49 protein-coding genes and 1 pseudogene (1 of these 50 running past the window's edge) are annotated in these 55,979 nt (G+C 68.9%); 19 read left to right on the top strand and 31 right to left on the bottom strand.

Annotated elements, in window-relative coordinates:
- The 3 genes in view from eutB to E8A74_RS40030 are tightly spaced (at most 14 nt apart) and all read right to left on the bottom strand, a layout consistent with a single transcriptional unit that may run on beyond the window.
- A protein-coding gene (gene eutB / locus E8A74_RS40040) for an ethanolamine ammonia-lyase subunit EutB (RefSeq protein WP_136934385.1) crosses the window boundary here: on the bottom strand, positions 1-1,154 show its 5' portion. 1,045 nt of this gene lie to the left of the window's left edge; the window shows 1,154 of its 2,199 coding nt (coding positions 1-1,154); it begins with the start codon at positions 1,152-1,154; its stop codon lies beyond the left edge, outside the window.
- 14 nt (positions 1,155-1,168) lie between these two features.
- Positions 1,169-2,590 (bottom strand): ethanolamine ammonia-lyase reactivating factor EutA, encoded by a 1,422-nt coding sequence (locus E8A74_RS40035; RefSeq protein WP_136934384.1) that lies wholly within the window; start codon positions 2,588-2,590, stop codon positions 1,169-1,171.
- A gap of 13 nt (positions 2,591-2,603) precedes the next feature.
- Positions 2,604-3,830 carry a CehA/McbA family metallohydrolase domain-containing protein gene (locus E8A74_RS40030; protein ID WP_136934383.1) on the bottom strand — a complete coding sequence of 409 codons (1,227 nt, stop codon included), beginning with the start codon at positions 3,828-3,830 and terminating at the stop codon, positions 2,604-2,606.
- A 315-nt stretch (positions 3,831-4,145) separates the two neighbouring features.
- Here E8A74_RS40030 and E8A74_RS40025 point away from each other — a divergent pair, with 315 nt between their 5' ends.
- Positions 4,146-5,192 (top strand): hypothetical protein, encoded by a 1,047-nt coding sequence (locus tag E8A74_RS40025; RefSeq protein ID WP_136934382.1) that lies wholly within the window; start codon positions 4,146-4,148, stop codon positions 5,190-5,192.
- Between the two features lie 3 nt (positions 5,193-5,195).
- Here the strand turns inward: E8A74_RS40025 and E8A74_RS40020 are convergent, their stop codons facing one another.
- The 5 genes from E8A74_RS40020 to E8A74_RS40000 all read right to left on the bottom strand — a co-directional run bounded on the left by E8A74_RS40020 (position 5,196) and on the right by E8A74_RS40000 (position 11,048).
- The gene (locus E8A74_RS40020; RefSeq protein ID WP_136934381.1) at positions 5,196-6,734 is read right to left on the bottom strand and encodes a TolC family protein; all 1,539 of its coding nucleotides are present in this window, start codon (positions 6,732-6,734) and stop codon (positions 5,196-5,198) included.
- Positions 6,727-7,932, bottom strand: coding sequence for an ABC transporter permease (locus E8A74_RS40015; protein WP_136934380.1), 1,206 nt, complete (start codon positions 7,930-7,932; stop codon positions 6,727-6,729). Before E8A74_RS40015 ends, E8A74_RS40020 begins: the two co-directional genes overlap by 8 nt.
- A complete protein-coding gene (locus tag E8A74_RS40010) occupies positions 7,932-8,642 on the bottom strand; it encodes an ABC transporter ATP-binding protein (protein WP_232379958.1) in 711 nt (236 codons plus the stop codon). Before E8A74_RS40010 ends, E8A74_RS40015 begins: the two co-directional genes overlap by 1 nt.
- Positions 8,635-9,942: an efflux RND transporter periplasmic adaptor subunit gene (locus E8A74_RS40005; protein ID WP_136934379.1), complete on the bottom strand. Its 1,308-nt coding sequence runs from the start codon at positions 9,940-9,942 to the stop codon at positions 8,635-8,637. Before E8A74_RS40005 ends, E8A74_RS40010 begins: the two co-directional genes overlap by 8 nt.
- A 92-nt stretch (positions 9,943-10,034) precedes the next feature.
- Entirely contained in the window at positions 10,035-11,048 is a 1,014-nt protein-coding gene (locus tag E8A74_RS40000; protein WP_136934378.1) for an NADP-dependent oxidoreductase, read from the bottom strand.
- A 103-nt stretch (positions 11,049-11,151) separates the two neighbouring features.
- Between E8A74_RS40000 and E8A74_RS39995 the strand changes: the two genes are divergently transcribed.
- Positions 11,152-12,516: a cytochrome P450 gene (locus tag E8A74_RS39995; protein ID WP_170229727.1), complete on the top strand. Its 1,365-nt coding sequence runs from the start codon at positions 11,152-11,154 to the stop codon at positions 12,514-12,516.
- Here E8A74_RS39995 and E8A74_RS39990 read toward each other — a convergent pair.
- The 5 genes from E8A74_RS39990 to E8A74_RS39970 form a co-directional block, all read right to left on the bottom strand.
- Complete coding sequence (locus E8A74_RS39990) at positions 12,481-13,161, bottom strand: ABC transporter permease (protein ID WP_136934376.1); 681 nt, start codon at positions 13,159-13,161, stop codon at positions 12,481-12,483. The genes E8A74_RS39995 and E8A74_RS39990 overlap by 36 nt on opposite strands.
- A gap of 17 nt (positions 13,162-13,178) precedes the next feature.
- Positions 13,179-13,694, bottom strand: coding sequence for an SMI1/KNR4 family protein (locus tag E8A74_RS39985; RefSeq protein ID WP_170229726.1), 516 nt, complete (start codon positions 13,692-13,694; stop codon positions 13,179-13,181).
- A gap of 1 nt (position 13,695) precedes the next feature.
- Positions 13,696-15,273, bottom strand: a complete 1,578-nt coding sequence (locus tag E8A74_RS55165) for an HNH endonuclease (protein WP_232379957.1) — start codon at positions 15,271-15,273, stop codon at positions 13,696-13,698.
- Positions 15,274-15,848: 575 nt separating this feature from the next.
- The gene (locus E8A74_RS39975) at positions 15,849-16,634 is read right to left on the bottom strand and encodes a DUF4265 domain-containing protein (protein WP_136934374.1); all 786 of its coding nucleotides are present in this window, start codon (positions 16,632-16,634) and stop codon (positions 15,849-15,851) included.
- Entirely contained in the window at positions 16,631-18,175 is a 1,545-nt protein-coding gene (locus E8A74_RS39970; RefSeq protein WP_170229725.1) for an HNH endonuclease, read from the bottom strand. The genes E8A74_RS39975 and E8A74_RS39970 overlap by 4 nt, the downstream gene beginning before the upstream one ends.
- A 443-nt stretch (positions 18,176-18,618) precedes the next feature.
- Here E8A74_RS39970 and E8A74_RS39965 point away from each other — a divergent pair, with 443 nt between their 5' ends.
- A complete protein-coding gene (locus tag E8A74_RS39965; RefSeq protein ID WP_170229724.1) occupies positions 18,619-18,813 on the top strand; it encodes a hypothetical protein in 195 nt (64 codons plus the stop codon).
- 110 nt (positions 18,814-18,923) lie between these two features.
- Here the strand turns inward: E8A74_RS39965 and E8A74_RS39960 are convergent, their stop codons facing one another.
- Positions 18,924-19,424, bottom strand: coding sequence for an SMI1/KNR4 family protein (locus E8A74_RS39960; RefSeq protein WP_170229723.1), 501 nt, complete (start codon positions 19,422-19,424; stop codon positions 18,924-18,926).
- 1 nt (position 19,425) lies between these two features.
- Positions 19,426-20,988 carry an HNH endonuclease gene (locus E8A74_RS39955; RefSeq protein WP_136934370.1) on the bottom strand — a complete coding sequence of 521 codons (1,563 nt, stop codon included), beginning with the start codon at positions 20,986-20,988 and terminating at the stop codon, positions 19,426-19,428.
- A 311-nt stretch (positions 20,989-21,299) separates the two neighbouring features.
- On the opposite strand from E8A74_RS39955, the gene E8A74_RS39950 reads away from it, so the two are divergent.
- Positions 21,300-23,537: a DUF3160 domain-containing protein gene (locus E8A74_RS39950; protein ID WP_136934369.1), complete on the top strand. Its 2,238-nt coding sequence runs from the start codon at positions 21,300-21,302 to the stop codon at positions 23,535-23,537.
- An 87-nt stretch (positions 23,538-23,624) separates the two neighbouring features.
- Here the strand turns inward: E8A74_RS39950 and E8A74_RS39945 are convergent, their stop codons facing one another.
- On the bottom strand, positions 23,625-25,187 hold the full coding sequence (locus E8A74_RS39945) for a serine hydrolase (protein WP_136934368.1): 1,563 nt from the start codon (positions 25,185-25,187) through the stop codon (positions 23,625-23,627).
- Positions 25,188-25,415: 228 nt separating this feature from the next.
- On the opposite strand from E8A74_RS39945, the gene E8A74_RS39940 reads away from it, so the two are divergent.
- From E8A74_RS39940 to E8A74_RS39925, 4 genes are read left to right on the top strand one after another with little or no spacing between them, the layout of a single operon-like run.
- The gene (locus E8A74_RS39940) at positions 25,416-26,393 is read left to right on the top strand and encodes a fumarylacetoacetate hydrolase family protein (RefSeq protein WP_136934367.1); all 978 of its coding nucleotides are present in this window, start codon (positions 25,416-25,418) and stop codon (positions 26,391-26,393) included.
- A complete protein-coding gene (gene maiA, locus E8A74_RS39935; RefSeq protein WP_136934366.1) occupies positions 26,390-27,049 on the top strand; it encodes a maleylacetoacetate isomerase in 660 nt (219 codons plus the stop codon). Before E8A74_RS39940 ends, maiA begins: the two co-directional genes overlap by 4 nt.
- 58 nt (positions 27,050-27,107) lie before the next feature.
- Positions 27,108-28,262, top strand: coding sequence for a 4-hydroxyphenylpyruvate dioxygenase family protein (locus E8A74_RS39930; RefSeq protein ID WP_136934365.1), 1,155 nt, complete (start codon positions 27,108-27,110; stop codon positions 28,260-28,262).
- Positions 28,259-29,419 carry a homogentisate 1,2-dioxygenase gene (locus E8A74_RS39925; RefSeq protein ID WP_136934364.1) on the top strand — a complete coding sequence of 387 codons (1,161 nt, stop codon included), beginning with the start codon at positions 28,259-28,261 and terminating at the stop codon, positions 29,417-29,419. The genes E8A74_RS39930 and E8A74_RS39925 overlap by 4 nt, the downstream gene beginning before the upstream one ends.
- A 6-nt stretch (positions 29,420-29,425) precedes the next feature.
- Here the strand turns inward: E8A74_RS39925 and E8A74_RS39920 are convergent, their stop codons facing one another.
- On the bottom strand, positions 29,426-30,037 hold the full coding sequence (locus E8A74_RS39920; RefSeq protein ID WP_211365563.1) for a Uma2 family endonuclease: 612 nt from the start codon (positions 30,035-30,037) through the stop codon (positions 29,426-29,428).
- A 143-nt stretch (positions 30,038-30,180) separates the two neighbouring features.
- Here E8A74_RS39920 and msrB point away from each other — a divergent pair, with 143 nt between their 5' ends.
- The 3 genes from msrB (at position 30,181) to E8A74_RS39905 (ending at position 32,126) form a co-directional block, all read left to right on the top strand.
- Positions 30,181-30,573: a peptide-methionine (R)-S-oxide reductase MsrB gene (gene msrB, locus E8A74_RS39915; RefSeq protein ID WP_136934363.1), complete on the top strand. Its 393-nt coding sequence runs from the start codon at positions 30,181-30,183 to the stop codon at positions 30,571-30,573.
- A gap of 141 nt (positions 30,574-30,714) precedes the next feature.
- The gene (locus tag E8A74_RS39910; RefSeq protein ID WP_136934362.1) at positions 30,715-31,383 is read left to right on the top strand and encodes a hypothetical protein; all 669 of its coding nucleotides are present in this window, start codon (positions 30,715-30,717) and stop codon (positions 31,381-31,383) included.
- Positions 31,384-31,430: 47 nt separating this feature from the next.
- Positions 31,431-32,126 (top strand): DNA-binding protein, encoded by a 696-nt coding sequence (locus E8A74_RS39905; protein ID WP_232379956.1) that lies wholly within the window; start codon positions 31,431-31,433, stop codon positions 32,124-32,126.
- A gap of 3 nt (positions 32,127-32,129) precedes the next feature.
- Here E8A74_RS39905 and E8A74_RS39900 read toward each other — a convergent pair whose 3' ends face one another.
- Positions 32,130-32,492 carry a cupin domain-containing protein gene (locus E8A74_RS39900; protein WP_136934361.1) on the bottom strand — a complete coding sequence of 121 codons (363 nt, stop codon included), beginning with the start codon at positions 32,490-32,492 and terminating at the stop codon, positions 32,130-32,132.
- Between the two features lie 239 nt (positions 32,493-32,731).
- Here E8A74_RS39900 and E8A74_RS39895 point away from each other — a divergent pair, with 239 nt between their 5' ends.
- Positions 32,732-34,204, top strand: coding sequence for a flavin monoamine oxidase family protein (locus tag E8A74_RS39895; protein ID WP_136934360.1), 1,473 nt, complete (start codon positions 32,732-32,734; stop codon positions 34,202-34,204).
- Positions 34,205-34,390: 186 nt separating this feature from the next.
- On the opposite strand, the gene E8A74_RS39890 is transcribed toward E8A74_RS39895, so the two are convergent.
- A complete protein-coding gene (locus E8A74_RS39890) occupies positions 34,391-34,735 on the bottom strand; it encodes a BPSL0067 family protein (RefSeq protein ID WP_136934359.1) in 345 nt (114 codons plus the stop codon).
- Positions 34,736-34,952: 217 nt separating this feature from the next.
- Between E8A74_RS39890 and E8A74_RS39885 the strand changes: the two genes are divergently transcribed.
- Complete coding sequence (locus E8A74_RS39885; RefSeq protein WP_136934358.1) at positions 34,953-35,924, top strand: hypothetical protein; 972 nt, start codon at positions 34,953-34,955, stop codon at positions 35,922-35,924.
- A complete protein-coding gene (locus tag E8A74_RS39880) occupies positions 35,924-37,024 on the top strand; it encodes an acyltransferase family protein (RefSeq protein ID WP_136934357.1) in 1,101 nt (366 codons plus the stop codon). The genes E8A74_RS39885 and E8A74_RS39880 overlap by 1 nt, the downstream gene beginning before the upstream one ends.
- Here the strand turns inward: E8A74_RS39880 and E8A74_RS39875 are convergent.
- From E8A74_RS39875 to E8A74_RS39855, 5 genes are all read right to left on the bottom strand, one after another.
- Entirely contained in the window at positions 36,957-37,610 is a 654-nt protein-coding gene (locus E8A74_RS39875) for an ABC transporter ATP-binding protein (RefSeq protein ID WP_136934356.1), read from the bottom strand. The genes E8A74_RS39880 and E8A74_RS39875 overlap by 68 nt on opposite strands.
- Positions 37,610-38,863, bottom strand: coding sequence for an ABC transporter permease (locus E8A74_RS39870; protein WP_136934355.1), 1,254 nt, complete (start codon positions 38,861-38,863; stop codon positions 37,610-37,612). Before E8A74_RS39870 ends, E8A74_RS39875 begins: the two co-directional genes overlap by 1 nt.
- A 45-nt stretch (positions 38,864-38,908) precedes the next feature.
- A complete protein-coding gene (locus E8A74_RS39865) occupies positions 38,909-40,597 on the bottom strand; it encodes an amidase (protein ID WP_136934354.1) in 1,689 nt (562 codons plus the stop codon).
- A gap of 75 nt (positions 40,598-40,672) precedes the next feature.
- Positions 40,673-41,851, bottom strand: a complete 1,179-nt coding sequence (locus tag E8A74_RS39860; protein ID WP_136934353.1) for a hypothetical protein — start codon at positions 41,849-41,851, stop codon at positions 40,673-40,675.
- Between the two features lie 273 nt (positions 41,852-42,124).
- Positions 42,125-42,715 carry a GDSL-type esterase/lipase family protein gene (locus E8A74_RS39855; protein WP_170229722.1) on the bottom strand — a complete coding sequence of 197 codons (591 nt, stop codon included), beginning with the start codon at positions 42,713-42,715 and terminating at the stop codon, positions 42,125-42,127.
- 404 nt (positions 42,716-43,119) lie between these two features.
- Between E8A74_RS39855 and E8A74_RS54310 the strand changes: the two genes are divergently transcribed.
- From E8A74_RS54310 to E8A74_RS39840, 3 genes are all read left to right on the top strand, one after another.
- Positions 43,120-43,632, top strand: coding sequence for a hypothetical protein (locus E8A74_RS54310; RefSeq protein WP_136934351.1), 513 nt, complete (start codon positions 43,120-43,122; stop codon positions 43,630-43,632).
- A gap of 154 nt (positions 43,633-43,786) precedes the next feature.
- Positions 43,787-44,953 (top strand): acyl-CoA dehydrogenase, encoded by a 1,167-nt coding sequence (locus tag E8A74_RS39845; RefSeq protein WP_136934350.1) that lies wholly within the window; start codon positions 43,787-43,789, stop codon positions 44,951-44,953.
- Positions 44,950-45,168, top strand: a complete 219-nt coding sequence (locus E8A74_RS39840; RefSeq protein ID WP_136934349.1) for a hypothetical protein — start codon at positions 44,950-44,952, stop codon at positions 45,166-45,168. Before E8A74_RS39845 ends, E8A74_RS39840 begins: the two co-directional genes overlap by 4 nt.
- A 360-nt stretch (positions 45,169-45,528) precedes the next feature.
- On the opposite strand, the gene E8A74_RS39835 is transcribed toward E8A74_RS39840, so the two are convergent.
- Genes E8A74_RS39835 through E8A74_RS39820 form a run of 4 tightly spaced genes read right to left on the bottom strand, consistent with a single transcriptional unit; the run spans position 45,529 to position 52,212 of the window.
- Entirely contained in the window at positions 45,529-46,296 is a 768-nt protein-coding gene (locus E8A74_RS39835) for an SDR family NAD(P)-dependent oxidoreductase (protein ID WP_136934348.1), read from the bottom strand.
- A 37-nt stretch (positions 46,297-46,333) separates the two neighbouring features.
- Positions 46,334-47,167 (bottom strand): maleylpyruvate isomerase N-terminal domain-containing protein, encoded by an 834-nt coding sequence (locus E8A74_RS39830; RefSeq protein WP_136934347.1) that lies wholly within the window; start codon positions 47,165-47,167, stop codon positions 46,334-46,336.
- A 33-nt stretch (positions 47,168-47,200) separates the two neighbouring features.
- Positions 47,201-48,646 (bottom strand): MopE-related protein, encoded by a 1,446-nt coding sequence (locus E8A74_RS39825; RefSeq protein ID WP_136934346.1) that lies wholly within the window; start codon positions 48,644-48,646, stop codon positions 47,201-47,203.
- Positions 48,643-52,212, bottom strand: coding sequence for a MopE-related protein (locus tag E8A74_RS39820; protein ID WP_136934345.1), 3,570 nt, complete (start codon positions 52,210-52,212; stop codon positions 48,643-48,645). Before E8A74_RS39820 ends, E8A74_RS39825 begins: the two co-directional genes overlap by 4 nt.
- Positions 52,213-52,340: 128 nt before the next feature.
- Between E8A74_RS39820 and E8A74_RS54305 the strand changes: the two genes are divergently transcribed.
- Both E8A74_RS54305 and E8A74_RS39810 read left to right on the top strand, forming a co-directional pair.
- The gene (locus E8A74_RS54305; protein WP_211365562.1) at positions 52,341-52,964 is read left to right on the top strand and encodes a hypothetical protein; all 624 of its coding nucleotides are present in this window, start codon (positions 52,341-52,343) and stop codon (positions 52,962-52,964) included.
- A gap of 307 nt (positions 52,965-53,271) precedes the next feature.
- Positions 53,272-53,667 (top strand): hypothetical protein, encoded by a 396-nt coding sequence (locus E8A74_RS39810; RefSeq protein ID WP_136934344.1) that lies wholly within the window; start codon positions 53,272-53,274, stop codon positions 53,665-53,667.
- Between the two features lies 1 nt (position 53,668).
- Here the strand turns inward: E8A74_RS39810 and E8A74_RS39805 are convergent, their stop codons facing one another.
- From E8A74_RS39805 to E8A74_RS39795, 3 genes and pseudogenes are all read right to left on the bottom strand, one after another.
- Entirely contained in the window at positions 53,669-54,364 is a 696-nt protein-coding gene (locus E8A74_RS39805) for a sodium/glutamate symporter family protein (protein WP_136934343.1), read from the bottom strand.
- A gap of 69 nt (positions 54,365-54,433) precedes the next feature.
- A complete protein-coding gene (locus E8A74_RS39800; RefSeq protein WP_136934342.1) occupies positions 54,434-55,555 on the bottom strand; it encodes an arginase family protein in 1,122 nt (373 codons plus the stop codon).
- A 130-nt stretch (positions 55,556-55,685) separates the two neighbouring features.
- Positions 55,686-55,979: pseudogene (locus E8A74_RS39795) on the bottom strand (hypothetical protein); the annotation flags it as partial.

The raw sequence follows: 55,979 nt of genomic DNA, 5'->3' as shown, positions 1-55,979 counted from the left end.
ATGCCCATGGGCAAACCGAGGAGCTTGCCCATGAAATGGTCCTGGAGGTTCGACACGATCATCTCGAAATTGTCGAGGTGCGTCTCCGGCCCGATGAAGCCGGTGACGTTGTTCACCATGAAAGGATCGTACCGGCGCGCGAGGCCATAACAGAGGGCCTCCGTCGTCGTCATGTCGATGCCATGGTGCTTGCCGTAGGTGAACTCGCTCCCCTGGCCGGTCTCGAAATACATGAACTGCCGCGCGTCCGGTCCGAGAGGCCCCTTTTCGCGCATGGTGCGATAGCCGTGATCGAGCAGCTCCACGGTCACGTCGAACTCGGACGTGAGCGTCTTCTCCGTGCCGGCCAAGCTCTGAAAGAGGATTTCGACGGGCGCGCCTCGTTCGAGGCAAGCGAGCTGGGTTTTGATATGGCTGAGGACGCAGATCTGCGTGGGGACGCCGGTCTTCTGGCGAAGTTTGTCGAGGTGGCGCAGGAGCCCGGACACGTTCTCGACGGTGTCGATGGCGGGGTTGATGCCGAGCAGCGCGTCCCCTGCGCCGACCGAGAGTCCCCAATACAAAAGCAGCGAGATCCCGCGCAGGTCGTCCGTCGGATGGTTGGGCTGCAAGCGCGAGGACAAGGTCCCGGGCAACCCCAGGTTCGTCCGCGCCTTCGTGGGCCGCGAGATGCGCCTGGCCAGGAAGATGAGCTCGTGCACGTCGCATATCTTCGCCAGCGCGGCCGCCATCACGCCCGTCAACGCCTTGCCCACGCGCGCGCTCTCCACGCCCGGCGAGCGGAGGAGATGGTTCTTCAGCCCGCCCACGGTCATCGATTCGATCTCGGCGAAGACGGCGTGATCGATCGCGTAATTGACCCGCATGACGGAATCGACGTTCCCGTCGTCGTCGGTGAGCGGGTGGTCATACAGGTGCCGCAGCGTCAACGAAGACAGGATCGTCCGGGCGGCCTCGCGGTGCCGGGCGCTCTTCGCCGCGAGCCCCGCATTGCGGTCGCCCGCCTTGGTCTCGTCGGCAGCGCCGAGGAGGGCTTTCAGGCCGAGGAACGAAATCTCTTCGTCGAGGACGGTCGCCCGATACCGCTCCGGCGGCCCGGGCGGGGGAACGACGATGTCCGACCCTGGCACGAGCGCCTGCGTAACCTTCTCCATCGCTTCCTCGCTTCTCAATCTTGCCCGTAATACCACACAGGAACGACGTGGTCCTTCATGCGCCCGATCTGCGCGAAGCGGGCGTCCTTGACGGCGACCTCGTCGATGACGACGAGCTTGACGGGGCTCTTGCCCCAATCGCTGACATAGTGGCCGACGGTCTTGCCCACGTTTTCGGCCACGAACAGAACCAAGGTCTGTTCGGGCCGCAGCGGATGCGCCCTCAATACGTCGCCGAGCAAGGCGCCGAGCCGGCGAAGGGCAGCGAGCGAGGGCCCAGCCCCTTCGATCCGCAAGCATCCGCCGGCCTGGCTCTCGCGCACGAGACGAAGGAGCGTCTCCACGCGGCCGGCATCGGCGTCGCTTCCCAGGCGGCCGAGAATGGGCAGATCACGCAGGGGCAGGACGTCCGGCGACGAGAGGAAGACGGTCGCGCCGGAGATGTCCATGCTGTGCCGCATCATTCCGAAGACCGTCGCGCGGCCGAAATGGTCGGGGACCCACGCCGAAAGGTCACGCGCGAGGACGTCGGACGAGAGGATTCGCTGGGCAAGGTCAATGCCGAGATCCCCGAACAACGTGGTCGAGGGCCACGGCGCGCCTCGAAGTTTGTCGTACACGAGCGCGCCCACGCCGCCGGAGAGCGTGACGATGCGGGGGACGTGCGGCGCGGGGGGTTCGAGCGCGATGTCCGTGTGCAGATGCAGGCGCGCGGCGTCCGTCGTGAACGCCTCGGCGTGCCCGGTGACCGCGGCTTCGAGAAGCTCGACGTAAAACGAGAGCACCACGTCGACGTCGCCCGGGGAGAGCTCGTCCCCGGGCCCCCGGGCCATGCCCAGGTGATCGAGGAGCGCCCGGGCATACCTTGATACGGAGGTGATGCGATAGGTCCCGGGCTCGACCTGCACATGCCTCGCCCCCACGAACAAACACCCCGTGCGGCGGACATCGCCATCGATCCCGAGCGCGAGGTTCGTCGTCCCGCCGCCCATGTCGAGGTTGAGGATTTCGACCTCCGGATGGCGTCGCGAGAGCCTCGCCGCGCTCCCGAGGAACGCCATCCACGATTCGAGGTTCGCGTCGCCCGTCGCCACGAGAATGGCATCGCCGAGACGCGTCCGCAGGAGCGACGCGAGCGCCGCCGCGTTCTCCCGCTGGGCCGCGAGCCCCGTGATGAGCGCGCCGCCGCCGAAGATCGCCTTCCCTTCGAGCCCCCCGCCTGCGAGCCACCCGTCGAGCAGCGCCGCGACCGCGGCCTCGTCGATACGTCCCTCGCGGAGGGGCGTGAAGACCGGGACGGAGCGAACGTCCTCGGTGAGCCGGCTCAGCTCCATGCGGCCGGTGACGCAATTGCGGACCATCGTGGCGGACGCGACCATCGCGCTGCAGGTCGTACTGCCGAAATCGAGACCGAGCAGGCTGACGGTACCGCTCACCCGGGCAAATACATCACGGCGAAAGGCCCGCGCCCAGCGAAAACGGGCAATTCACGTAGACGGGCCCCGAATACCCCGCGTCGACCCGCGCCCGGAGGACGCTGCATTGGCCCGGCGTGACCGGGACGAACACGGTATGCCCCGGCGCCTCCCGCGTGAGGACGGCGCCGTTCGCGTAAAAGCGGATCTCCTCGCCCTGGGCGCGCACCTCGACCATCGTCGCGTCGCGGATCACGCTCCCGGGCGGCAGCCACGCGCCGCCCGCGGCGCGCACCTCGAACGAGCACGCCGCCGGATCCCGCACGCAGACGCGCCCCGCGACGATGCCCTCGCGCACGCCCTTCGCCGAGCGCTCCTCCGCGAGCACGAACGTCGCCGCCCGCAAATGGCCGCTATGGCTGTCCGAGCCCCCGACCGGCACGAGGGGCCGCGCGCGCAGCGGGACCTCCTGATCGAGCCGCGCGAGCGTCGCCTCCAGCGTGCTCATGGAGTCCCCGAGCAGGAAGCGATCCCGGAGCTCCGTCACCGCGAGGTTGTACACCTCGAACGCCTGCGCGGTCCGGTCGAGATCGACGATCTCGGCCGGATACGGCCCCGGCGCGGTGAACGGGCGCCACGAGAGGTTCGCCCGCGCCATTCGAATGATCGAGTCGACCGGCGTGAGCAGCGGGTGGTTGACGACGAGCAAGCCGCCGCGCCGCAGATACGCCTGGAAAAACCGCGCCGGCTCCTCGACGGCGGCGGGCGCGGAGACCTCCGCGAGCACCACGCCGAGGTCCGCGAACGAGGCGCCGATGTGGCCATACCGATGATCGGTGTACTCGAAGCCCACGATGAAGATCGGCTCCCCCTCCCCGCGCGGCACGGCGCGTTCGAGCGCCGCGAGCTCTTCGCGCACCTCCTCGCGCAGCCGATCGTTCTGGAAGAACCGCGCCGGCACGTGGGGCGTGAGCACCACGAAATCGAGCCCCTCGGCGCGGGCGAGCTCCACCGTCTCCTCCATGCCGCGGCTCACGTGCCGGGGCGAATCGGGAGGACTCACGTGGCAATGCATGTCCCCGCCGAGGATCCGATAAGGGCTCTTCGCCGCGGGGAGGACCGCCGCGGCGACATCGGGCCGGGCCGGCCGGTGGGCGCTCGACATGCCGGCGTCGAGCAGGTGATGCGAGATCGAACGGCCGCAGCCGGCGAGGAGCGTCAGGGCGAGGAAGAGGGCCGTCGTCTCGGGCGCGCGTGTCACGGGGTTCTCCTTGTCATGGCCGGGCTTGGACGGCGCGGCAAGCGCGGAGCTTGGGCGCCGGATCGGCAAACGAGGACCCTGGAGCCTGGGCAAACCTCGGAGAGACGGAAAGAGGCGCGAAAGGGAGCTTTCTCGTCGAATCACGGCCCTTCGACGAAGTCCTGCCTGCGCACCGGACCCCGCAACGCTGCAGGCTCGGGCCTGCACCCGAGCACATTTTCTACGCCGAAAACCGCGGCGTCGGGCCCATTCGCGAAAAAACCGCGGGCCGGCGGGCCGAGCTGGGCTGGCCCGGGGCGTGCTTGAAGAAACGGCATGATCGCGCTCCTCCTCAGCTTTGCATGGGACGTCCTCCCCCGTCGGCCCGCTCTCCAGGAATCCCCGCGCCTCGCCGAGGCGGGCGAGCGCGTCGAGCGCGTCGTGACGGAGGCGTACATCACGCAGGTCGTGGCGATGCAGGACGCCGCCGCGCGCAACCTGCTCATCACCCAGGCCTACGGCGATCTCTCGCTCGAAATCGCGGACCTCCTCGGCAGCGGCGCGGGGATCAACTGGTGCACGATGGCCGCCTGGGCCTCGCGCCGCGCCGGACAGTCCATTCGCGGCGAGGATCTCCCGGGACAACACTACGTCGCCCGCGCCGCGGCGCGTGTCCCGGGCGCGCGGTTCCTCGTCGATACCATGCGCGACGTCTCGCGGGAGGTCGGCGAGGGCAACCGCGAGGTGTTCCTGGAAGTCGCGCCGGCCTTCGCTGGCTTCGCGCGCGCCTTCCGCGAAGGAGACGAGGCCCTCGCCGCTTTTTTCGCCTCGTTCACGAAAGGCCCGCCGGATCGAGGTGGACAGGACATCCTGCGCCGCGCCTTCGAATGTTACCTCGAAGCCGCCCGCGCGCCCGCGGGCAAACGCAAAGCCGAGCTGCTCTACGCGGCGAACCTGTACGTCGCGCTGCAGGAGCAGACGCGCCTGCAAGGCCGGATCGCGGCGGCGATGCCCGGCGGCCCGACCACACGCGCGCTCGTCACGAAGGCGATGCTGGAGCTCGAGCTCGGCGGCGGCACGGCGATCCATCGGCTCGGCGCGGATCTGCCGGATGGGCCTTTTGGCGAGCACCTCGAAGCGCTCGAAGACCCGGAGCTCGTCACGTTCGTCCTGCGCTTCGACGCCGACATCGCGTCGACGTGCGGCAGCCGCGCCGAGCGCTGGGACGCGCTCGCCGATCGCATGCGCTTCATCGTGGAGCTGTTTCGATTGCACGGGAGCGACGCGTCGCTCTTCGAAGAACCCCTCAGCGCCGCGGAGTGGCTCGCGCTCACCGGCCGCGTGCGGCCGCGGCGCCCGTTTTCGTCCCGGCCCCCCCGCTGACGTTCATTTCGACGGCGTAGAACCGTCGCCGATCCGCGCCGCGATGCGCCCCATCGCGTGCTCCAGCGCGAGCAAGGCCTGGGTGCGATCGACCGTCGCCCGCGTGACGCGCAGGCGCGAGGTGCGAAGCGAGTCTTCGGCTTGTTGCACCTGGAGCGGCGTCGACGCGCCGAGCGCGAAGCGCGCGCGCTCGGCTTCGAGTTGCCGCTCGGCGATGGCCACCGTCTGCGCCGCCGCCGCGCGCCGGGCCTCCGCGGATTCGAGCTGCGCGACGAGGCGGAGCGCGAGGATGCGGATCCGGCTGCGCGCCGATTCGAGCTGGTTCTTCGAGATCTGCGCGTTGATGCGCGCATTCTCGACCTCCGCCGATTCCCGCGCGGTCGTGAGCGGCGCCTCGAAGACGAACCCTACATACCCGCCGACGGCGCCGAACGTCCCGATCTGCGCGAACGCCGGCGCGATGCTGCCATTGCCGAGGCCACGGAGCTCCACGTAGCCCTCCACGTCGAGCCGCGGTCGATACGCGTCGCCCGCCACCTGCGCGCGCGACTCGGCCGAGGCGACGCGCGCCTCGAGCTCCTTGAGCTCCGGCGAGAGCGAGGTGAGCGCCTTCTCCACCTCCGCCACGGTCGGCACCGGCGGGCTGTCGGGGCTGCCGGCCGCGCGCAGGCGCACGTTCGGATCGATGACGGCGAGGATCTGCGCGAGCTCGAGCCCCCGCTGAAGCTCGGACAGCTCCGCCGACGTGACCGACTCGCCGAGCGTCGCGATGCGCGTCTCGTACGAGAGGACGTCGACGGCCGCGAGCGCGCCCCTCTCGCGCCGCTGATCGGCCGCGTCCCGCTCGACCTTCGCGAAGTCTCGCGCGGCCTGCTCGATGCCGAGCGAGCGCGACGCATACCAGAGCTCCCAGTACGCGGTCAGCGCGTCACGCACAACCTCGCTCGCCACACGCTCGCGCCCCTCGTGCGCCGCAGCGCGATCGAGCTCCGCGGCCCGGAGCCCGGCCTCGCCCATCCGCGTCCCCGCGCCGCGGAGGATGGGCTGCGTGAGCGAGAGCCGCGTCGACATCGAATACCCCACGCCCGCCGCGCCCGCCGTGACGAGCTCACCGACGGGGTTCGACGTCGAGCTGCGGCTGCTCTGGACCGAGAGCGACATCACCGTGCCGGTCGCGAAATCCTTCCGCAGCGCCGCGTTCAGCGAGAAGACGTCACGCTCGCCGACCGAGACCTGGCCATCCCGCCCGAGCGCGGGCGACGCGCTGTGCGTGTATCCCCCGTTCGCCGTGAGCACGAACGGATACCGCACCTCCTGCGCCCGCACCAAGATCGCCGCTTGTTTCTCCGAGAGAATGGCCGAAGCGACGTCGGGGTTGTGCCGGAGCACGAGCAGGATGACGTCGTTCTCCGTGATCTCGTGGACCACGGGCGAGCCCGGCCGGCTCGACGCGCTCGGCGTCTGCTGGGCGAACGCGTCCGCGGAGGAGAGGGCGAGCGCGAGCGAACACACGGCGACGCACCATTTCGACGTTCTATTCATGACGCAATGCCTCGATGGGGTTGAGGCGCGCCGCCTTGCGCGCCGGCAGATAGCCGAAGATGACGCCGACGGCCGCGGAGAACGCGAAGGCCCCGGCCACCGTGCCCGGCGAGATGACGAAGGGGAGCGAGAGGCTCTGCGTCGCCGCGTACGAGAGCGAGAGCCCGAAGAGGATCCCGAGGATCCCGCCGAGGAGCGCGAGCACCACCGCCTCCACGAGGAACTGCAGGAGCACCTCGCTCGCGAGCGCCCCGATCGCGAGCCGCGTCCCCACCTCGCGCGTCCGCTCGGTGACGCTCACCAGCATGATGTTCATGATGCCGATGCCGCCGACGAGCAGGCTCACGGCCGCGATGCCGCCGAGCAGGCCCGTCATCGACGCCGTGACGCTGCTCATCGTATCGGCGATCTCCTGCATGTTGCGCACGTTGAAATCGTCGACGCCGCCGGGCTGGATGCGCCGCCGCTCGCGCAGGAGGTCCTCGACCTGCGCCTGCACCGAGCTCGTCATCTGCGCGTTCTCCACCTGCAGATACACCGAGCTGATGTTGTTGTTGCCCGCGATGCGCCGCTGGAACGCGCGGAGCGGCATGAGCACGACGTCGTCCTGATCGCCGCCCATCGCCGCCTGCCCCTTCGACGCGAGCACGCCCACGACGAGGCAGGACACCTGCTTCACGCGGATGCGCTGGCCCATGGGCATCGCCCCGGCAAACAGGTTGTCCCGGACCGTCTTTCCGATGATGCACACCGGGGTGCCCGAGGCGGCCTCGACCTCGGAGAAACTCCGCCCGAGCTCGACCTTGTAGCCGCGGACCTCGAAATACCCATCGTCGACGCCGATCACGCTCGTCGGCCAGTTCTGGTTGCCGACGACCACCGTCGTGCTCGATTGCGCCGTCGGGGACAGGGCCTTGATCCCGGTCACCTCGCGCTCGATCGCCTCGACGTCTTCCTTTTGGAAAGGATTGCCCGCCGTGCGCTCCGGCCCGCGCCGCGCCGCGCCGGGCGAGACGACGAGCATGTTCTCGCCGAGCGCGCCGACGTCGCTGCGCACCTTTTGCGTCGCGCCCTCGCCGATCGTCACCATGGCGATGACCGCGCCGACGCCGATCATGATGCCCAGCATCGTCAAGAACGAACGAAGCGCGTTTTTCCGCACCTCGCGCACCGACATGACCAAGGTCGCCCAGAGCATCAGCCATTCCCCGAGATGATTTTGCCGTCACGAAACACGATGGTCCGCGTCCCGTATTCGGCCATGTCCGGCTCGTGCGTCACCATGACCACGGTGATGCCGTGCTCGCGGTTCAACTGGACCATGAGCTCCATGATCTCGGCCTTGCGCGCGGTATCGAGGTTGCCGGTCGGCTCGTCCGCGAGGAGCAAGGACGGCTCGGTCACGAGCGCCCGCGCAATGGCGACGCGCTGCTGCTGACCGCCCGAGAGCTTCGCGCTCGTATGCCCCGCGCGCGACGAGAGGCCCACGAGATCGAGCGCCCGGAGCGCCCTCTTCTTCCGCTCCTCCGCCGGCACGCGCCGGTAGACGAGCGGCAATTCCACGTTCTCGAGCGCCGTCGTCCGCGCGAGCAGGTTGAACCCCTGGAAGACGAACCCGATGAAATGGCGCCGGAGCAGCGCGCGCTGGTCCTGATCGAGGTCGCAGACGTTGACGCCGCGGAAGAGGTACGCGCCGGACGTGGGGACGTCGAGACAACCGATCATGTTCATGGCGGTCGATTTGCCCGAGCCGGAGGACCCCATGATGCTCACGAACTCCCCGCGCTCGATGCGCATGTCGACGCCGTCGAGCGCGCGCACCTCGGACTCGCCCTCGCCGTAGATCTTCTCGACGCGCCGGAACTCGACGATCGGAGAGGGCGCGTCCGCGCGAGGCGGCTCAGCCACGCGGCGCCTCGGTCATGCTCACCACGATGTCGGTCCCCTCGGAGATCTCCTCCGAGCGGACCTCCGTGCGAATGCCGTCCGTCGCGCCGACCTCCACTTTCACCCGGCGAGGCTCACCGCCCGTCGGCAGCCAGAGCGCCGGCTCACGTGGCGCGCCCGTGCCCGTGCCCGTCGGGCGCTTTTGCTGCCCCATCCCCGGCCGGCCCCCCGTCGGCAAGAACTGGTTCACCGAGATGCCCTGCTGCTGCGTGCTCGTCGTCTTCCGGTTCGGGTTGAACCGCAAGGCCGCATTCGCGACGAGCAGCACGTTCTTGCGCTCGTCGACCACGACCGTCGCCGTCGCCGTCATCCCGGGCCGGAGCAATCCTTTCGTGTTGTCGACCGAGAGCCACGCCTCGTACGTGACCACGGTCGTCCCCGTCGTTGGCATGTTCTTCACGGCGAGCACCTTCGACACGAACGATTGCTGCGCGTACGCGTCGACCGTGAAGCTCGCCTCCTGCCCCTCTTTCACCGAGCCCACGTCGGCCTCGTCGACCTGCACGTTGAGCTGGAGCTGACCGAGGTCCGCCGCGAGCACGAAGAGCACCGGCGTCTGCATGCCCGAGGTCACGGTCTGGCCCGGCTCGACCGCGCGGTTCAGCACGACCCCGTCGATCGGCGAGCGAATGACCGCCTTCGAAAGGTTCGTCTTCGCGACCTTGAGCGACGCCTGTGCGAGCGTCACCTGCGAGGACGACGACGCCACCTGCGCCTCGGCGCGCTTGTAGTTCGCCTGCGCGGTCTCGACGTCCTGCGCCGGCGCGAGCCCCTGCGCCAGCATCCCCTCGGCCCGCGTGAGCTTCAGCTTGTTCTCGCTCGCCGTGGTGCGCGCGTTCATGAGCGAGGCGTTCGCCGAGGCGAGCTGCGCCGTCGCCTCCTCGATCCGGGCCGTGTATTGCTCGGTGTCGATCTCCGCGAGGATCTGGCCCTTCGTCACCTTGTCGTTGAAATTGACGTGGACTTCGAGGACGCGGCCCGTGATCTCCGCGCCGACCTCCACGGTGTTCCGCGCCTTCAGCGTGCCGGTGGCGGTGACGGTCACCCGGAGGTCGCCGCGCTCGACCTTCTGCGACTGGTACTTCGTGCCTTCCGCGGCGGCGGCGGTCTTCTTCTTCCACATGTAGAAGCCGCCCCCGCCGCCGGCGACGAGGACGGCGGCGAGCAGCACCCACGGCAGCCGCCGCCGTTTGCCCCGCGCGACGACCTGGAGGACCTCGGGATCCCCGCCGGTCGGCTCGTTGGTTCGAGGAGATGTCATGATCGTTCCCCTTGGACGGTGCCCGAGGCGGGCTCCCTACGCGGGGACGTGGCGATCGCCGGAGGGCGAGGCGCCCCCCCCGTGGAAAGGCGTCAGCCTGCCGCCACCTTGATGAGCTGTTTGCCGGTGTTCGCCCCGGTGAAGAGGCGCCGGAGCGCGGCCGGCGCGTTCTCGAGGCCCTCCACGACGTCGACGCGATCCTTGATGCGCCCTTCGGCTGCCCACCGCGCGAGGTCGCCGATGGCTTCGCCGAACCGCGCGGCGTAGTCGCTCACGAGGAAGCCCTCCATGCGGCCGCGCTTCATGACGAGGTTCATGAGGTTCCTCGGCCCGGTCGAGCCCGTCGCATTGTTGTAGTCGCCGATCGAGCCGCAGAGCACGACCCGCCCGCGCATGGCGAGGTGCGAGAGCGCGGCCTCCAGGATGGACCCGCCGACGTTGTCGAAATACACGTCGATGCCGTTCGGGCAGAGCTCGCCCAGCCGCTTGGCGACGTCCTCGGACTTGTAATCGATCACCGCGTCGAACCCGAGATCGTCCTTGAGCCACGCGCACTTCTGCGGGCCGCCCGCGATGCCCACGACCCGGCACCCCTTGATCTTCGCGATCTGCCCCACTGCATTGCCCGTCGCGCCCGCCGCGCCCGAGACGACGACGGTCTCCCCTTCCTTCGGTTGCCCCACGTCGAGCAGCCCGAAATATGCGGTGAGCCCCGTCAGCCCGAAGAGCGAGACCGCCATCGTCGGCGACACGCCCTCCGGCAGCTTCCGCGGGCCGCGGATCGAGGGCTCGATCACGGCGTGGGTTTGCCACCCCGTCATCCCGAACACGAGATCCCCCGGCGAGAAGCCGGGCAGGCTCGAACGGAGCACACGCGCGACGCCGCCCGCGCGCACCACCTCGCCGATCGCCACGGCCGGCAGGTACGAGTCACGCTCGATCCAGATCCGCTGCGTCGGATCCACCGAGAGATACAACGTCTCGACGAGGATCTGCCCCGGCCCGAGCTCGGCCGGCAAAGGCTCCTCGTGCCAGGTGAAATCGCTGTCTTTGATCATCCCCTCGGGGCGCGCGGCGAGCCGCCAGGAACGGTTCACTTCAGTCATCGTCAACTCCTCTCGCGGCGCACCCTATCCGGCCGGGGCGCCCCGAGCAACCGTCCGCGCGCCGCCCCTTCCCTCTTTCGGAATCCCCCCTATGCTGCGCCCCATGCGGCCCCTGCCCGGACTCCCCCTGCCCTCGGCCTTCACCCTCGTGCCGTATCTCTACCGCCCGTTCCCCTTCCTCGAGGCCATGGCCAAGCGGTACCCGGACGTCTTCACGATGCGCTTTCCGGCCAATCCCAAGCCCGCCGTGGTCTTCCACCACCCCGACGCCGCGAAGGAGATTTTTGCCCTTGGCCCGGACGACGCGCATGCGGGGCAGGTCAACGCGGTGCTCGGGCCGATCCTCGGAAAAGCCTCGCTCCTCCTGCTCGACGGCAAAGAGCACCTGCGCCAGCGAAAGCTGCTCATGCCGCCCTTGCACGGCGAGCGCATGTCGTCCTATGGCGCGCGCATGATCGCCCTCACCGAGGCCTCGATCGCCGGCTGGCCCGCGCGCGAGCGTTTCCCGGTGCACGAGCGCCTGCAGGCGATCACGCTCGACGTCATCTTGCGCGTCGTCTTCGGCATCGGCGAGGGCGAGCTTTTCCACCGATTGCGCGAGCGGCTCGTGGAGATCCTCGAGCTCGCGACGAACCCGATCTTCCTCGTGCCCCTGTTCCAGCGGGACCTCGGCCCCCTCACGCGCTGGAACAGCCTGGTCCGGGCCCTCCACGAGGCCGACGAAATGCTCTACGCGGAGATCCGACGCCGCCGGACCTCGGGCGAGCGCGGGGACGACATCCTCTCACTCCTGCTCGACGCGCGCGACGAGGCGGGCGAGCCCATGAGCGACGGCGAGCTGCGCGACGAGCTCATGACGCTGCTCGTCGCCGGCCACGAGACCACGGCCACCGCGCTCTCCTGGGGGCTGCGGTGGATCCTCGCCTCGAAGAGCCTGGTCGCGCGCCTCGTGCGCGAGCTCGAAACGGAGGGCGCGCTGCCGGATCTCGCGCCCGAGCGGATTGCCCGCTGCGCGCTGCTCGACGCGACGGCGCGGGAGACGTTGCGCTTGCAGCCTGTGGTGCCGATGGTCGGCCGCCTCCTCCAGCGGCCCATGCGCATCGGCGGGCATGATCTCGAAGCCGGCACGCCCGCGCTCGTCTCGATTTACCTCATTCACCGAAGGCCCGACCTCTACCCGGATCCGACGCGCTTCGATCCCGACCGCTTTTTGCGCCAGCGATTCGCGCCCCACGAGTGGCTCCCCTTCGGCGGCGGCATTCGCCGCTGCATTGGGATGGCCTTCGCGCTTTATGAGATGAAGATGATCCTCGCCACGATCCTCGCGCGCGCGGAGCTGCGTTTGCCGCTCTTCGGCAAGGTGCACGAGGTCCGTCGCGGGGTGACGATCGCGCCTTCTCGTGGAATGCCGCTCGTCATGGAGCGGCGCGGCTCAAGCCGGGTCCACGAGCAAGAAGATCGCTCGTAGCAAAGCATTGGGGATGGCGAGCGAGAGATACGCGACGAAGAGCTTCAGGGCGAGGCCGTGTTTCTTCGTGGTGAGCCACTTTGCCCCGATGCGGAGCAGGCACGTGAGAAACCCCCCGCTGCCTGCGGCCACGACCAGGCCGAATGCGGGATCCGGCCATCTCATGAAATCGGACAGGGATGCCAGATACTCGCTCGGCGTCCCCGCGGGTTCTGCCAGCCACAGCAGCACGGAGGCGAGGATGCAGAACAGCGTCGTGACGACGCTGAGGAGGGGGAACGTCGCCAGGACGAGGAGCACGCGCGCGTGATCGACCTCGAGGGGTCCGCTCGCCCTGCGCCCCGCGCGATGGAGGAGGACGGCCGCCGTGAGGGATACGGCAAGCACGGCGCTTGCGGGGCCGATCCCGCGAAGCACGGCGACGCATACGATTCCCGGGGCGTTTCTCTGCGCATTGAAGACGCTCAGCGCGTTGGCGGACTGGAGATACACCACGCTGCCCATGACCAGCCCGACCACGGCGCCGACCGGGAAAGAGAACCTCACGATCCTATCGTAGGGCGAGATCACGTCGGGGAGGGGCGCGACGGGCGGCGACGCGACAGGCGGCGCGTACGCTTGGCCGAGGTCGAGTTGGTCGTCCATGTCTCTCGCCGCGCACCCTACGCGACAGGTTTGTCGGGGTCAAGCTCCACGGCGTTCGCCGCCGCGTTCTCCGCAGCGAGTTTTTTGATCTCGGCGAGCTCCTCGGGCGTCCACGCTCGCAGTTTCTGGAGGAACGCGTCGAAGTCGCTGGCGACGAAGTAGGCTTCCCAGCTCGCGTAGTAGTCGAGAAAGTACACGTGGCCTCGATCCTCCCCCTTGGTGACGATGCAGTAGATGTCTCCGCTCGAATCGTCGGCGATGGGGAGCCAATCCTCGGCGAAGGCACCGTCGAGCGTCTCCTTGTTCCACAAGAGATCGCCGCACTTGCGCTCCGTTCCCACGCCGAAGATCTCCCTGACGCTCGCGCCCCCGAAGGGAGCACCGGCGATGTCGAGGATGTCCGGCTCTGGCCGGCCTCCATTGTATTCCTGCAAGAACCGGCGATAGGGCTCGGGCAGGCGCGCGCCGAGCTTCTCCTCCAGCTCCTGGAGGGACTGCTCGCTCAGGGGTTCTCCGCGGTCGTGGATCTGCATGTCATGGTCTCCTTTGATTTGCGACCCCGCCGGTATGGCCCGTGGCCTTGTGGATATCTGTGGGCACGAGCTGCATCGTCTTCCCATCCTGATGATGATGCCACGTATGGTCTTTCGGCGTCACGTCGATTCCCGCTGCGTCGTTTGCCAGCTTTTCGTCCTTAGGCCGTTTCCCCGTCTGGGCGATCTTTACCTCCTTTTTTACGACCCCGGCAGCCTTGAAATCGGGATACCCCTCGGCATCGAAGGGCACGCCGGTCTCGGGGTGTTTCTTGCCCGCGAGGTGACCGTTCCGGATCGTCGCCGTCCTCGCCTGCCCCGCCGCGCCGTTCGGCCCCGTGACCGGCTTCGTCGTCGTCGTGACCGTCGTCCCGCTGGGCGGCGCCGCTGCCTTCGGCGGGATCGCGGCCGGCGGACCCGGCAGCTTCGGCCGCCGCAAGAACCCGCCCGGTCCGCCCGCAGCGCTCGGCAGGAACACCGGCATGCTCCGGAGCCTCTGCTGGGCGACCCGCAGCACCCTCGCCCCCGCGGTCTCCAGGGCCGCCGCTCCCCCGGAGGCGACCATCAACAAGGTGTCCGCCAGGGCGTTCACGATCGCGAATTTCAGCTCGGCGTCCGCCCAGCCTCGCCCATACCCCTTGAGGAAGCCCTCCCAGGCGATCGTGGCGAGCCGCTCGTCGTCGTATGTCGGCAGGTCGGGGATTGCATCGAGTTGTTTGGCGAGACTGGTCCGGATGTCTTCGAAGACTTGGGCATCAGGTTTGTCCCGAATGTCATAATCGAAGTTTCCTAAATACGTGACGTCGATGGAGTCCTTCACTCCAGCCGCCTTGCCGAGCGTCGCCCCCCACGCGCGCCCGATCCGCTCCCCCGTGCGCCTCGCCTCCTCCTCGGCGTCCCTCCGCGCCAGGTTGACTTTCTGTTCCTCGTATGTACTCCCGGGCGGAGGCGGCGGACACGGCGCGCTCATCCCCGGCGCGGGCGCAGGCGTGGGCGCCGTTTGCCCGAGGTAACGCTGATCCGGAGGCCTATTGCGAGGCCTCTCGCAGGGCCGTATCGCCGACGTCCGCGTCTCGATTCGGACCGTCGTACGCTTGGCCGGCGTGGCTTCCGGCTCTTTCGCCGCAATCTTCTCCGGAGGCGGCGGTGGCGGCGGCGGCTTGTCGCAGGGCAGATCCTGGTACGCGAGCCCGAGGAGCCTCCGGCTCTCCGGCGGCGCGTGGGGATCATGGATAAAGACGGCCTTGACCGAAGGGTTTTCCAGGAGCTTTTCGAGCGGCTCGAATGCCGGTCGATGCACCCCGTCCCCGATCTCGTACCAGGCGCGCGCATGCGGGCCGACGCGGGGATGACGCCGGCAGACGCGAAACACGCTCTTTCCGTGTAGCTCCTGCGCCCAAGCCTCCGTCGGCACGCGCGCCGCGCCGCACCCGAGGAGCCCTACCGAAACGCCAAAAGCGACGAGCCCCAGCAGCCCGCACCGAAAGAACCGCAGAGCGGCGCCCACGAGCATCCGCGCGGCACCAGTGATCCACGGGCGAGGGTTCCACGAGGGTGCGAGCACACGACGCGACGTCATGCCCATGCCCACCAGGACAGGTCACGGCGGCCCCCCCTGTCAACGGCGGGCCCTCCGCACCCGACCGAACCCAACCGCGCCCACCCCGGGGAAGCCTCCCCACGAACATGTCCGCGCCGCGCTCCTCCCCGGAGACCCCTCCTCCCCGCGCGGCTCCGCGCGAAGACGCGCTCCTCCCCGAAGCCTCCCGCCCCCGTTCTGCTCCTGACACCTGTCCCCTTCACACCTTCCCCGCATGCCTTGTACGGTCGCACCCCACGATCGGAACCGCACCATGGCCATCGACGAGCCCCTCGACGACATCGACGAGGAGCTTCGCCCTACCGAGATGACCTTGAGATGGGATCGACCTGAACGAAGCGGGGCGCGAAGGTGACGCCCGGGGGGCCGGCGGCGGCGACGCGACGGGCGGCGCGTACGCCGGACCGAGGTCGAGCGGGCCGGCCATGTCTCTCGCCGCGCACCCTACGCGACGGGTTTGTCGGGGTCAACGGCCGCCGTGTTCGCCGCCGCGAGCTTCTCGATCTCGGCCAGCTCTTCGGGCCTAACGAGTCGAAGTCACGGCTCGTCCGCACTCAGTCGCCGAATGTCCCCCATCCATTGGAGTCCCCCCCCACCTCGGCTCCCAGTTCATCGAGCTCCTGCTGCGCGGCAACGACCGCTTCGTAGGTGGGAACCATCCGTTTGGTGCAATAGCAGGTCCATTCCTCTGCCTCTTCGTCGAACTCGATCGACGGAGTATAGCCACGCTTCGTCACCAACCGCGCCAATTCCTCGCCCGCAGCTTGATCCGGAACAGATACGACGAAGTCGATATTCATCGGCTCCGACATGTCGCATCGGTCCGCCAGGCGACGCAGGGCAGCGCCATCGGCATCGTTGGGATAACCCATCATTTCTCCTGTCACAGCGTTTGCCGCCGCTTCCCCCAGGCAACCCTCCTCGTACTCGAGAACCCCGGCAGCTTCCTGTTCCTCCAAGAACTTGCGCACGGCATTGTAAGGAACCGTCGGCGGAATATCAACGGCAACGAGTCGAGCCAGGTCCAACTCGGACGCGCACCCCATTTGTCGAAAGTGCTCTCGCACAGCAGGAACATTCGCTTCGTCTTCGAACAACAAGCGGACAGTGCTGTGACCAGACGCCGTCACCAACCCGGAAGAACGCAACATGCCACCTTCATCGGGAGTGGCCGCCACGATGTCGTTGCATGCCACGCCTCGGGCGTAGAACGGGATATTGTCTATCCTGTACCCATTTGATACGGGAATGGCCCACAGGCTCTCGATGTCGACAGTCCCGTCCTCGTTTTCGACATCGAATAGAATTTTAACATGCTCAGGCCGACGTTCATGGCTCATAACGTATCGCGTTTCTCCAGATTGCAGTCGCGGCACAGGATCTGACCATTGGACGGATCACCGTCGCCGCCTTTGCTTCGAGGAATCTTGTGGTCGCGATGTCGCTCGTTTCCTGGCGGGCGGACACCGCGTTGTGACTTCTGAGCGGGTACGGCTGGGGAACCGCAGGTCTCGCACACGTTCACGCCTCCATGTCGCGCGGCGTTGGCCGCGTCGAGCTCCGCCTTCCCCTTTGCTGTGAATGGCTTACCAGCTCTCGGCCCGCCAGCACTCCCCGCCGCGCCGTTCGGCCCCGTGACCGGCTTCGTCGTCGTCGTGACCGTCGTCCCGCTGGGCGGCGCCGCTGCCTTCGGCGGGATCGCGGCCGGCGGACCCGGCAGCCTCGGCCTTCGCAGAAACCCGCCCGGTCCGCCCGCAGCGCTCGGCAGGAACACCGGCATGCTCCGGAGCCTCTGCTGAGCCGCCCGCAGCGCCCGCACCCCTGCGGTCTCCAGGGCCCCTGCTCCCGCCGTGGCAAGCGTCAAAAGGGTATCCGCCAGGGCGTTCACGATGGCGTACTTGGCCTCGGCATCCGCCCAGCCTTTTCCATACCCCTTGAGGAAGCCCTCCCAGGCGATCTTGGCGAGCTGCTCGTCGTCATACGTCGGCAGATCCGGGATTGCATTCAGTTGTCTGGCCACATCGGCCCGCATCTTGTCGGCGCCTGCAGGGTTGTTCCAAAGCGCTACGTCGAAGGGGCGCCCCCCGCCTGGACTGCGGTTGAGCGAGCTCGCTGCTTCCGCCGCCCCGCCAAGCGTCGCCCCCCACGCACGCCCGATCCGCTCCCCCGTGCGCCTCGCCTCCTCCTCGGCGTCCCTCCGCGCCAGGTTGACTCTCTGTTCCTCGTATGTATTCCCGGGCGGAGGCGGCGGACACGGCGCGCTCATCCCCGGCGCGGGCGCAGGCGTGGGCGCCGTTTGCCCGAGGTAACGCTGATCCGGAGGCCTATTGCGAGGCCTCTCGCAGGGCCTTATCGCCGACGTCCGCGTCTCGATTCGGACGGTCGTACGCCTGGCCGGCGCGGCATCCGGCTCTTTCGCCGCAATCTTCTCCGGAGGCGGCGGTGGCGGTGGTGGCGGCGGCTTATCGCAGGGCAGATCCTGGTACGCGAGCCCGAGGAGCCTCCGGCTCTCGGGCGACGCGTGGGGGTCATGGATGAAGACGGCCTTGACCGAAGGGTTTTCCAGGAGCTTTTCGAGCGGCTCGAATGCCGGTCGATGCACCCCGTCCCCGATCTCGTACCAGGTGCGCGCATGCGCGCCGACGCGGGGATGACGCCGGCAGACGCGAAACACGCTCTTGCCGTGTCGCTCCTGCGCCCAAGCCTCCGTCGGCACGCGCGCCGCGCCGCACCCGAGGAGCCCTACCGAAACACCAAAAGCGACGAGCCCCAGCAGCCCGCGCCGAAAGAACCGCAGAGCGGCGCCCACGAGCATCCGCGCGGCACCGGTGATCCACGGGCGAGGGTTCCACGAGGGTGCGAGCCCGCGACGCGACGTCATGCCCATGCCCACCAGGACAGGTCACGGCGGCCCCCCCTGTCAACGGCGGGCCCTCCGCAGCCGACCGAACCCAACCGCGCCCACCCCGGGGAAGCCTCCCCACGAACATGTCCGCGCCGCGCTCCTCCCCGGAGACCCCTCCCCCGCCGAGGATCCGCGCTGCACTTCTTCGCGGGGACCCCTCCGCCGCCCGCCCCTCGCCGACAAAATCCCGCGGGGAGCCCCTCTCCCCCTGACCTCCCCGCCGGGAAATTCCCGCGGGGACCCCTCCCCGCGCGGCGCGCCTCGCCCGAAACCTCGCGTCGACGCCTCCCCGCGCGGCTCCACGCGAAGACGCGCTCCTCCCCGAAGCCTCCCGCCCCCGTTCTGCTCCTGACCCCTGTCCCCTTCACACCTTCCCCGCATGCCTTGTACGGTCGCACCCCATGATCGGACCACGCACCATGGCCATCGACGAGCCCTTCGCGGCCCTGCGCGCCGAGCTCCGCAAGCACAAGGTCGAGGAAGACGCCCTCCTCGACGGGATCGCCTTCGCCAAGGCGCTCATGGTGGCCGCCGACGATGTCCTCGATCTCCTCGTCGACGAGACGAAGAAGGCCGTGCTCGCGCGGATCAAGGCGGAGATGGGATCGACCTGAACGAAGCGGGGCGCGAAGGTGACGCCCGGGGGGCCGGCGGCGGCGACACGACGGGCGGCGCGTACGCCGGACCGAGGTCGAGCGGGCCTGCCATGTCTCTGCCGCGAATCCTACTCGACAGGTTTGTCGAGGTCAACGACCACCGCGGTCGCCGCTCCCGCCTCGATGAGGGCGAGCTCCTCGGGCGTCAGCGGGCGCAACTTCTGGAGGAAGGCGTCGAAGTCGCTGGCGACGAAATAGGGCTCCCAGCTCGCATAGTAGTCGAAAAAGTACACGCGTCCTCGCTGCTCCCCCTTGGTGACGATGCCGTAGAGATCTCCGCTCGAATCACACGCGATTGCGAGAACATCATCGCCCAAGCTGGCCCTCCGCTCCTCCAAGAGCCAGAGAAGCTCGTATGTTTCGTAGTCTTTTCCCACGCCGAAGAACTCCCTGACGCCTACGGTCCCGAAGGGGGCTCCGGCGATGTCGAGTACGTCCGGCTCTGGCCTGCCGCCATTGTACTCTTGCAGGAAGCGGCGATAGGGCGCGGGCAGGCGCACGCCGAGTTTCTCCTCCAGCTCCTGGAGGGACTGCTCACTCAGAGGTTCTCCGCGGTCGTGGATCTGCATGTCATCGTCTCCTTTGATTTGCGACTCCCCCGGTGTGTCCCGTTTTCCCGTGAATATCGCTGGGCACGAGCTGCATCGTCGTCCCGTCCTGATGATGGTGCCACGTATGGTCTTTCGTCGTCGTCGCATCGATTCCCGCTGCCTTGTTTGCCAGCCGGTCATCCACCTCCCTGTTCCCCGTCTGGTTGATCTTCACCTCCTTTTTCACGACGCCCGCTGCCTTGAAATCAGGATACCCCTCGGCATCAAAGGGCACGCCGGTCTTGGGGTGCTTCTTGCCCGCGAGGTGCATGTTCCGGATCTTTGGCGTCCTCGCCTGCCCTGCGGCCACGCCGTTTGGGCTCGACACGGGCTTCGTCGTCGTCGTGACCGTCGTCCCACTTGGCGGCGCCGTTGCCTTCGACGGGCTCGCGGCCGGCGGGCTCGGCAGCTTCGGCCGTCGCAGAAACCCGCCCGGTCCGCCCGCCGCGCTCGGCAGGAACACCGGCATGCTCCGGAGCCTCTGCTGAGCCGCCCGCAGCGCCCTCGTCCCCGCGGTCTCCAGGCTCGCCGTTCCCATCGTGGCGATCGTCAATGCCGTATCCGCCAGGGCGTTCAGGATCGCGAACTTCAGCTCGGCATCCGCCCAGCCTCTGCCATACCCCTTGAGGAATGCCTCCCACGCGATCGTGGCGAGCCCCTCGTCGTCGTACGTCGGCAGGTCCGGGATTGCATTCAACTGTTTGGCAAGTTTGACCTGGATCTCCTCCAGGAATGCGGGGTTGCTTCTAGCCAAATAGTCGAAGTGTGGCGCCCCGCCGAGACTGAAGCCGTCGAAGGTGGCCTTCGTTCCATCCGCCCCGCCAAGCGTCGCCCCCCATTCGCGCCCAATCCGCTCCCCCGTGCGCCTCGCCTCCTCCTCGGCGTCCCTCCGCGCCAGGTTGACTTTCTGTTCCTCGTATGTATTCCCGGGCGGAGGCGGCGGACACGGCGCGCTCATCCCCGGCGCGGGCGCAGGCGTGGGCGCCGTTTGCCCGAGGAGACGCGGATCGGGTGGCCTATTGCGCGGCCTCTCGCAGGGCCGTATCGCCGACGTCCGCGTCTCGATTCGGACGGTCGTACGCCTGGCCGGCGCGGCATCCGGCTCTTTCGCCGCAATCTTCTCCGGAGGCGCCGGAGGCGGCGGCGGCTTGTCGCAGGGCAGATCCTGGTACGCGAGCCCCAAAAGCCGCCGGCTCTCCGGCGGCGCGTGGGGGTCATGGAGGAAGACCGCCTTGACCGAAGGGTTTTCCAGGAGCTTTTCGAGCGGCTCGAATGCCGGTCGATGCACCCCGTCCCCGATCTCGTACCAGGCGCGCGCATGCGGGCCGACGCGGGGATGACGCCGGCAGACGCGAAACACGCTCTTTCCGTGCAGCTCCTGCGCCCAAGCCTCGGTATGCATGCGCGCCGCGCCGCACCCGAGGAGCCCTACCGAAACACCAAAAGCGACGAGCCCCAGCAGCCCGCGCCAAAAGAACCGCAGAGCCCCGAGCATCCACAGACGCAGATGCAACGACGAAACGAACACGCGGCGCGAAGTCATGGCGACGCCACGCTAGAAGATAGAGTGCAAGCCCACAAGGCTGCCGGCGTACGCTCCACGATCGACGACCCCGTCGACGTCCCCTCCCCGTGAAAACGGCGCTCGGCGCGCTCCGAAAGGTGTCTGCAACGCGTGCAAACGGCACGACCTACGTCGGAGACCCGTCTGCAACGCGTGCACGCGGGGTCCGGTGCGCTGCCAGGCGGAGATCGGTTCAAGCGGAACATACCAGGCGAGCGCGCGGGGCACGCGCCTTGCTAGGCCCACGGCGCGCGCGGCGATTCGAGCCGCCGCGAAAGGGGAAATCCAACATGCGCACGCCGCTGCTTCGCTTGTGCTCCGTCCCGCTCCTCGCGGTCCTCGCCACCGCCTGCTTCACGACATTCGAGGATCAACCCAGGAAGCCCGACGGAACGGCCATCCCGCCCACGCCGATGGCGCCGGATCAACAAGCCGAGCTCGACGCGCTCCTCGCCGAGGCGCAAAAATCGGCGAACATGACCGCCGCCGATTTCACGAACCAATACGCGGTCTCCTTCACGAATGGCCTCTCCTACGATCCCGCGCAGGCCGACGGCCTCCCGCTGATCCAGGCCTCCTCGCTCGGCCTCGACGCAGACGAGATGCAGAAGCTCCAGAAGAATGGCTTCGTCATCTCGGAGAAGAAAAAATTCCCCACGTTCGTGTACGGCTACGAGAGCATTTATGCGCTCGATTTGCCGCTCTACGTGTCGGCGGACTCGGTCCTCTACGCCGTCCACCGCTCCTACGACGCGATCCTGAAGGCCGTCGAGCTCGCGTCCCTCGCGCCCGAGCTGAAGACGCTGCTCGAATCGATGCGCGCCGAGCTCGCGGCCGGCGGCGGCTCCGCGCTCGGCGCCGAGGCGCGCGCGGACGCGGACCTCTTCACGGCCGTGGCGCTCTCGCTCCTCACCGACCAGGCGGTCCCGCCCGTCGCGGGCGCGAACGAGTCGAACATCGTCGCGCTCGTGGACGGCGCGAAGGCCCACCAGGGAATGGGCGAGACGCGCCTCTTCGGCAGCAATCGACTCGTGGACTACTCGCAGTTCGAGCCCCGCGGCCACTACACGGACGCGCCCGAGCTCGAGCGGTACTTCCGCGCGATGATGTGGCTCGGCCGCATCGATTTCCGCATCGTCGAGACACAAAGCGACGGCTCGCAGATCTTCCAGCGCAGGCAACTCGAAGGCGCCTACGTCCTCCACGCCCTCGCGCAAGGCGAGCAGCAGAAGCGCCACAGCCGCATCGACAACGCGATCCGCTCCTTCGTGGGCGAAAGCGATTACATGACCTTGCCCCAGCTCGACAAGCTGCTCGTGGATCTCGGCGTGGCCGACGCCGCGGGGCTCGCCGGGCTCGACGACGCGAAGATCGCCCAGACCGTGCTGCAAAAAGGCTACGGCACGCAGCGGATCTCGAGCCACATCATGATCAACGGCCTCGGGCAAGGCACGCTGCCGCTCTCGTCGAGCTTCGCGCTCTTCGGCCAGCGGTACGTGGTCGACTCGCACGTCTTCTCGAACGTGGTCTACGACCGCGTGCAGAAGGGCGCCGTCAAGCGGATGATGCCGAACCCGCTCGATGTCGGCTTCGCCGCGCTCGGCAACGATCAGGCCGGGCAACTCCTGCTCCCCGAGCTCGAACAGTTCAAGTACGCGCCGGACCTCCACATGATGCGGGTCCTCGTCGACGCGCACCCCGAATCGTTCTGGAACGACAACCTCTACAACCGCTGGCTCGTCTCGCTGCGCGAGCTCTCGCCGAACAAGACGCTCGGGGGCGACACGGCGGGCCTGCCCGGGGTCGCGAAGACGGAGGCCTGGGGCCGCAGGCTCATGAACACGCAGTTCGCGTCCTGGGCCGAGCTCCGGCACGACACGTTGCTCTACGCGAAGCAATCGTACACGGGCGGCGCCTCGTGCCAGTTCCCGGACGCGTTCGTGGACCCGTACCCGGGCTTCTATGCGCGCATCGCCGAGCTCGCCGAGCACGGCTCCGCCATGGTCGGGACCCTCGATCTCTCGGGCAGCGCCTACCTCGCCCAGCGGCTGCCGGAGTACTTCGCCACGCTGCGCGACGTCGCGCAGAAGCTCGGCGAGATGGCGAAGAACGAGCGCGAGGGCATCCCGCTCACGCAGGAGCACCTCGATTTCATCAACCAGGCCGTGAAGGTGCAGATGGGCTGCGGTGATCCGGAAGGCGCGACGGGCTGGTACGCGAACCTGTTCTTCGACAACTTCCAGAGCGTCCAGGAAGATCCGACGATCGCCGACGTGCACACGCAGCCGACCGACGAGGTCGGGAGCCCCGTCGGCCGCGTCCTGCACGTGGGGACGGGCCTGCCGCGCCTCATGGTCGTGACGGCGGACCCGTGCGGCACGCCGCGGGCCTTCGTGGGCCTGGCCTCGTCCTATTTCGAGAAGATCACGTCGAACTTCGAGCGAATGACCGACGAAGAATGGGCGCAGGGCCTCCAGGGCGCGACGCCCGCCGACGTGCCGTGGATGACGGACCTCGTCTCCCGCTGAAAAGCACAAAGCGCATGCCCTGACGTGGCCGCCCGGATTCGACGCCGGGCGGCACACGGCGGCACAGCCGGCGCGGACGACACCCGCTCACCGCGTGACGCGCGTGAACGCCCCGTGATCCTCCAGCGAAAAGCTCGTCACCACGCCACGCGCATCCACCGTGAACGTCACGAGCGACGTCCCGAGGTCCGCGTCCTCGAAGCGGGCGAGGAGCGCCCCGGGCCGAAAGGGCTCGAGCGTCGCGCGCGCCGCCTTCGCGAAGCGCAAGCCGAGCCCCCCGTCCCGAGGCTCGATCACGGCGTCGCCGAACCTCGGGGAGGCGTACACCCCTCCGAACTTCTCCATGGGCACGGGGAACGACGTCGTCTCGCGTTTGCTCTCGCGCTCCTTGCGCGCCGCTGCGCCCCGCGCCCGGCTCGCGAGCGACAAGGCGAGGCGTTTCCCGCTCCAGTCCTTCGGCGGCGCGCCGAGGTGCGCGTCGACGAGCCGGAACACCATTCCCTCGGGCAACCCCGTGAACGGGACATTCGTGAGGACCACGATGCCGAGCTTCTCCTCGGGGAGGAGCGCCATCGAGCACGAATACCCGTCGATCCCGCCCGTCCCCCAGGCGACGAGCCGGCCGCGGTAATCCTGGAGCATGAAGCCCATCCCCTGCGCGAGGAAATGGCTCTCCGGGTAGAGCTCCTTTTGCCAGGGCCGGAGGCCGACCATCGTCGTCGGCGTGAACAGCGCATCGACGACCTCCGGGGCGAGGACACGTTTGCCCTCGATCGTGCCGCGTCCGAGCAAAAGCAAGAGCCAGCGCGCGAGGTCATGTGCGCTCGTCACGAGCCCTGCCGCGGGCCCGATGTTGGTGACGTCGCGCGGCGCGATCCGCGCGAGGACGCCGTCCCGCTCGGCGTGCGGGCTCGCCCTGTTCTCGCCGCCCGGCGCGGGCGCGCCGAAGCCGCTCTCGCGCATCCCGGCTGGATCGAGCAGGCGGGAGGTCACGAGCTCTTCCCAGGTCTGCCCCGACGCGCGCGCCGCAAGCTCGCCGGCCACGGTATAAAGCACGTTGCTGTAGCTGAACTTCGCGCGGAGCGGCGCCTCCTGGCCCACTTCGCAGAGGCGCCGGATCACCTCGCCGCGGTCGAACCCGGTGCCGAGCCACAAGAGATCCGCGGACTCTTCGAGCCCGCTCCGGTGCGCGAGCGCGTCCCGGATCGAGAGCGTGGCCCCGACGTGCGGGTCCTTCACGCAAAAGCCGGGGAAATGGCGCTTGATCGGGTCGTCCCAGCCGAGCTTGCCGTCCTCCACGAGCTTGCCCACGGCCGCGGCCGTGAAGGTCTTCGTGAGCGACGCGACGGGGAAACGCGTGTGCGCGTCGACCGGCGCCGTACCGCCGAGCTCGCGTGTCCCATAGCCGCGGGCGAGCACGACGTGGCCCCCCGCCTCGTCGCCGCGCACGACGGCGATCGCCATGCCCGGCGCCTTCCAAGCTGCGAGCGTCTCCGCCGCATCCACGTCGAGGCCGGCGAGCGGGTCCACGCGCGCGGGCGAGGCCTCGACGGGCGGCGGCGGCGCGGGTTTGTCAGGCGGGAGGGGCGGCGCGGACGCGCAGGCCGACGCCAGGAGGGCGGAGACGAGGATCGCGGAGCGGCGCAACACGCCCCCGACCCTAAACCCGCCGTGGGCATGGCGATAGCCCCTTCGGCGGCTCGAACCTCACGCGATGAACTTGCCGTGGGTCGGGCCCGCCAGACGCTTGCGAGGGTCCTGGAGGGGCTCGCAGCATCCCCGCCCCACGCTCGCAAGGGCCCTCGCCTCCGGGGTTGAACCTCCCTCCCCCTTCGTGCTACCCGACCCACGCCAAGCACGGCGGAGAGAACGGAACGCATGAAGCTCGCGAGCCTACGAGGACCGGGAAGGGACGGCACGCTCATCGTCGTCCGAGGCGACGGCGCAGTCTTCACCCCAGCGCCGGCTGACATCCCCACGATGCAGGCCGCGCTCGATCGCTGGGACGAGAGCGAGGGGCGCCTGCGGGACCTCGCCGCCCGCCTCGACCGGGGCGAGATCCCCGGCGAGCCCCTCGACCTCACGAAGCTCGTATCGCCCCTGCCGCGCGCCTCCGAGTGGGTCGACGGCTCCGCGTACATCAACCACATCGTCCTCGTCCGCAAAGCCCGCGGCGCCGAGCCGCCGGAGACGCTCCGCACCGATCCGCTCGTCTACCAGGGCGGCTCCTCCGTGCTCCTCGGCCCGCGCGAGGACATCGTCCTCCACGACGCGCGCTGGGGGCTCGATTTCGAGGCCGAGGTCTGCGTGATCCTCGGCGACGTCCCGCTCGGCACCAAAAAGGAAGACGCCGGGCGCTTCGTGCGCCTGCTCTGCCTCGCGAACGACATCACCTTGCGAAACCTCGTCCCTGCCGAGCTCGCCAAGGGATTCGGCTTTTTTCAATCGAAGCCCGCCACGGCGTTCTCGCCCTTCGCGGTCACGCCCGACGAGCTCGGCGGCGCGTTTCGCGACGGCCGCGTCCATCTCCGGCTCTGCTCGACCTACAACGGCGCGCTCATCGGTGATCCCGAGGCCGGGCCCGAGATGCACTTCTCGTTCTTCGAGCTCATCGAGCACATCACGAAGACCCGCGCCTTCGGCGCCGGGACGATCCTCGGCAGCGGCACCGTCTCCAACGTCGATCGCGCGCGCGGCGTGAGTTGCCTCGCCGAGCGGCGCATGATCGAGACCATTGACGAGGGCGCGCCGAAGACCCCGTTCATGAAGCCCGGTGACACCATCGCCATCGAGATGCGGGGCGAAGACGGGCGCGACATCTTTGGCCGCATCGAGCAGAAGGTGGTCTCTCCATGAAGCTCTACGGATACTGGCGTAGCTCCTGCAGCTATCGCGCGCGGATCGCGCTTCACCTCAAAGGCGTCCCCTTCGAGTATATCCCCGTCCACCTCGTCAAGGACGGCGGCGAGCAGTTCCGGGACGACTACCGCGCGAAAAACCCGATGGCCCAGGTGCCGACGCTCGTGGTCGAGGAGGGCGGCGTCACGCATGAGCTCGGGCAATCGCTCGCGATCATCGAATGGCTGGAGGAGCGTTATCCCGAGCCGCGGCTCTTGCCGGCCGATTCGTTCCTCCGCGCGCGGACGCGGCAGCTCGCCGAGACCATCAACGCCGGCATCCAGCCCTTCCAGAACCTCTCGGTGCTCAAGCTCGTGAAGACCGAGCTCGGCGGCGACGAGCAGGCGTTCGCGCGCCGCTTCATCGAGAAGGGCCTCGCCGCATTCCAGGCGCTCGCCGAGCCCGTCCAGGGTCGATTCTCCGTGGGCGACACGCCCACGGTGGCGGACGCGTGCCTCGTGCCCCAACTTTTCGCAGCGCGGCGCTTCGGCGTGGATGTCACCACGTTCCCCTCGCTCGTGCGCATCGAGGAGCAATGCGCGTCGTTACCGGCCTTCCAGGCCGCTCATCCGGACAAGCAGATTGATGCCGTCGTCGGGGGGTCGGGGGCGTAGCTCGGCTCGTCCGAGCGTAGCCCCCGAACGTTGCATGGCTGAAGGAGACATCGAAACCATGTCGAAGGTGGAATCCATCGGGATCAAGCGCCTCGAGGCGCTTCATTATTACGTCCGCGACCTCGAGCGGAGCCGCAAGTTCTACACGGAGAAGCTCGATTTCGAGGAGATCGCCCATTCGAGCCCCGAGCTCGAGGAGGCGGCCAAGCAGCGCTCGGTCGTCTTCCGCGCGGGCGACTGCATCGTCATGTGCTCGCAGCCGCTCGGCGAGGGCGGGCGGGCGTGGCGGTACCTGCGCAAGCACCCGGACGGCGTCGGCACGCTCATCTTCGAGGTCGAGGACATCGAGCGCGCGTTCCGCCTGCTCGACGGGCGCGGCGGCACGCCGATCGACGAGATCACGCGCGTGAAGGAGGACGGCGGCGAGTTCGCCTCGTTCTCGATCACGTCGCCCTTCGGCGACACGACGTTCCGCTTCGTCGAGCGCAAGGGGTATCGCAAGCTCTTCCCGGGCGCCGTGCATTACGACACGCCGCGCGGGGGCAAGAACTCGCTCGGCTTCACGCATTTCGATCACATCACGACGAACTTCCAGACGATGGCGCCCGCGCTGCTCTGGATGGAGCACGTGCTCGGGTTCGAGCGGTTCTGGGAGATCCAGTTCCACACCGAGGACGTCAAGAAGGGCGGCGATCACGGCTCCGGCCTGCGCTCGGCCGTCATGTGGGATCCGGCCTCGGGCGTGAAGTTCGCGAACAACGAGCCGTATCGGCCGTACTTCAAGAGCTCGCAGATCAACATCTTCAACGAGGAGCACCGCGGCGACGGCGTCCAGCACGCGGCGATCGCGGTGAAGGACATCCTCACCAGCGTGAAGCACATGCGCGAGCTCGGCATCCAGTTCATGCCGACGCCGGGCTCGTATTACGACGTGCTGCCTGCGCGCCTGAAGTCGCTCGGCGTCCAGCAGATCGACGAGGACGTGAACGTGCTGCGCGACCTCGAAGTCCTCGTCGACGGCGAGGCCGAGGGCAAATACCTGCTGCAAATCTTCCTCAAGGAGTCCTCCGGGACACACGGGGATCCGCACGCCGGGCCGTTCTTCTACGAGATCATCCAGCGCAAGGGCGATCGCGGGTTTGGCGGCGGCAATTTCCGCGCGCTCTTCGAGAGCATCGAGCGGCAGCAAAAGACGGAAGGCAAGGTCGCGTGATCGAGCGCCTCGCCTTCGGGGAGCTGCCGCCGAAGCACCACACGGTGCTCCGCGACGCGAAAGGCGCGCTCCGCTGGGAGGAGTGCCTGACGCGTCGCGGGTTCGACGGGCCCTACACCATTGCGTATCACGAGCGGCGCCCGCACGAGCACCGCGTCGCGCCCGCCGAACACGGGTTCGCGCTCCCGACGCCGGCCCCGCAGCGCCCCCTGGCGAAGCGCCATTATCGTTCGACCTCGGTCCCGACGCCGAGCGGCCCGCAGATCGACGGGCGCGTCCCTCTGCTCTACAACGGCGACGTCGTCCTCGGCATCGCCCGCCCGGACGCGCCCGATCCCGTCTATTTTTCGAACGCCGACGCCGACGAGCTCTTTTACGTCTTCGAGGGCAGCGGCCTCTTGCGGACGATGCTCGGCGACCTTCGGTACGAGAAGGACGATTACATCTACGTCCCGCGGGGCCTCTTTTATCGCTTCATCCCCGACGCGGGCCTGCAATCGTGGCTTTGCATCGAGGCGATCGGCGGAATCCACATCCCCTCGAAATGGCGCAACGACGTCGGGCAGCTCCGCATGGACGCGCCGTACTGCCACCGCGACTTCAAGAAGCCGAGCTTCGTCGGACCCATGGACGAGGGGATCCGCAAGCTCGTGGTCAAGCGCGACGGCGGCTTCCATGGCTTCTCGATGGCGCATTCGCCGCTCGACGTCGTCGGCTGGGACGGCACGGTCTATCCGTTCGTCTTCCCGATCCTGAACTTCCAGCCGCGGGCGGGCCTCGTGCACCTGCCGCCCGACTGGCACGGGACCTTCGCCGCGCGCGGCGCGCTCATTTGCAGCTTCGTCCCGCGCGTCGTCGATTTCCACCCGCAGGCGATCCCCTGCCCGTACCCGCATTCGTCGTACGACTGCGACGAGTTCCTCTTTTATTGCCGCGGCAACTTCACGTCCCGCCGCGGCGTCGGACCGGGCAGCATCTCCCACCACCCGGCGGGCATCCCGCACGGCCCGCACCCGGGCTCCTACGAGGCCAGCATCGGCACGAAGGAGACGAGCGAGCTCGCGGTCATGATCGATACGTTTGATCCGCTCCTCCCGACCGAGGCCGCGCTCGGGGCGGAGGATCCGGGGTATCAGGACAGCTTCGTCGAGGGGTGAGCCCGCTCAGGGCTCGTTCCCCTCGTTTCCCTGGCGTTCTGCCTCCGGCGCGAACCGGTCGACCCCTGCATACACGTCGGTGAGCTGGATCGTACATCCGAGCGCGGGCAGCTCCACGCTCGCCTCCTCGCCCGTGCACTCCGTGAGCAACCATTGCCCCGTGGGAAGCTTCCGGTAGTGCTCGATCCGTCGTTCGTCCTGATACACGAGCACGTACTCGACGAGCGAGGGGAGCATCCGATAATGGGAGAACTTGGACGTCTGGTCGTGCCGCGCCGTCGTGGGCGAGAGGACCTCCACGAGGACCCGGGGGTTCAAGAGGTTCTCGCGGTACTTCGCGTGAAACTGCGGCGCGCCGCAGACGACCACGACGTCGGGGTAGGTGAAGAGCCCCGTCGCCTCGACGTGGACGCGTTGATCACTCGTCAGGACGGCGCACGGGCCTCCACGAAGGGCGCCGAAGAGGAGCCCGATCATGTTCGCGCAGAGCGCGTTGTGCCGCGCCGAGGCGCCGGCCATCGCCGTGATCACACCACGACAGAACTCGTGCTTGACCAGGCTCTTGCGCTCGAGCTCGATGTACTCGTCCTCGGTCACGAGGGGCATCTTGGCAGCCACGGCGTCACTCCTCCATCAGCAGGGGCCTCCTAGCCGCTACAGCCTCCCCCGAGGCCCGTCAAGCGCGCCTCGGCCCTGCTCGCTCGGCGGGGCTCGAACGGCGGGGCGCCTCGCGCTAGGATGCGGGCCGGAGGACCTTTCTCATGTCGAGCCAACCCGAGCGCGAGGATCCCTACCGCGAGCGCCTCTCTCCCGAGCAATACCGCGTCAGCCGATGCGGCGGCACCGAGCGGGCCTTCACGGGCAAGTTCTGGAACCACAAGGCCGACGGGCGCTACGTCTGCGTCTGCTGCGGCGAGCCGCTCTTCGATTCGGCCACCAAATACGACTCCGGCAGCGGCTGGCCGAGCTACTGGGCCCCGATCGCGAAGGACATCGTCAAGGAGATCGAAGACACGAGCCACGGCATGCTCCGCACCGAGGTCCGCTGCGCGAAATGCGACTCCCACCTCGGACACGTCTTCCCCGATGGCCCGCCTCCGACGGGGATGCGCTATTGCATCAATTCGGCGTCGCTGGATTTCGTGCCGCGGTAAAGGGTTGGGCCAAGCGCCCACCCCCCCGTCCCATGTCGGCACATCTGGACACAATGTGCCGACACACCTGGCACAGATCCCCACAAAGCCGCGAAATCCCAAGCTCTCCAGCCTGGCCCGGAACGTGCTCATGTCGCGGGCATGAACCTCAAGCGCCTTCCTTTCGTTCTCCTCCCCATCCTCCTCGCCGCCTGCGGCAACTACGTCGTCCAAGGTGGCAGCAATGAAAAAAACGCCGGCCAAGGCACCGGCGGCCAGGGCGGCACCGGCGGTGCCGGCGGTGCCGGCGGCAGCACCTCCAGCGGCGACGACACCCCCGATCCGGCGCAGCCCGCGGTCGCCCTCACCCGCGCGCAGCTCGAAGTTCTTTGGGACGAATACTGGGCCAACCAGGATCCGACCGGCGGCACCTCCGTCAGCTCGGGCGCCGAGCCGGAGCTGAATCCGGACGACCTCTTCCTTCGCATCTCCGACCTCGGCACCTCCTGCGGCTCTCCCACCACGGACCTGACCTGCGGCGGTCATTTTCAGCTCAGCATCGCGCTCCCCCCGGCGCTGCAGCAGGTCGGCGTCTACGACCTCGAGAGCCCGGAGCTTTTGGCGTACAGCCACATGTCCGAGACCGGCGACATGAACTCGCCGAACCCCGAGGATTGCCCGTGGGGCGGCGGGTCGATCGGCGCGGGCACGCTGGAAATCCTCTCGATCGACGACACCGAGGTGCGTTTCCGGGTCGAGCTCACGGGCCCGCTCTGGGCTGCCAATCCCAACGGCGAATACACCGCGCCGCGCTGCCCCGTCTCTCCCTGAAGCCCTCTGCCTTGCACGGCACGACCCCGGCGCGGTAGATCCTGCGGATGCACCCCCGCGCTCTCCTCCTCGTGGTTCCCCTCGCCGCGCTCCTCACCGGCTGCGGCTCCGACGAGCTCCCGACGTCGGATCCCCTCCCCGCTCCGGAGGTCGTCCCCATCGCCGAAGCCCGCGCCCTGCCCGTGGATGAATACACGCAGATCGAGGGGTTCGTCAGCGTCCCGGCGGGCACGTTCGTCACGGCCACGGGGGACTTCGGATTCGCGATCCAGGACGATACCGGCGGCATTTATGTCAGCCTCTACGAGGAGCTGAAGATCCTCATCGGGGCGAAGATCCGCGTCATCGGCAAAATCGCGCAGGTCTCCAAGCAGACCGTGCTCGTCACGAATGTCACCGGCCCCGAGCTCCTGCAGGGAATCGAGGCCGTCACGCCGAAGGACGTCGCGACGGGCGAGGTGAACGAATCGACCGAGGGCCTGCTCGTCCGCGTGAAGGGCATCGTGTCGAATCCCATCGTCGAGGACAAACCCTATGGGATCAAGGCGTACGTAGACGACGGCTCCGGCGAGGTCGAGATTTACGTGTGCTTTGCGGGCGACAAACCCCTCATCGATACGACGAAGCTCACGAAGGGCACCGCCGTGGAGATCACGGGGTTTGCCCAGCAATACCTCGACAGGTACGAGATTGCCCCGCGCGGCGCGGTGGATCTCGTGATCGTGCCGCCGCCCTCTCCCTGAGGCTCAGGCGTCGCGGTTCACCGTCGCGGGCGAGAAGGCCGGCAGGCAGACCGCGATGTACTCCGCGCCCTCGTCGCCGGGCGTGCTGTAGCGGACCCATTCTCCCTTGTGCGTGATGATCGCCTGCCCTTCGCGCACGTCGACCGCTCCTCCCTCGTATTCGACGTGCAGCGACCCGCGCAGCACGACCGTGAACTCGTCGAACGCCGGCCGCTGGCCGGGCTCCACCCAGCCTCCGGGGCTCCGCATGTGGGCCACGCTCGCGCCCTCGGTCCGCGTGTTGATGCGCCCCACGTACTCGTCGATGAGCTTCGGCTTGTTCCCGGCCGCCTCGATGCGGCTCGGCTTCTCGATGAAGGTCGGCATACGAGGGGCGTAAACCGAGACGCACATCCGCGTCAATCCCTTCGCGACGACGTGAGAGGGGGAACCACGCTCACGCCACGCGTTTGGCGCAGTACAATTACCTAGTAAAATTGAACACATAGGAGCGTTCGTGGATACGCCGATACCGTGCGACCCTGATTGCCGCAGGGACGGGATTGGGGCATGGGGGAGGTCGCGTGGCGCCCGGCGCGGATGCGGCGCAACGCAAAGAGGTCCTCATGAAAAGCAAGACCAGGTTCGATCGCCGTCGCTTCCTCGAGCTCCTGTCTGCGGCCGGCGTCGCCGTGTACCTGCCGGGCTGCGGGTCGGACGACGGGCAACCGCCGGCGAATCCGCCTGCATCGACGAAAAAGGCGCTCGTCCTCGGCGGCGGTCTCGCCGGGCTCTCGGCGGCGTACGAGCTTCAAAAGAAGGGATGGGACGTCACCGTGCTGGAGGCGCAAGCCCACGCCGGCGGCCGTGTCCTGACCCAGCGCGATGGCTTCGAGAACGGCCAGTATGCCGAGCTCGGGGCGACGCGTATTCCCGACGTGCACGATCACACGATCGCCTACGTCGAGGAGCTCGGCCTGAAGCTCGAAGAGTTCCCGGGCGGGACGCCGCTGTATTACCTGGGGGGCCAACGCTTCGTTCACACGGAGGGCACGCCCTGGCCGCTCGCGGGCCTCTCGCCCGAGGAGGCCATGGAAGGCCTCGGCATGTGGTCGACGTACATCGCGGCCAATTTCGAGGCGTTCGGCAATCCCCGAGACGGGAGCTTCCCGCGCGAGGGCATCCTCGAGCAATACGACAAAATGGTCATGACCGATTTCCTCAAGGAAAAGGGCGCGACCGAGGCGTGGCTCCCGCTCTACGTGTCGGACAACGGCACCGAGGTCTACAAGATCGGCTGCCTCGCGTGGATGGCGCTCGAGGTCGCGGACCAGGACTGGGACCTCACCTACCACGTCCAGGGCGGCAACGATCAGATCGCGCAGAAGCTCGCCGAGAAGCTCGACGGCAAGGTGAAGTTCGAGCGGGTCGTGAAATCGATCACGCAGGACGACACGAAGGTCACGGTCACGGTCGACGCAAAGGGTACGTCGGAGACGTACGAGGCCGATTACCTCGTCTGCACGATCCCCTTCAAGCCGCTGCGCGACGTCGCGTTCTCGCCTGCGCTGCCGGACGACAAGCAGAAGGCGATGGACGAGGTCCACATGATGACGGCGTCGCGCGCCATGTTTCAGACGAAGACGCGATTCTGGAAGAACGATCCGCTCGGCGAGCTCGGCGGGCTCAAGCTCGCGAAGACGGACACGAAGGCCGAGCGCGTCTGGGATCTGAGCGCGACCCAGCCTGGCGACACGGGCCTCCTGCTCGCGTACATGCAAGACGAGAATGCCGACGACTTCGCGGCCCTCGCCGCGCCCGAGCGCGAGGCGTACATCCAGGCCGAGATGGCGAAGTTCTTCCCGGACATCGAGGCCGAGAAGCTCTCGTTCCACATGAAGGTCTGGGCCGAGGATCCGTGGTCGCAGGGCGCGTGGACGGAGATCCTGCCGAACCAGTGGTGGATGATGGCGGTGATCCCGCGGTCGGAGGGCCGGATCCATTTCGCCGGCGAGCACACCTCGATCTGGGCCGGCTGGATGCAGGGCGCGATCGAGAGCGGCAAACGCGCCGCGGACGAGATCCTGCAGAAGGCTTGATCGCCCACCCCGGAAAAACGCGAAGCCCGCTCGCGCCTTCCAGCACGAGCGGGCTTTCGTCTCCAGGGGTATTTCTCAGGCGTCGCGAGCGGCTCGAGGCTAGGAAGGCCGAGCGAGGCGTACTCTGTACGTCGAGCGAGGCCGACCGACGCATCGAGCCGCGCAGCAGCCTGGGGAATACACCTCTCAGCCTTCGATGATGTAGTACGCCTTCTCGGGCTTGTGCGTCTTGTAGCGGCGCTTCGCCGGCTCGCCCGACCACTGATCGACGACCTCGATCGTGTTGCCGAACTGGCCGAGGTAGATCGCCGCGTGGTTGCCGCGCGCGCGGCTCATGTAACGACCGTCCTCCCAGCCGCACGCGATCGCCGTGCCGGGCAGGATCGCCGCGTTGCCGAGCACGAGAGCGCCCTTCTTCCACGCCGAGGTGTGGGGCGCGCCGCAGGCGAACTTGACGAGCGCGACGCACTGCTCGCTCTCGCCGTAATGCCTGCCTTCGTAAAGCTCCGGGGTGTTCGTGCGATACGCCATGAAGGGCTCCTCTCTTGAGTTTGTGGTGGCGCTACATGGCGCCACGGAACTTGAAAAGGTTACAGGCGATCAAAGCCGACCCACAAGCCGCACGCGCACCTCGGCAACGATTTATTCGTTAGGCATCTAACGCCGACACGACTTCGACAAGGTGCGTTATGCTTTTCGACACGCTTGGGACCACGCTCGCGGCATGATTCCAGCCGGACCATCAATCATGTTGCCTGACATCGAGACCCATCGGAAACACGGCGTACGATATTTTCCCGGCCGCATCGTTTGCCCGCTCGCGGGCGTCGGCAGACGTGGCGCGAACGAGAGCAACCGGCTCGCGCTGGAGAACGACGACACCGAGGTGACGATCGATCGGCGCGCGCAACGCATCACGGTGAAGAACACGCGCCGATACCCGGAAAAGACGCTGATCGCCGATCTCGAGTTCCTCGCCGACGGCACGACGACGACGGGCGCGCGCACGCCGATCGCGATCCACCTCGAAATCTTCAAGAAAGGCGACGCGCTGTCGCTCGATCTGCACCGGCACCTGCGCACACAGGAGCCGCTCGCGGACGCCGATTTCGAGCCCTTCGACGTCGTCGTCGAGGGAGGGCCGCGGCCCGAGACGGTCTACACGGAAGAACGCGCGCGCGCGCTCGTGCGTGCACCTTCGATCGCGCACCGCGTGGTGAAGGCGTTCATGGCCATGCGCGACAACACGCGCGGCTCGTTTCAGGATCCGCACCGGAAAGGCTATCGCGTCGCGGATCTCTCGCTCGGCTTCGGCGCGCTCGGGCTCGCCTGGATGCTCGTGCGCGCGGAGCTGCGATCGCTCGATGGAGCAAACGCCGACCTCATCCGCCAAGGCTCCGTCGCCGCGATGCTACGCGAGGGCGCGTGGGAGCTCTCGCTCACGGCCCTCTCGGACAAACTCTCGTCGATCGTGCAACGGGATCTGTTCCTGTTCGGGCTCGATCGCGAGCCGCTGCTCGAACCCGTGATGACGCGCGGGCTTTGCGCGGGCGAGACGCTCGCGTTTCGTTTCCAGAAAGGCGAAGGCGAGATCGGGCTCGGCGGCAAGAGTGCCAAGATGGACGGCGCGATCGACGTCGCGCGGGCCTACCTCGAGTATCACCTGCTCGGCGGTCTGCTCTGCGAGCACGCCGAACGCCCCCAGGGGCCGCGCGGCTGATGGAGCGCGAGGGGGCGCGCATCCACGCGCTCGACGGCGCGCGCGCCTTCGCCACGGCGCTCGTCGTCCTCTTGCACGGCCTGCTCTCGTTCCTGGAGACGCCGATCGGCTGGGCGATCAAGGATCGGTCGACGCACCTCGCCGCGGACTTCGTGGTGTGGGTGGGCCGCGCGTTCCTGATGCCGGTCTTTTTCCTCCTCTCCGGCATGGTCTCGCGCGGCATCGTCACGCGCCGGGGCCTCCGGGGGTTTGCCCGGGAGCGTGCCACGCGGGTGCTCGTGCCGTTGCTCCTCGCGCTCGTGCCGGTCTCGGCGGCGATGAACGCGCTCTGGGACCACGGACGAACCCTCGAAGGCCGCGCCGCGGTGGGCAGCCAGGTGCCCGCGCTGCATGCCTCCGAGCTCCCCGTCACGCTCGCGCACCTCTGGTTCCTCTACTACCTGCTCCTGCTCTCGACGCTCGCCGCCGTCCTGCCCCGTCGCCCCGCGCGCGCGCCCCTCGCCTTGCCCGCGATCGCGATCGCCGCCGTGTCGGTCGTCCTGCTCGTCGCGGGCAAGCTCCAGCTCGACACGCCGCTCTCGTTCCTCGTCGAACCGCAGATCGCAGCTTACTTCGCCGTATTTTTCGCGTGGGGGTGGCTGCTCGATCCCGAAGGCCTCGCGGCGTATACGCGCAGGCTCCCGTGGCTCGTGGGGCTCGCGCTCGTGCTGCTCGCCGCGCTCGTCCCCCCGCTCCTCGCGAGCACGGCGGCGGGCGCCCCTGCGCGCGCGCCCGCGTGGGCGCTCGTCACGAGCGCGGCGTTCTCGTGCCTCACCGTCGCGGTTTTTCTCGGCACGTGCGGCCGGCTCGTCACCCGCGCGCGCCCGCTCGTCCGCTTGCTCGCCGATGCGTCGTACTTCGTGTACGTCACGCACCTGCCGATCGTCGTCCTCCTCCAGATCGCCGCCGCACGCCTCGCGTGGCCGGGTCCCTTGAAGTACGCGGGCGTCGTCACGCTCACGACGGCCGTTTGCCTCGGCGCCTTCCTGCTCCTCAGAGCCGCCCGTCGCGCATCTCCACGGTCCGCCCCGCGCGCGCCGCGATCCGCAGATCGTGCGTGACCACGAGCAGCGCCGCGCCGAGGGCCGAGGCCGCGGCGAGCGCCTCCATCACGACGTCGGCCGATGCGCTGTCGAGGCTGCCCGTCGGCTCGTCTGCGAGCACGAGGCGCGGGCGGTTCACGAGCGCGCGGGCGATGGCCACGCGTTGCGCCTCGCCCACGGAGAGCTCCGAGGCGGGCGCGTCGCGGCGCGCGGCGAGGCCGAACCGTTCGAGCAGCGCGTCCGCCGCGCGCTCGGCCTCGCGGCGCGACGAGCCGAGCCGCCACGCGGGCAGCGCCACGTTCTCCCGCGCGCTCAGCGCCTCGACGAGGTTGTTCTGTTGAAACACGAACCCGATCCACGCGAGCCGCACCTCGGCGCGCACTGCATCGTCGAGGGACCAGGCGTCGTGACCAGCGAGGACGACACGCCCGGCGCTCGGTCGATCGAGCAAGCCGATCATCTGGAGCAAGGTCGTCTTGCCGCAGCCGCTCGGGCCCACGAGCGCGACGGCTTCGGCCTCGTCGAGGTCGAGCGAGGCGCCGCGGACGACGTCATGCGCGCCGAGACGGCGCACGAGGCTCTCGCAACGAAGAACCTTCGGCATCAGTCGATCCTTCGGAGAACCCGCGCCGGGTCGGTGCGGGCCGCGCGCCAGGCCGGGACGCTGCCGGCGAGCAACGTCGTCGCGAGGACGGCGAGGCAAGGGCCGGCGAGCACGGCCGCCGTGACGACGGGGCGGACGACGAGCGCCTCCCACGAGAAGATCGGGTAGGCGTCGAAGTAGAGCAACATGCCGTAGCCGAGCGCCGCGCCCGCGCTGAGCCCGGCGAGCGCGACGACGAGGGTCTGCAGGAGGAAGAGCCCGAAGATCTCACGGCGGGAGAAGCCGAGCGCCGCGAGGATGCCGATCTCGCGGCGGCGGCCGAGGACGTGGATGTGGAAGAGGGCCCAGACCGGGATGCTGATCGCCGCGACGACCATCGCGTACGAGACGGCGTTGATGGTGCGGTTCGCGGCGAGGTAGTTCGTGACGTAGGGGTCGTCCTCCTTCCAGCCGACGGCGCGGGCCTCGGGGAGGCGGGCTTCGAGGCGCGGGGCGAGGTCCGAGGCGGCGAAGTGGTCGTCGAGGTGGACGTGGATGGCGGAGGCGGCGGCCCGGGCGCCGGTCTTCTCGGCGAGGGAGGCGCGGTCGAGGAAGGCGCTGCGGTAGGCGCCGGCGCTGCCCGAGACGAGGCCCCGCACGGTCATGACGGTCGCGCCCACGGCCTCGCCGGCGCCGCCGGGCGGGCCGCCCACGGCCTCGCCGGCGCCGCCGGGCGGGCCGCCGAGGATGATCCGCAGGTCGACGGCGTCGCCGACCTTCACGCCGAGCCGGTTCGCGAGCGACGTGCCGAGCAGGACCCCGTTCGCATCGCCGGGCGCGGGGAGCGCGCCGCTCGTCAAGTGAAAGGGCCGCAGCGCGGGCTCCCCGGGGAAGTCGTAGCCGTAGACGAGCGCATTCTGGAACCGGCCGCCCTTGCCGACCGCGCCAGGCAGGACGAGGACGGGCACGGCGGCGCGGACGGACGCGCCTAGGGCCTCGGACACCCGCGCGGCCGCGGCGGCGCCGTCCTCGAAGTGCCGCTTCTCCCGCGGCTCGACGCGCACGTCACCGCCCCCGTGCCGCAGCTCCTCTTCGAGCAGCGCCTCGGAGAAGCCGGCGAGGTTCGCCGTATTGGGAATCTGAAACCCCGCGCCCGCGGCGACCGAGAGGACGAGCAGGGCGAACGTGAAGCGGCTCCCGAGCAGGCTCTTCCGGGCGAGAAAGAGGAGCGGCCCGAGGCGAGAGCGCGAACGCGGGAGCGGGGCTGCCTCCATGCGCGGGGCATCGTCTCCGGGGCGTGGGCTCGTTGTCAATGCGCGTCAGGCCCCTTCGAGCAGCCGCACGTGAATCGACGGCGCCCTCCGCGGCACGTTTTGCTCCAGCACCTCCCCCAGACGCAAAAGGAGGTGCTCTTCCCAGGGACGCCCGAGGAGCTGAATGCCGATCGGATGCCCGCTCGCGCCATACCCGCCGGGCACGCTGAGCGCGGGGTTGCCCGTGAGGTTCGCCGGATATACGAACCGCATGAGCCCGCTCGTCACCTCCAGGTTGCTCTCGCCGCGCGGAAACACGTCGTCCGCGATGCGCGGCGCCGTGAGCGCGGTCGTCGGCGTGACGATCACGTCCACCGCCTGGAACACCCGGGCGAGGTGCTCGGAGAAACGCGTCCGCACCTTCTGCGCTTGCACGTAATCGATGCCCGCGATCGCCCGCCCCATCGCCAGGTTGATCCGCACGCCGAGCCCGAACGATTTCCGGTGCTCGGCGTCGAGCCGCGCCATGCCCGAGGCCATTTCGCAGAGAATGGTGACGCCCTGCGCCACGCGCGCACGCTCGAGCTCGGGGATCTCCACCTCGACGATCTGCGCGCCCCGGGAGCGGAAGAGCTCGATCGCGCCCTCCGCGGCGCGGACGATCTCGGGCGTGGCGTGCTCGAACCAGGGGCGATACACGCCGATGCGCACGCCTTCGATGTCCTCACGGCCGAGGCCGTCGAGGTGAACCGGCGGCTGATGGAGCGAATTCGGATCTTTTGCGTCGGGGCCGGCCATGAGGGCATACGCGAGGGCGACGTCCCGCACCGTGGCGCCGAGCGGGCCGACGTGGCCGACGCTGGCGCAGAGCGGATAAGCGCCGTGCTCGCTGATGCGGCTCCACGTGGCCTTGAGCCCGACGATGCCGCAGAGCGCGGCGGGAATGCGGATCGAGCCGCCGCCGTCGGCGCCGATCGAGATCGGGCAAAACCCGGCCGCGACGCTGGCGGCCGATCCGCTCGACGAGCCGCCCGTGTAATGCCCCGGCGCATACGGGTTCGTCGGCGTCCCGTGGTGCGCATTGAAGCCCGAGGTATCGATCCCGATCTCGTGCATGTTGACCTTGCCGAGGATCAACGCGCCGGCCTCGCGCAGGCGGCGGACCGTGGTGGCGTCCTCGGTCGGCCGGAGCTTCAAGAACCGCGTGCCGACGGTGGTCGAATACCCTTCCACGTCGAGCTCGTCCTTCACGGACACGGGCACGCCGTCGAGCGGGCCGAGGGGCGCGCCTTTCCGATAGCGCTCGCGGCTCTCGCGCGCCGCGGCGAGCAGGCGATCGGTGTTTCGCTCGATGAACACCCGGAGCGCACGCTCGCCGGTGTCGAGACGCGGAGCCACCGCGAGGAAACGCTCGGCGACCTCCACCGGATCGGTTTGCCCCTCGCGGTAGGCGGCGACGAAGTCCACGGCCGACTCGAAGGCGAACCCCGGGGTCTTTCGGGCGGAGCGCGCGAGGCCTTCGAGGTCGACGGGCGGCGCGGCCGCGGCCGAGAAGCTCGCGGGGCGCGGCAGGGTCGGCGCGACGGAGGGCGCCTCGGGGAGGAGCGAGTACCGGAGCTCCAGGATGCCGAGGTCCTTCAGGAGCTTCTGCCCGAGGAGGTGCCCCGTGGCCGGGTTTTCGAGGGCGAGCGCTGCGGCTTCGAGCGCGAGGCCCGTCATGCGGGGGGCATGGGCGGTCTTGAGATCGTACGTCATGGCGGAACGTGGTGGAGCGAGGGGCGCATCGTAGTGTCCTCGGACCGCGGTTCGCAACACCCCGCGGCCGGCGGCTCAGAAAATCTGCCACCATTTCTTCGCCCCGAGCCGCCGGAACGATCGCACCACGGCCTCCGCGTCCTCCGCGAGCTCGTCCAAAGGCACGCACATCGCCGCGCCGAGCGCGATCATCACGACCTCGCCGTCGGGCTCGGTGAACCAGCGAAAGAGCGATTGTTGCCGCGACGCGCCCTTCGAATAGGCGTGATACGTCTCCGCATGGGAACGCCCGCGTTCGTCCGGGAGCGCGACCGCGCTCACGCGTACGGCCTCGGCGCCCGCGGGCACGGACGCGCGCGTGAGCTCCTCCGCGATCCGCGCGAGCTGTCGACCCTTGCGCGCGGGCAGGCGCGTCCCCGTCCGCGAGACCGTGAGGAGCTGAATGCCATCGGTCCCCGAGAACGAAACGCGGCTCCACGACGCGAGCTTCGGCGAAGGCGGATCCTTCTCGACGAGCCGATACCGAGGCGGCGGCGTGACGGCGAATCCGGCGGCCGTGAGCTCGACCTCGCCGGGGCGCGTCGCCGCGTCGGGATCGAGGATTTCGAGCGCGGCTTCTTCGAGCAGAAAACGCAATCCCTTTCGCGCCACGCTGAGCGGATGCCGCGGGAACGAGGCGTCGAGCGCGGGATCGTCGGAGGCGTGTTGATCGATGGCCCGCAAGAAGGCCGTGGGATCGGTGCCGGCGAGGGCGGCGGCCGCGCGATCGGCCACGGCCGCCTCGCGGACGCCGGTCAGCCGCGACGTGGGCGGCAGGACGCGGCATTCGAAGAGGCCCCGCGCGAGCGGCACGAGGAGGTGGCCCATCAACGTCTCGCGGCCCGGCTCGTACCAGAGGCGATGCACCACGCGGAGCGCGCGCGCGGCGCCGATCACGACCGGAGCGACCTCGACGACCGGCGACCAGGCCTTGTCGTCCGTGCGGGGTCGCGCCTTTGGATCCGCGGGCGGGGTCGAGCGGAAGCACGTTTCGAAGAGGTCCCGGGCGTGCCGCTCGACGTCGCGGCGGAGGAGCGCGTCGTGCGCGGGCAGGAGGTCGAGGCGGTGCGTGAACACCCCGAGCGAGAGGGAAAAGCCGCGGGCCTTGTCGACGAACAGGGCGGAGCGGTCGGTCTCCTCCGAGACCTCGAACCCCTGCGGCACGGCGAATCGAACGCCGCGCCGTCCGTGTTTCAGCTCCTCGACGAACCCCATGCGGGGGCAATGTACGTGATCCGATGCGTCCGCGCCTCGTTCGAGAGAGGAACCTCACGCGCCACGGCCCGACCGTGTCCAGCCCGGACGCGTCGCGCGGGCGTGACGTAGAGAAGAGGACGCGACGCCGACGCCCGCGACGGCGTTCCGTACGTTACGGAGAGGCTTCGCGGCGGCCGGTCCGTAGTTCCGCACACAGAGCACCGGCTTCACGGGGGTCGCGAAGGGGAGATGTGGGCTCTCCGTTTCTTCGAGGGGCCGGGCGCGCTTCCCTCAGCGGCAATCCGCAAACACCTCGCGCAGGAGCACCTCGCCGAGCTTTTCATGTCCCTTCGGCCCGAAATGCAGCCCGTCCTTGAAGGGCGCCGCATCTTCGGGGCAAAGCCGGTTCGGATTGCCGCACGAGAGCAACGCAAAAGCGTCGACCACGTGATCGACCTCGCCCGCGGCCTTGCGCGCCCGGATCCATTCGTTCACCTGCGCCGTGGCCGCCGCGCGCTTGTCGTTCCAGTATTTGGAAAAACCGCCCCAGGGCGCGACGGTCAAGGCGACGACCTGCATCTTGCGCCCCTTCGCGAGGGCATACATCCCCGCGAGGTCGTTCTGGATGAGCTTGGGCGTGCGGAAGGCCGTCTCGTCGCTGTAAAGGTCATTCACGCCGCCGAAGACGATGACGTGGGTGTACGCCGGTTTGTCCGAAGGCGGGGGCTCGCCGAGCACGTCGCGCGCGAAGCGGCGGTGCATCTGGTTCACCATCTGTCCGCCGATGCCGTAATTGTCGAATCGACTCTCGGGGCAATGCGCGTGGAGATAGTCGAGGAACTTGCCGCCGTGGGAGCGGGCATCCGTGAGGGAATCGCCCATCGCCGCGACAATGTAGGCGTGGCGAGAATCAGGAGGCGGCGCGGAAGCGGAAGCGGAAGCAGAAGCGGCCGCAGGCGCGCTCTCCGCGCTGGGCGATGTCTTCGGATTCGAGGCGCTCTCCGCGCAGCCGGAAAAACAAACGCACGCAGCGACGAACATCGAGGCGGAGCGGAGGCGACGCATGGAATCGCCTTCTATCACGGCCCCAGCGCCGTCGAGACGCGGCGCCTCGATCCGTCAACGAATCGACTCTGATCCACGCTCTTACCACCTGCCGTTGCGTCACCCGAGGGAGGTCAAAATCCTGCTAGCGTGGCCCGCCCGACTTGCTGTACCAAGGACGCTGGCACAGAGCCGCGGGGAGGCGAGGGACGAAGATGCGACCGATGACGTGGAGTTTTTCAATGAGGATTTCCCTCGCGCTCGCGCTGGGCGTCGCAGCCTGCGGCGGCGGGCAGCCGCCCCCGCCCCCGCCCCCGCCGCAGCCGCACGTCACGCCCCCGCCGCCCGTCGCGACCGCCCCCACGCCGCCCCCGCCCAAGGCCACGCCGTCCGCCACGGCCGCGAACCCCGAGCCGCCCCCCGGCAAGTACACGACCGAGATCGTCATCCACCAAGCGGAAATTCACGGCAAAGTCAAGCTGAAGGCCGGCAAGAAGCTGCTCATCGAGCCCCTCGTGGCGACGAGCCAAACCGTGCCGCAGAAGGGCAACAAGGCCGAGATCTTCCGCGTCATCGGCAAAAACGGCGCCGAGAGCGACTGGCTGCTCGTGGCCGAAGGCGAGGTCGGCGAGACCTGGGCCCAAGGCAAGAGCGTCGAAGTCACCGTGCTCGACGAGAAGGACGCCCCCATCAACGGCCAGAAGGCCTTCCATTTCGCCCCCGGGACGATGGTGCGATTGCGCTGGCAATGGTAATCCCGCCGCCCCGTCGGCTCGGTTGACGACCCCGCACGCGCCCCCCCATAATCCGCCCCCGCTTTCAACGTTCAGGGGCTCCGCCCGGCGCAAGCCGAGCAGAGCCCCCGAGCCCCCGACCCCTCGACGCCTGGGGCTACCAAGGAGATCACACGTGTCGCATCCCCCCCTCACCCACCTGTCCGAGGAAGAGACGCTCTTCCGCGACTCAGTGCTCGATTTCGCGAAGAAGCGCGTCGCGCCGCTCGTCAGCGAGATGGACGAGAAAGGCGCGCTCGATCCCGCGCTCCTGCCGTCCCTCTTCGAACTCGGCCTCATGGGCGTCGAGATCCCCGAGACCTACGGCGGCGCCGGGTCGAGCTTCTTCAACGCAATCCTCGCCGTCGAGGCGCTCGCCGTCGTCGACCCGAGCGTGAGCGTGCTCGTGGACGTGCAAAACACGCTCGTCGCAAACGCGCTCCTGCGCTGGTCGAACGACGCGCAGAAGGAGAAGTACCTGCCCCGCCTCTGCAAAGACTGGGTGGGCTCGTACGCGCTGAGCGAAGCCGGCAGCGGCTCCGACGCGTTCGCTCTCCAAGCCCGCGCGACGCAGAAGGACGGGCGCTGGGTGCTGAACGGTCGCAAGCTCTGGATCACGAACGCAAACGAGAGCTCGCTCTTCCTGGTCCTCGCAAACGTGGACCCGAGCAAGGGCTACCGCGGCATCACGGCCTTCCTCGTGGAGCGAAGCTTCCCGGGCTTCTCCGTGGGCAAGAAGGAAAACAAGCTCGGCATCCGCGCATCGAGCACGTGCGAGCTCGTCCTCGAAGACTGCGAGGTGCCCGCAGAGAACGTGCTCGGCGAGGTCGGCAAGGGCTACAAGATCGCGATCGAGACGCTGAACGAAGGGCGCATCGGCATCGGCGCGCAGATGATCGGCCTCGCGCAAGGCGCGTTCGACCAAGCGATGCGGTACATGATCGAGCGCAAGCAGTTCGGTCAGTCGATCGCAAGCTTCCAAGGGATGCAGTTCCAGTACGCCCGCGTCGCGACGGAGATCGAAGCCGCGCGGCTGATGGTCTACAACGCCGCGCGCCGCAAGGACGCCGGTCTGCCCTTCCTGAAGGAAGCCGCGATGGCAAAGCTGTTCTCGTCCGAGGTCGCCGAGCGGACGGCATCCCTCTGCGTGGAGTTCTTCGGCGGCGTGGGCTTTACGAAGGAGTACCCCGCCGAGAAGTTCTTCCGCGACGCGAAGATCGGGAAGATCTACGAAGGCACGTCGAACATGCAACTCGCCACGATCGCAAAGCTCCTGCAGAGCGAGTACGAGGTGAAGGGATGACCGTCTGCCCCCGCTGCGGCGCGCGAGCGACCTACGTGGGGGTCTTGACGGTGGAGTGCGCGACGCGGGGCTGCCCAAACTTCCGGGAGCCCCCGCCCGCTCCCCCCGCGGACACGCCCCCGTCGAAGGACCCCTCCACGACCGAGGCCCGCACCGACAAATCCCCCGAGGACGAGGAGCTGCTCGCCTCGATGCTCGAAGGCGGGTTTTTCTAGGGTGCGCCGCGCCGGGGTTTCACCCCGGGCCCCGACCAGGGGTTGTCCACCCCTGGACCCGGACCAGCGAGGCGCTGGACCCAGGACGATGAACTGCGCGATGCGCAGTTCATCGAACGGCCAGGGTCAAGACCTGCGACGGGCCTGCCCACGAAGGCCGCGGCGCTGCTGGTTCAACCGGCAGCGTACGCGTCGCCGGCTTGAAACCCACCTCCATGGTCTTGCCACCGGCCCGTTGGAAGAACTGCGCACCGCGCAGTTCTTCCACCTTCGGTCCAGGCCGTGCCTGGTCCGGGTCGAGGGGCGGACAGCCCCCGCGGGGTCCGGGGCAGCGCCCCGGCGCAGCGGCGGCCCCAGCTGCTAAGCCGAGAGCCGCTTGATCGGCGGCGAGAACCGCGACGTCACCCAGCGCGCGATCCGCGGGAACCAGAGCGCCACGCCATACGAACGCGGGTACACGACGCGCGCCTTCTTCCGCTCGACGGCGCGCACCACGAGCCGCGCGAGCCCGTCCGCTGTGCCTACCGGTGACAACCGCGCTGTGAGCGAGGGCTCGTACTTCTCGTAGCCCTTGCGCCCCATGTCCGTGTCGACCGGGCCCGGATACACCGTGACCACGTGCACGCCCGTGCCGCGCAGCTCGCCCCGCAGGCCCTCCGAGGCATTCGCCAGCGCGCCCTTGGAGGCATTGTAATAATACATGCCCGGCATGGGCGTGATCGCCGCCATGGAGGCGATGTCGACGATCGCGCCGCTGCGCCGCGCGAGCATGCCCGGCAGCACGGCGCGCGTGAGGCGCAGCGGCGTGAGCACGTTCAAGCGCAGGAGCATCTCGCCCGCGTCGACCCCGGCGAGCTCGGTCGGCTCGACGTTCTGCACGCCCGCGTTGTTCACGAGCACGTCGATGGGACCGAGCTCCTTCTCGGCGGGCGCGATCCAGTCGGTCGCGCACTCTGGGCGCGAGAGGTCGGCCTGGTGGAGGAAGGCCCGGCCCGAGAGCTCCCGTGCGATGGCGTCGAGCCGCTCCTTGCGCCGAGCGACGAGCGAGACGACCGCGCCCTTCGCGGCGAACGCGCGCGCCAAGGCCTCCCCGATGCCAACGGACGCACCCGTGATCGCGACGTGCATGGCCGAGGCCTTACTACGAGTGTGCTTCAGATGCACGCTAGGCCATGATCGTGACCATCCGGAAGATCGGCGCCGCGAGCGCCTCGTCCCCGTGCACCATGGCTTGCGCGCGTGCCTTCTCCGGGTCGAGACCCTTCGTCCAGAGCCGCCATGCGCTGTCCGCGTCGAGCTCCACCGTCGTTTGCGCAGGCGTCTCCCGTGCGGCCACGAGCTCCCACCGATCCGCCGCGCGCGCGAGGTGCCACGTCCCGCCCGCCTCGCCCGTGATCACGAGATCGACCCCTGCGCCGTCCGCGGCCGGGACATTGCGATAGGCGTGCGGGGCGCCTCGCAGGAAGGCGTCGATCACCGGGTGCATGTAGCGCCGCTCCTTCAGGCCCGGCCGGCCCACGGCGTCGCGGATCTGCTGCTGGTGGTGCCACTTCTCCGTGTACTCGCGCGCCACGTCGAACCAGTTCTGCGACCACTCCTCGCCCGCCCACGCCACGCTGAAGATCGCCGGTCCCTCCGGATCGAGCCCGTCGAAGAGCACGGCGACCTCCTCGTCGGCGCGGCGGAGGAGATCCATGAGCACGCGCGGCGAAAGCCTCCGCGCGGCCAGCATCCACTCGGTGTTGAGGCGCTGGATGAACTCGACCATCGCCTCGAACGAGCGGATCTCGGGCGCCGGGATGAACTGCCCATCCCGCTGGAACGAGAGCCGCCGGAACGAGCCGTCGAGCAGGTGCGCCGCCAGGTCCTTCACGTCCCGCGTCGCGTGCACCGTCGGCTTGCTCCAGTCGTCTGGGCCGAGCGAGCCGAGCAGCTCGTGCAGGGCCGCGGAGACGTCACGGAAGAGGTGCTTGGTGGCGATGGGGGGCAGAGGCGTCACGGACGCGACTCTACCCCGCTCGTCGGGGGAAAACTATTGCCGGCAGCAGCGGAAGCCGATGTTCGGCAGGAGCGTCCCCTCGGCCGCGCGGGCCGGGAGCTCCATCGTGCAGGCGAGGCCGAGCTGCGGAGAAAGGTACGAACCGCCGTGAAGCTGGAAGATCCGGTTCGGCGCGGCCGCGGCGTTCGTCTGCGTGCGCGTCCATTCCGTCACGTTGCCCGAGAGATCCCGCGGACCCGCGCCCGAGACGCACGCGGCGAGGCTGCCCGTCGCGGCGGCCCCGCCCATGGCCGCGGGGTTGTCCACGCCGAGGCAGGCCATGCCGTCGTACGTCGCGCCGTACGGATACAACATGCTCGCGGGACCGCGGCAGGCCGCTTCGAGCTCGCCGGCGGAGCAGAGCCGGAAGCCCGGCCCACGCGCCGCGCATGCGGCCGCGGCCTCGGTGTAGGAGCCGCCGGTCCAGGGCAAGACCGAGCCTTTGCTGCAGGCCACGGTTTCCAGGATGCCGGCCGCCTGCATGCTCGCGTCGGGCCGCGAGGCCTCGTAACGGTCCACGAAGGCGGGCGGGTTCGAGCCGGGAATGGGATCCATGTCGAACGCGGAAGGATCGAACTCCTCGTCGATGAACCCGTCGCAATCGTCATCGGCGCCGTTGCATGACTCGGCCGTCGGCGGGAGCGCGTCGGGCAGCACCGAGAGATCACAGGTCGTCGTGGCCGGGTTCGTCGGGTCGCAGACGACCACGCCGACATCGGCGCACTTGCCGAGGCCGCCGTCGTCGCAGGCCGAGCCGAGCTCCTGGAACCACTCGTCCACGCTGCCGTCGCAGTTGCCGTCGACGCCGTCGCAGCGGGTCTCGGTGATCCGCACGAAGCCGGAGACGACCTCGACCTCGGGCGGATACACGCACGACCAGCCCGACGAGCCGTTGCAGACGACCATCGTCCCCTCGCAGGGCGTCCCGGCCGTCACGGTGCAGAGGTTCGAGGGCGGGACGAGATCGGGGTCGGCCGAGTCGACCTTGCCGTCGCAATCGTCGTCGATGCCGTTGCATTGCTCGGGGCCGAGGACCGGCACCGGGCAGGCGTACTCGCAGCCGTTCTTCGGATCCCCGTCGACGTCGTAGGCGCCGGCCACGCACGTGTCGACGACGCAGACCCCCTGCTCGCAGCGCGGGAAGGCGCTCGGCAGGAGGCATTTGTTGTCGCACGCGCCGCAGTTGTCGACGTCGTTCAAGAGGTCGGCATCGCAGGGCGGGCCGCCGCCCACCTGCGAAAACCCGCCGAACCCGATGCCCCCCTCGCCGCCCTCGCCGCCCACGCCGCCCATGCCGCCGGAGGCGCCGCTGCCGGAGGGCTCCGCGCCGCACGAGAAGCAAAACGCGTCGTCGACGCAGCCGCTCCCGAGCAGGACGGCGAACATCGCCGGCACCAAGGCAAGGGCCACCCCGAGCCGCTTCGTTCGTCCCGTGTTCATGCCGCCTCCTTGCGCGACGCGCGCGCGCCGCGGCGACGACCGAGACCCAGCGCCGCGAGGGCGACGAGCCCCGCGAAAACGCCCGCGTTCTGCCGCTCGTCGGCCGCGATGCCGCACGTGCAGCCGCCGCCGCCCGTGGCCAATCCATACGCGTCGTCGTTCGACGCGCCCGCGCTGCCCGAGCTGCTCGTGGGATCCCCGCCGAGGCCGCCCGAGCCGCCGCTGCCGCCCGACCCGCCGTCGCCGCCCTCGCCGCCCATGCCGCCGTCGGGCGCGTTATAACAGACGCCGGCCATGCAGACCTGGCCCGGGCCGCAGTTCACCTGGTCGCACGTCACCTTGAGGCAATAACCGTCGTCGTTGCACGAAAGGCCCGGCGGGCACGGGAATTCGCCGCCCGTGCAGGGGATCGCGCATTGCGCCTCGATGCATTTGCTGTCGCCGGGGCACGGCGCCATGTTGTCACCCACGCCGTCGCAGTCCTCGTCGAGCCCATTGCAGAGCTCCTCCTTCGGTCCCACGAAGCCCACGCACACGGGCATCGCGTTGATGCAGAGCACCGTGCCGAGCTGGCAGGGGCTCTGATCGTTCGGCGCCGTGAGCTCGCCGCAGGGCACGCCGAAGACCATCGGCTGGTTCATCGAGACGTCCGGCTCCTCGTCGATGTTGAAATCGCAGTCGTTGTCGACGCCGTCGCAGATCTCCGGCGAAGGGATGCAGTTCGGGCAATCGAGCGGCAGGCCCGCGGCGTCCTCGTCGACGAGGCCGTCACAATCGTCGTCCATGCTGTTGCAGACCTCGGTCATCGGGGAAGCGCCCGGATCCGTGATGCCGCACTCGGTGCCCGAGCCGTCGGCCTTGCAAACGTACGTGCCGACGCCGAGGCAAGCGCCGATCTCGCCGTCCGTGCAGGGCTGCCCCTTCTCGGGGAAGTCCTCGTCGATGAGGTTGTCGCAATCGTCGTCGAGGCCGTTGCAGAGCTCGAACTTCTGGTTCTGCCCGATGATCTGCGCGAGGGCGTTCGCGAGCTCGCTCTTCGACGACACGAAAAACGCCTGCCCCGTGCCGCCGGCGGCCGCGATCTGGTTGAGCTGCGTTTGCTCGCTCGCGAGCACGGAGAAGCCGATCACGTAGGTCGGGATGGGCTTGCCGTTGATGCCGGCGAGCAGCGCCGCCGCGGCCGCCTGGGGGTTGCCCTGGCAGCTCTCGGCGCCGTCCGTGAGCAGAATCGCGGCGTACGAGCGGCACGCCGCGGCGCTGTCGCAGGTGACGACGGGCTTGAGGTAATCGTGCGTCGCCTGGAGCGCGCCGGCGAGCGGCGTCGGACCCGAGCCGCGCACCTCGCAGTTGCCCATGGCGCAGTGGTTGCCCTCCAGCGTGCTCGCGTCGAACATCGCGTCGGCGTCCTCGACGCCGTCGAGCCACCGCAAATACCGGTTGACGGGCTGGTTGAACCCGACGAGGAACTGCGCGCCGCGCCGCGGAGGCCCGCAGGACCCGGCGTAGTTGATGCAATCCGAGGTCGGCGTCATCTCCATCGCCTCTTGCGGCCAGCCGATCGGGATGTTCCCCGTGAACGTCGCGTTGTTCGGGTACCCCGCGCCCGGATAGAGCTGCGAGAGGACACACTGGTTGTCCGGGTACACCGAGGGGTACGGCGGCGGGAGGTTGTCCGAGGGATCGTCGTACGAGCAGCAGCTCTGCGCGCACTCGAAGTTCGCCGCGGACTGGCAGCTCCGGTTGACGCCGACGTCCTGGTAATACCGGGCGAGCGCGTAATCGCTCTCCGGGAAGGCGCTGAGCACCTGCGTGAGCGCCTGCTTCGCGATGAACAGGCGCGCGTTGTTGCCGGCCAGCGCGTCGGGATCACTGCCGGTGTCGACGCCCGGGTGCGCCGCCGAGCCGTCGCCGAACGTGGGGTTGCCCGCGAGGTCGTTCAGCATCGAGCCCGACGTGTCGAGCACGAGCGCGAAGCGCGGGCGCGCATCCGACGCCGGCACGAGGCACTGCGCCGGATCGTAGTTGCAGATCTGCGGGACGCCGTTCAAGCACGCCGGGATCATCGACCCGTCCGGGCAGGGGATCACGCCGAGGTCCTCGTCGACCATGCCGTCGAAATCGTTGTCCCAGCCGTCGCAGATCTCGCCGACGTAGGCGCTGTCGATCTGCAGCTCGCCCGCGCCGCCGCCCGCCTCGCCGGCGCAGATCGGGCAGATGCCGCCGTTCGCGCCGCGCACGTCGAAGATCGCCTGCGGGTGGATGGTGCCGACGCGCGACTGCACGTTGATGATGCCGCCGCCGCCGCCGCCCGCGCAATCGTCGCAGGTGCCGTTGTTCTGCGTGGCGCGGCACTCGACCTCGTTGTCCATCGGGTCGAGGGGCGTGCACTGGTTCGACGCGTTCGCGCAGACCATGCCGAGCTGGCCGCCGAGGTTCTTGCACGTCTGCCCGAGCAAGGTGTTGCATTGCGCGTTCGAGGTGCACGGCGTGCAGTTGCAGGGGCCGCAGCGGCCCGCCTGGCAGGTTTGTCCGGTCTCGCAGTCGCCGTTCGCCGTGCAAGGCAGGCATTTCGGCTGCGAGTCGCCGCCGCGGCCGCCGTGCGCGCTGATGCGCGCGGAGCTCTGCACGTTCACGTGATCGCCGATGATCAGGATCGACCCGCCCGCGCCGCCGCCCGCCGAGTCGTTGCCCACGGCGCAGCCGCGGTGCCCATCGGAGCTGACGCCGCCGGCGATGTCGATCTTGCCATCCTGGGCCGCCGTCGCGGCGAAGAGCACGATACGACCGCCGCCGCGCCCCGCGCGGAGCCCCGCCTCGTAGCCGTCGCGACACCCCTTGTCGCCGCCGGCCGCGCCGAACTCGACCTCGTAGATGCTGTGCCGATACGGCTGGCCCGCGACCGTGGGAAACCCGTCGCCCGCGCCGTTCGCGCTGTTCGTCGTGCCGTAACAGACGGCCTTGTTCGGATCGTTCGCCGCGACGCAGGCGTTGCCGGCCGCATTGAGGTTTCCGCAGTCCTCCTCCCACTCCTGCGGGAACTCGCACGCGGTCGCCGATCCCATGATCTGGCAGTCCTTCGTGCCGCGCCCGCCCTGCCCGAAATGCGCGCCGCCGCCGCCGGAGTCGAGCACCGAGCAGCCGCCGCGCCCGCCGGAGAGCGGGAACGTCGCGGGCCCCTCGCCGTCGTTGCACAAGAGGCCTCGGTAGCCCGCGCCCTTCGCGAGGATCCGCGACGTCGCGTCGATGGTGATCTGGTTGGCCTTGAGGACGAGGTTGCCCGTGTTGGTTTTGTTCGTTCCGTCGTAGGGCGCGACGCAGACGAGGGCGCCGTTGGTCAACGACACCACGCCGAACGTTTTTTCGCCGCCGTAACGACAGGCGTTGTTCTGCGCGGCGGTCGCGTTGACCTGGCAGAGTCGATCCACGGGCGTTCCGCCGTCGGGGCACACCGCGGGCCCGGCAGCGCTGCCGTTGAGGATCAGGTCCGCGGCGAGAGCACGCGGGCCGAGGAGGAGGAGGACGGCGAGCGCAGCGAAGGCGCACGCGAAAGCGCGAAAGCGTAACATGCCAACAGAGCAATCTAGAGAAACGACGTCCCCTTGTCCATGGTGGAAGGGCCGCGTGATCGCGTCGCGACAGTGACGTCCTTCGCTTCGCGGCGTACCATCGTCGAAGGACAGCCGGAGGATCTTCGATGCACCTTTCTTCCTTTCGACCCACGCGATTTCTCATGGCGAACGCCGCCCTCGCCCTGGCCCTGCTCGCCTGCGGGACCGAAGTCACGAACACGACCCACGGAAGCGGGGGCGGGACCAGCAGCGGAACCGGCAGCGGGGGCGCAGGCGGCAGCGGCGGCGAAGGCGGCAGCGGCGGCGAAGGCGGCGAAGGCGGCGAAGGCGGCGCCGGGGGCAGCGGCGGCGCGGGCGGAGGAGGAGACGGCTACTCCGCGTCGAACCTCTTCACGCACGTCCCGCGGTTCATCATCTTCAAGGCCGACCCTACGCGAAACGTCTGCTTCCGCCTCTTCGTCGAGATGGGCACGACCCCGACCCTCGCGATCGAGACCACGCCGCCCTGGATCGTCTCGCTCGCGGACGTGACGAACCAGGCGAGCGACTGCGCGACGCCGGGAGGTTTTCCCCCGCAACCGATGAACGCCGCGCCGGCCGTCTCCGGCGCCGGAACGTTGGTGGTCGAAGGGACGTTCCCCTGCTCGATCTCGCTCCACGGCACGCTCTCGTTCGAAGCGCCAGACCCGTGGGTCCCGACGAGCGAGCCCTTCGACGTCGATGCGCTCCCGGTCGAAGGCGGCTGCTAAACCTACATCTCAACACAACGTAAGTTCACCCGTTTGCCTCGTCGACGAGACCCCGGACGGGGTCCGACATGGGCGCGGGTCTCGTCGGCGAGACCCCGGAGCTAGTCCGATTAGGGCGCGGGCCTCGTCGGCGAGACCCCGGACAGGGTCCGACATGGGCGCGGGTCTCGCGCGCGAGGCAAGCGGCGGGGTCCGATCAGGGCGCGGGCCTCGTCGGCGAGACCCGGAGGGGGTCCGACATGGGCGCGGGCCTCGCGCGCGAGGCAGGCGGGCGCGTACACTCCCCGGCCCGAGGCGACGAACGAACGTGACGACTCCGGCAGAACCCCAGGAAGCCCGCGTGGTGGGCCTGAACCCCGTAGACTTCGTGCTCGCGCTGGTCGTCGCCTCGCTCGCGACGGCCCTCGTGCTGCTCGACAGGCTCGTGCTCCCGGCCTTCGCAAAGATGTACGACGAGTTCGGCAGCAACGCAGTCTTGCCGCTCGTGACGCGCGCCGTGCTCGCCCACGTGACCCCGCTCGGCGGGGCCGCGGGAGCGATCGGGCTCGCCGTGGCGGGAATGTTTGTGCGCAAACGAGGCGGAGGCAGGCTCGCAGTGGGGCTCCTCTGCGGCGGGATCACGCTCGCCCTCGGCGCGGTCGGGCTCTCGTTCTACGGGCTCTACGCGCCGGTGTTCGATCTCGCCGGCAAAGTTCAACCCTAGCTCAACGCCGCCGCTTGCGGCGCGGGCGCACTTCCTCAGGCTCAGGCTCGGGCTGCTCGCCGATCTGCTTGTTGTACCGGCGCGCGGCGTTGGCCGCCTTTTGCGGGTCGTCGATCGGGTGCTCGCGCTTCGTCCGCGCATAGCCGGCCCACGCCACGCCGCCGCCCACGAGGCCCATGAGGATGCCACCCGTCGCCGCCGCCGTCGTCCACGTCGGGCGCGACGCGATGCCGTACTCGTCCTTCGTCGAGAGCGAGGAGCCGAGGATGATCCCCGCGAGCATGGCCGCGCCGCCAGCGATCGCGAGCCCGATGCCAACACGGTTCATGGTCACGCCGGTGGAGCGGTAGTCGGCGATCTGCGCCGCCGCATCCGCGTCCCCCGCGATGCTGTAAAAGTCCTGATCGTCGATGTTCATTTCGCCCTGGAAGACCTGCCAGCGCGTGACGTCGTACGAGCCGACCTGGTTCTCGTAGAGCGACGAGGTCCCGACGAGCCGGCCGGACGAGTCACGGTGCTGCACCTCGCCGACCTTCGCCTGCGTGACGTACGTGTGCGTCTCGGTGCGGACCTCGACGTTGAGCGGCTCCCCCGTGGACTCGGTGCCCGTCTTGGGCAGGTGCGCGCAGCCCCAAGATCCCATGGCCAGGACCATCACGACGGGAACCGCGCTCCAACCCTTGTTACGACGACTCATGGACCCTCCGACTTTCCGGGAGGAGACAGCAGCGACGTAAAGCTGTCAACGGGTCCGCGAGGAATGGCCTCAGGCCCCCGCGAGCATCGCGCGGAGCGTCTCGTCGAGGTAGCGCACCGCGAGCCCCACCGTCCGCCGCTGGCTCTCCGGGCTCGGGCCAAGCACGGGCGCGACCTCCATTACGTCCCCCGCGACGATCCCCACCTCGCGGCCGAGCCGCCGGATCAGCTCGACCACGAAATCCGGCTCGAGCCCAAAAGGCTCAGGCGTCCCCGTCGCATCGGCGAACCGCTCGTCGGTGCCGTCGATGTCATTCGAGAAATAAACGCCCGTGACGCCATGCGATTTGAGGTGCGCGAGGAGCGCATCGAGCGTAGCCTCGGGTTTGGCGAGGCACTCGTCCGCCCAGAATTGCCGCACGCCGAGGCCCTGCTCCCAGTGGCCACGCTCGTGCCGCGAGGCCCGCGTGCCGACCTGCACGAGCCGTCCATCCCGGCCAAAGAGCTCATTCGCGTGGTACGACCAGGTCGCGAAGCACATCCGAATCCCGAGGCGCTCGGGCAAGAGATCGGTATGCGCATCCGGCTGGACGATGCCCCAGCGCTCCTTCGCCGGCGGACGAACACGCGCAAGCGCAGCAGCGACAGGCCAGGCCGTCGAATGATCCCCGCCGATGACGAAGGGCTTCACAGCGGGGTTCATCTGAAAGACGAGATCGAGCGCACGCTCGGCAATCGAGAGCGGCGAGACAGGCAAGCGCTCGGCCACAGCCGCAGGGACATTCGGGTAAAGCGCCTTCCGCGAGGCAGCCTTCTGCGCCTCGCTCAGCATGTCGTCCGAGAGGAGCTGAGGGACGACAAAAACGTCGCCGATGTCGACGACGCCGCGTTCCGCCGCACGCAACGGAAAATCAGGCTGCTCTTCGAGCAAGCGCGCCCGTATCGCCTGAGGGCCGAGGTTCGCCCCACGCCGAAACCCCGCGCCAACATCCGAGGGCACGCCGAGCACGACGACCCGCGCCGTCGGAATCCGCGCGAGCGCTTCGAGGTGTTTTGCCTGCACAGCCTCGTCGCTCGCGACCTGGTAGAGCGCACGTTGCAAGGCGAGCTGTTCGGCACGCCCGGTGGAAACCAGGTGGAGCCCGCCTCCCGCGGGCCGAAGGAGAATGGCGAGCTCTTCGATCGGCGTCATGGCGGGGCCTAGCGTAGGCCAGAAGGCCCCCGCGCGCACTTGGGTCTCGCCGCCGGGGCGCTGCCCCGGACCCCGCGGGGGGCTGTCCGCCCCCTCGACCCCGGACCAGGCACGGCCCTGAGCACTGGTCTCATCTTACGAGCCCATTCTCCCTGAGGACGCGCAGCATCTCTGCTGCGGGAGCTAGGCGTTCCAGGCCGCGACTGATGGTGACGGAGCCGGGGGGACCTCCCGAAGACTTGCCTGTGTAGCCGCCGAGCTCGGCGATCCACTGCACGGCGAGCGCGAGCGGCGGGATCCCATCGGGGATCTGCTCGTTCTTCTTCTTTCGTTTCCGCTTGAGCAGCACCAAGGCCTCGACCTCGTGTGTCGCGAGTTCTGCGGTCGCTGGCAGGTCCGGTTGGGTGCGCGCGAGGTGCTTGAG

The sequence above is a fragment of the Polyangium fumosum genome, assembly GCF_005144585.1.
GTDB lineage: Bacteria > Myxococcota_A > Polyangia > Polyangiales > Polyangiaceae > Polyangium > Polyangium fumosum.
Note: the sequence above shows the minus strand (reverse complement) of the source record. Positions and strands in the feature narration are given on the sequence as shown.

What these genes read in the sequence shown, in the direction of transcription:
- E8A74_RS40025 (WP_136934382.1), top strand. Translation starts at nt 4,146, where the DNA reads ATGATCGCGCTCCTCCTCAGCTTTGCATGGGACGTCCTCCCCCGTCGG.
- E8A74_RS40020 (WP_136934381.1), bottom strand. Translation starts at nt 6,734, where the DNA reads ATGAATAGAACGTCGAAATGGTGCGTCGCCGTGTGTTCGCTCGCGCTC.
- E8A74_RS40015 (WP_136934380.1), bottom strand. Translation starts at nt 7,932, where the DNA reads ATGCTCTGGGCGACCTTGGTCATGTCGGTGCGCGAGGTGCGGAAAAAC.
- E8A74_RS40005 (WP_136934379.1), bottom strand. Translation starts at nt 9,942, where the DNA reads ATGACATCTCCTCGAACCAACGAGCCGACCGGCGGGGATCCCGAGGTC.
- E8A74_RS40000 (WP_136934378.1), bottom strand. Translation starts at nt 11,048, where the DNA reads ATGACTGAAGTGAACCGTTCCTGGCGGCTCGCCGCGCGCCCCGAGGGG.
- E8A74_RS39995 (WP_170229727.1), top strand. Translation starts at nt 11,152, where the DNA reads ATGCGGCCCCTGCCCGGACTCCCCCTGCCCTCGGCCTTCACCCTCGTG.
- E8A74_RS39990 (WP_136934376.1), bottom strand. Translation starts at nt 13,161, where the DNA reads ATGGACGACCAACTCGACCTCGGCCAAGCGTACGCGCCGCCTGTCGCG.
- E8A74_RS39985 (WP_170229726.1), bottom strand. Translation starts at nt 13,694, where the DNA reads ATGCAGATCCACGACCGCGGAGAACCCCTGAGCGAGCAGTCCCTCCAG.
- E8A74_RS55165 (WP_232379957.1), bottom strand. Translation starts at nt 15,273, where the DNA reads ATGACGTCGCGTCGTGTGCTCGCACCCTCGTGGAACCCTCGCCCGTGG.
- E8A74_RS39975 (WP_136934374.1), bottom strand. Translation starts at nt 16,634, where the DNA reads ATGAGCCATGAACGTCGGCCTGAGCATGTTAAAATTCTATTCGATGTC.
- E8A74_RS39970 (WP_170229725.1), bottom strand. Translation starts at nt 18,175, where the DNA reads ATGACGTCGCGTCGCGGGCTCGCACCCTCGTGGAACCCTCGCCCGTGG.
- E8A74_RS39965 (WP_170229724.1), top strand. Translation starts at nt 18,619, where the DNA reads ATGGCCATCGACGAGCCCTTCGCGGCCCTGCGCGCCGAGCTCCGCAAG.
- E8A74_RS39960 (WP_170229723.1), bottom strand. Translation starts at nt 19,424, where the DNA reads ATGCAGATCCACGACCGCGGAGAACCTCTGAGTGAGCAGTCCCTCCAG.
- E8A74_RS39955 (WP_136934370.1), bottom strand. Translation starts at nt 20,988, where the DNA reads ATGACTTCGCGCCGCGTGTTCGTTTCGTCGTTGCATCTGCGTCTGTGG.
- E8A74_RS39950 (WP_136934369.1), top strand. Translation starts at nt 21,300, where the DNA reads ATGCGCACGCCGCTGCTTCGCTTGTGCTCCGTCCCGCTCCTCGCGGTC.
- E8A74_RS39940 (WP_136934367.1), top strand. Translation starts at nt 25,416, where the DNA reads ATGAAGCTCGCGAGCCTACGAGGACCGGGAAGGGACGGCACGCTCATC.
- maiA (WP_136934366.1), top strand. Translation starts at nt 26,390, where the DNA reads ATGAAGCTCTACGGATACTGGCGTAGCTCCTGCAGCTATCGCGCGCGG.
- E8A74_RS39930 (WP_136934365.1), top strand. Translation starts at nt 27,108, where the DNA reads ATGTCGAAGGTGGAATCCATCGGGATCAAGCGCCTCGAGGCGCTTCAT.
- msrB (WP_136934363.1), top strand. Translation starts at nt 30,181, where the DNA reads ATGTCGAGCCAACCCGAGCGCGAGGATCCCTACCGCGAGCGCCTCTCT.
- E8A74_RS39910 (WP_136934362.1), top strand. Translation starts at nt 30,715, where the DNA reads ATGAACCTCAAGCGCCTTCCTTTCGTTCTCCTCCCCATCCTCCTCGCC.
- E8A74_RS39905 (WP_232379956.1), top strand. Translation starts at nt 31,431, where the DNA reads ATGCACCCCCGCGCTCTCCTCCTCGTGGTTCCCCTCGCCGCGCTCCTC.
- E8A74_RS39900 (WP_136934361.1), bottom strand. Translation starts at nt 32,492, where the DNA reads ATGCCGACCTTCATCGAGAAGCCGAGCCGCATCGAGGCGGCCGGGAAC.
- E8A74_RS39895 (WP_136934360.1), top strand. Translation starts at nt 32,732, where the DNA reads ATGAAAAGCAAGACCAGGTTCGATCGCCGTCGCTTCCTCGAGCTCCTG.
- E8A74_RS39890 (WP_136934359.1), bottom strand. Translation starts at nt 34,735, where the DNA reads ATGGCGTATCGCACGAACACCCCGGAGCTTTACGAAGGCAGGCATTAC.
- E8A74_RS39885 (WP_136934358.1), top strand. Translation starts at nt 34,953, where the DNA reads ATGTTGCCTGACATCGAGACCCATCGGAAACACGGCGTACGATATTTT.
- E8A74_RS39880 (WP_136934357.1), top strand. Translation starts at nt 35,924, where the DNA reads ATGGAGCGCGAGGGGGCGCGCATCCACGCGCTCGACGGCGCGCGCGCC.
- E8A74_RS39875 (WP_136934356.1), bottom strand. Translation starts at nt 37,610, where the DNA reads ATGCCGAAGGTTCTTCGTTGCGAGAGCCTCGTGCGCCGTCTCGGCGCG.
- E8A74_RS39870 (WP_136934355.1), bottom strand. Translation starts at nt 38,863, where the DNA reads ATGGAGGCAGCCCCGCTCCCGCGTTCGCGCTCTCGCCTCGGGCCGCTC.
- E8A74_RS39865 (WP_136934354.1), bottom strand. Translation starts at nt 40,597, where the DNA reads ATGACGTACGATCTCAAGACCGCCCATGCCCCCCGCATGACGGGCCTC.
- E8A74_RS39860 (WP_136934353.1), bottom strand. Translation starts at nt 41,851, where the DNA reads ATGGGGTTCGTCGAGGAGCTGAAACACGGACGGCGCGGCGTTCGATTC.
- E8A74_RS39855 (WP_170229722.1), bottom strand. Translation starts at nt 42,715, where the DNA reads ATGGGCGATTCCCTCACGGATGCCCGCTCCCACGGCGGCAAGTTCCTC.
- E8A74_RS54310 (WP_136934351.1), top strand. Translation starts at nt 43,120, where the DNA reads ATGAGGATTTCCCTCGCGCTCGCGCTGGGCGTCGCAGCCTGCGGCGGC.
- E8A74_RS39840 (WP_136934349.1), top strand. Translation starts at nt 44,950, where the DNA reads ATGACCGTCTGCCCCCGCTGCGGCGCGCGAGCGACCTACGTGGGGGTC.
- E8A74_RS39835 (WP_136934348.1), bottom strand. Translation starts at nt 46,296, where the DNA reads ATGCACGTCGCGATCACGGGTGCGTCCGTTGGCATCGGGGAGGCCTTG.
- E8A74_RS39825 (WP_136934346.1), bottom strand. Translation starts at nt 48,646, where the DNA reads ATGAACACGGGACGAACGAAGCGGCTCGGGGTGGCCCTTGCCTTGGTG.
- E8A74_RS39820 (WP_136934345.1), bottom strand. Translation starts at nt 52,212, where the DNA reads ATGTTACGCTTTCGCGCTTTCGCGTGCGCCTTCGCTGCGCTCGCCGTC.
- E8A74_RS54305 (WP_211365562.1), top strand. Translation starts at nt 52,341, where the DNA reads ATGCACCTTTCTTCCTTTCGACCCACGCGATTTCTCATGGCGAACGCC.
- E8A74_RS39805 (WP_136934343.1), bottom strand. Translation starts at nt 54,364, where the DNA reads ATGAGTCGTCGTAACAAGGGTTGGAGCGCGGTTCCCGTCGTGATGGTC.
- E8A74_RS39800 (WP_136934342.1), bottom strand. Translation starts at nt 55,555, where the DNA reads ATGACGCCGATCGAAGAGCTCGCCATTCTCCTTCGGCCCGCGGGAGGC.